Source organism: Prevotella sp. DNF00663, from assembly GCF_001553265.1.
Classification (GTDB): Bacteria; Bacteroidota; Bacteroidia; order Bacteroidales; family Bacteroidaceae; genus Prevotella.
The window spans coordinates 115,343-173,013 of the sequence record NZ_KQ960593.1 but is presented as its reverse complement, the minus strand read 5'-3'; the positions used below and the strand labels follow the sequence as shown (position 1 = coordinate 173,013).

46 protein-coding genes (2 of these 46 running past the window's edge) are annotated in these 57,671 nt (G+C 43.8%); 17 read left to right on the top strand and 29 right to left on the bottom strand.

Annotation, left to right across the window (positions count from 1 at the left end; genetic code table 11):
• Both HMPREF3034_RS01990 and HMPREF3034_RS01985 read left to right on the top strand, forming a co-directional pair.
• On the top strand, nucleotides 1–258 hold the 3' portion of the coding sequence (locus HMPREF3034_RS01990; protein ID WP_036899984.1) for an aminopeptidase P family protein. Its footprint begins 1,143 nt before the window's first position; 258 of the gene's 1,401 nt are visible here — the last part of the coding sequence; the start codon falls outside the window, past its left edge; the stop codon is at nucleotides 256–258.
• 68 nt (nucleotides 259–326) lie between these two features.
• Nucleotides 327–1,532, top strand: a complete 1,206-nt coding sequence (locus HMPREF3034_RS01985) for a C1 family peptidase (RefSeq protein ID WP_036899983.1) — start codon at nucleotides 327–329, stop codon at nucleotides 1,530–1,532.
• A 93-nt stretch (nucleotides 1,533–1,625) separates the two neighbouring features.
• Here HMPREF3034_RS01985 and HMPREF3034_RS01980 read toward each other — a convergent pair whose 3' ends face one another.
• Complete coding sequence (locus HMPREF3034_RS01980) at nucleotides 1,626–1,982, bottom strand: MarR family winged helix-turn-helix transcriptional regulator (protein WP_036899982.1); 357 nt, start codon at nucleotides 1,980–1,982, stop codon at nucleotides 1,626–1,628.
• 8 nt (nucleotides 1,983–1,990) lie between these two features.
• Nucleotides 1,991–4,417 (bottom strand): FAD-dependent oxidoreductase, encoded by a 2,427-nt coding sequence (locus HMPREF3034_RS01975; protein ID WP_062432709.1) that lies wholly within the window; start codon nucleotides 4,415–4,417, stop codon nucleotides 1,991–1,993.
• Nucleotides 4,418–5,002: 585 nt separating this feature from the next.
• On the opposite strand from HMPREF3034_RS01975, the gene recJ reads away from it, so the two are divergent.
• Nucleotides 5,003–6,733, top strand: coding sequence for a single-stranded-DNA-specific exonuclease RecJ (recJ, locus tag HMPREF3034_RS01970; RefSeq protein ID WP_062432706.1), 1,731 nt, complete (start codon nucleotides 5,003–5,005; stop codon nucleotides 6,731–6,733).
• Nucleotides 6,734–6,746: 13 nt separating this feature from the next.
• Nucleotides 6,747–8,654, top strand: coding sequence for a RecQ family ATP-dependent DNA helicase (locus HMPREF3034_RS01965; RefSeq protein WP_062432703.1), 1,908 nt, complete (start codon nucleotides 6,747–6,749; stop codon nucleotides 8,652–8,654).
• A 73-nt stretch (nucleotides 8,655–8,727) separates the two neighbouring features.
• Here the strand turns inward: HMPREF3034_RS01965 and ilvC are convergent, their stop codons facing one another.
• The 6 genes from ilvC to HMPREF3034_RS01935 all read right to left on the bottom strand — a co-directional run bounded on the left by ilvC (nucleotide 8,728) and on the right by HMPREF3034_RS01935 (nucleotide 16,255).
• The gene (ilvC, locus tag HMPREF3034_RS01960) at nucleotides 8,728–9,771 is read right to left on the bottom strand and encodes a ketol-acid reductoisomerase (RefSeq protein WP_036895761.1); all 1,044 of its coding nucleotides are present in this window, start codon (nucleotides 9,769–9,771) and stop codon (nucleotides 8,728–8,730) included.
• A 123-nt stretch (nucleotides 9,772–9,894) separates the two neighbouring features.
• Nucleotides 9,895–10,665 carry an acyl-[acyl-carrier-protein] thioesterase gene (locus HMPREF3034_RS01955; protein ID WP_036895764.1) on the bottom strand — a complete coding sequence of 257 codons (771 nt, stop codon included), beginning with the start codon at nucleotides 10,663–10,665 and terminating at the stop codon, nucleotides 9,895–9,897.
• Entirely contained in the window at nucleotides 10,652–11,194 is a 543-nt protein-coding gene (gene ilvN / locus HMPREF3034_RS01950) for an acetolactate synthase small subunit (RefSeq protein ID WP_036895970.1), read from the bottom strand. The genes HMPREF3034_RS01955 and ilvN overlap by 14 nt, the downstream gene beginning before the upstream one ends.
• Nucleotides 11,195–11,222: 28 nt before the next feature.
• Nucleotides 11,223–12,938 (bottom strand): biosynthetic-type acetolactate synthase large subunit, encoded by a 1,716-nt coding sequence (gene ilvB, locus HMPREF3034_RS01945; protein WP_036895767.1) that lies wholly within the window; start codon nucleotides 12,936–12,938, stop codon nucleotides 11,223–11,225.
• 16 nt (nucleotides 12,939–12,954) lie between these two features.
• Nucleotides 12,955–14,757 (bottom strand): dihydroxy-acid dehydratase, encoded by a 1,803-nt coding sequence (gene ilvD, locus HMPREF3034_RS01940; RefSeq protein ID WP_062432736.1) that lies wholly within the window; start codon nucleotides 14,755–14,757, stop codon nucleotides 12,955–12,957.
• Between the two features lie 322 nt (nucleotides 14,758–15,079).
• Nucleotides 15,080–16,255, bottom strand: coding sequence for an OmpA family protein (locus HMPREF3034_RS01935; protein WP_036895770.1), 1,176 nt, complete (start codon nucleotides 16,253–16,255; stop codon nucleotides 15,080–15,082).
• A 487-nt stretch (nucleotides 16,256–16,742) separates the two neighbouring features.
• Here HMPREF3034_RS01935 and cobU point away from each other — a divergent pair, with 487 nt between their 5' ends.
• Genes cobU through cobC form a run of 4 tightly spaced genes read left to right on the top strand, consistent with a single transcriptional unit; the run spans nucleotide 16,743 to nucleotide 19,649 of the window.
• Complete coding sequence (cobU, locus tag HMPREF3034_RS01930) at nucleotides 16,743–17,270, top strand: bifunctional adenosylcobinamide kinase/adenosylcobinamide-phosphate guanylyltransferase (protein WP_036895772.1); 528 nt, start codon at nucleotides 16,743–16,745, stop codon at nucleotides 17,268–17,270.
• Nucleotide 17,271: 1 nt separating this feature from the next.
• On the top strand, nucleotides 17,272–18,315 hold the full coding sequence (gene cobT / locus HMPREF3034_RS01925; protein ID WP_062432699.1) for a nicotinate-nucleotide--dimethylbenzimidazole phosphoribosyltransferase: 1,044 nt from the start codon (nucleotides 17,272–17,274) through the stop codon (nucleotides 18,313–18,315).
• Nucleotides 18,316–18,318: 3 nt separating this feature from the next.
• A complete protein-coding gene (gene cobS / locus HMPREF3034_RS01920; protein ID WP_062432696.1) occupies nucleotides 18,319–19,116 on the top strand; it encodes an adenosylcobinamide-GDP ribazoletransferase in 798 nt (265 codons plus the stop codon).
• Complete coding sequence (cobC, locus tag HMPREF3034_RS01915; protein WP_036895778.1) at nucleotides 19,113–19,649, top strand: alpha-ribazole phosphatase; 537 nt, start codon at nucleotides 19,113–19,115, stop codon at nucleotides 19,647–19,649. Before cobS ends, cobC begins: the two co-directional genes overlap by 4 nt.
• 127 nt (nucleotides 19,650–19,776) lie before the next feature.
• Here the strand turns inward: cobC and folD are convergent, their stop codons facing one another.
• The 9 genes from folD to HMPREF3034_RS01870 all read right to left on the bottom strand — a co-directional run bounded on the left by folD (nucleotide 19,777) and on the right by HMPREF3034_RS01870 (nucleotide 29,112).
• A complete protein-coding gene (folD, locus tag HMPREF3034_RS01910) occupies nucleotides 19,777–20,655 on the bottom strand; it encodes a bifunctional methylenetetrahydrofolate dehydrogenase/methenyltetrahydrofolate cyclohydrolase FolD (protein ID WP_036895780.1) in 879 nt (292 codons plus the stop codon).
• Nucleotides 20,656–20,707: 52 nt separating this feature from the next.
• On the bottom strand, nucleotides 20,708–22,057 hold the full coding sequence (gene ffh / locus HMPREF3034_RS01905; protein ID WP_036895782.1) for a signal recognition particle protein: 1,350 nt from the start codon (nucleotides 22,055–22,057) through the stop codon (nucleotides 20,708–20,710).
• A gap of 387 nt (nucleotides 22,058–22,444) precedes the next feature.
• On the bottom strand, nucleotides 22,445–23,398 hold the full coding sequence (locus tag HMPREF3034_RS01900; protein ID WP_062432693.1) for an endonuclease/exonuclease/phosphatase family protein: 954 nt from the start codon (nucleotides 23,396–23,398) through the stop codon (nucleotides 22,445–22,447).
• A gap of 2 nt (nucleotides 23,399–23,400) precedes the next feature.
• A complete protein-coding gene (locus tag HMPREF3034_RS01895) occupies nucleotides 23,401–24,186 on the bottom strand; it encodes a prephenate dehydrogenase (protein ID WP_036895786.1) in 786 nt (261 codons plus the stop codon).
• Entirely contained in the window at nucleotides 24,183–25,250 is a 1,068-nt protein-coding gene (locus tag HMPREF3034_RS01890; RefSeq protein WP_062432690.1) for a bifunctional 3-deoxy-7-phosphoheptulonate synthase/chorismate mutase type II, read from the bottom strand. The genes HMPREF3034_RS01895 and HMPREF3034_RS01890 overlap by 4 nt, the downstream gene beginning before the upstream one ends.
• A 13-nt stretch (nucleotides 25,251–25,263) precedes the next feature.
• Nucleotides 25,264–26,445, bottom strand: coding sequence for a pyridoxal phosphate-dependent aminotransferase (locus HMPREF3034_RS01885; protein WP_062432687.1), 1,182 nt, complete (start codon nucleotides 26,443–26,445; stop codon nucleotides 25,264–25,266).
• Between the two features lie 58 nt (nucleotides 26,446–26,503).
• Entirely contained in the window at nucleotides 26,504–27,334 is an 831-nt protein-coding gene (locus HMPREF3034_RS01880; protein ID WP_036895789.1) for a prephenate dehydratase, read from the bottom strand.
• Between the two features lie 304 nt (nucleotides 27,335–27,638).
• Nucleotides 27,639–28,520, bottom strand: coding sequence for a tetratricopeptide repeat protein (locus HMPREF3034_RS01875; RefSeq protein ID WP_062432684.1), 882 nt, complete (start codon nucleotides 28,518–28,520; stop codon nucleotides 27,639–27,641).
• A 1-nt stretch (nucleotide 28,521) separates the two neighbouring features.
• Nucleotides 28,522–29,112, bottom strand: a complete 591-nt coding sequence (locus HMPREF3034_RS01870) for a Tat pathway signal sequence (protein WP_231725584.1) — start codon at nucleotides 29,110–29,112, stop codon at nucleotides 28,522–28,524.
• A gap of 196 nt (nucleotides 29,113–29,308) precedes the next feature.
• Between HMPREF3034_RS01870 and HMPREF3034_RS01865 the strand changes: the two genes are divergently transcribed.
• Nucleotides 29,309–30,832, top strand: coding sequence for a DUF438 domain-containing protein (locus HMPREF3034_RS01865; protein WP_062432681.1), 1,524 nt, complete (start codon nucleotides 29,309–29,311; stop codon nucleotides 30,830–30,832).
• 276 nt (nucleotides 30,833–31,108) lie between these two features.
• Here the strand turns inward: HMPREF3034_RS01865 and HMPREF3034_RS01860 are convergent, their stop codons facing one another.
• Together HMPREF3034_RS01860 and HMPREF3034_RS01855 are read right to left on the bottom strand one after the other, a co-directional pair.
• Nucleotides 31,109–31,624 (bottom strand): DUF6646 family protein, encoded by a 516-nt coding sequence (locus HMPREF3034_RS01860; protein ID WP_036895794.1) that lies wholly within the window; start codon nucleotides 31,622–31,624, stop codon nucleotides 31,109–31,111.
• Entirely contained in the window at nucleotides 31,621–33,069 is a 1,449-nt protein-coding gene (locus HMPREF3034_RS01855; protein ID WP_197421713.1) for a hypothetical protein, read from the bottom strand. Before HMPREF3034_RS01855 ends, HMPREF3034_RS01860 begins: the two co-directional genes overlap by 4 nt.
• A 191-nt stretch (nucleotides 33,070–33,260) precedes the next feature.
• On the opposite strand from HMPREF3034_RS01855, the gene HMPREF3034_RS01850 reads away from it, so the two are divergent.
• Nucleotides 33,261–33,914: a hypothetical protein gene (locus tag HMPREF3034_RS01850; RefSeq protein WP_052052700.1), complete on the top strand. Its 654-nt coding sequence runs from the start codon at nucleotides 33,261–33,263 to the stop codon at nucleotides 33,912–33,914.
• A 13-nt stretch (nucleotides 33,915–33,927) separates the two neighbouring features.
• Here the strand turns inward: HMPREF3034_RS01850 and HMPREF3034_RS01845 are convergent, their stop codons facing one another.
• The 3 genes from HMPREF3034_RS01845 to metA are packed head-to-tail and all read right to left on the bottom strand — an operon-like array spanning nucleotide 33,928 to nucleotide 37,701.
• Nucleotides 33,928–34,935 carry a hypothetical protein gene (locus tag HMPREF3034_RS01845; RefSeq protein WP_036895801.1) on the bottom strand — a complete coding sequence of 336 codons (1,008 nt, stop codon included), beginning with the start codon at nucleotides 34,933–34,935 and terminating at the stop codon, nucleotides 33,928–33,930.
• Nucleotides 34,925–36,775, bottom strand: a complete 1,851-nt coding sequence (locus HMPREF3034_RS01840; protein WP_036895980.1) for a peptidase U32 family protein — start codon at nucleotides 36,773–36,775, stop codon at nucleotides 34,925–34,927. Before HMPREF3034_RS01840 ends, HMPREF3034_RS01845 begins: the two co-directional genes overlap by 11 nt.
• Nucleotides 36,776–36,783: 8 nt before the next feature.
• Nucleotides 36,784–37,701: a homoserine O-acetyltransferase MetA gene (metA, locus tag HMPREF3034_RS01835; protein WP_036895803.1), complete on the bottom strand. Its 918-nt coding sequence runs from the start codon at nucleotides 37,699–37,701 to the stop codon at nucleotides 36,784–36,786.
• A 542-nt stretch (nucleotides 37,702–38,243) separates the two neighbouring features.
• Between metA and HMPREF3034_RS01825 the strand changes: the two genes are divergently transcribed.
• Nucleotides 38,244–39,722, top strand: a complete 1,479-nt coding sequence (locus HMPREF3034_RS01825; RefSeq protein WP_036895981.1) for an alkaline phosphatase family protein — start codon at nucleotides 38,244–38,246, stop codon at nucleotides 39,720–39,722.
• A 254-nt stretch (nucleotides 39,723–39,976) separates the two neighbouring features.
• Here the strand turns inward: HMPREF3034_RS01825 and HMPREF3034_RS01820 are convergent, their stop codons facing one another.
• Nucleotides 39,977–42,010 (bottom strand): M13 family metallopeptidase, encoded by a 2,034-nt coding sequence (locus tag HMPREF3034_RS01820; protein WP_062432731.1) that lies wholly within the window; start codon nucleotides 42,008–42,010, stop codon nucleotides 39,977–39,979.
• 38 nt (nucleotides 42,011–42,048) lie between these two features.
• Entirely contained in the window at nucleotides 42,049–44,004 is a 1,956-nt protein-coding gene (locus tag HMPREF3034_RS01815) for an ABC-F family ATP-binding cassette domain-containing protein (RefSeq protein ID WP_062432678.1), read from the bottom strand.
• Nucleotides 44,005–44,132: 128 nt separating this feature from the next.
• Here HMPREF3034_RS01815 and HMPREF3034_RS01810 point away from each other — a divergent pair, with 128 nt between their 5' ends.
• The 6 genes from HMPREF3034_RS01810 to HMPREF3034_RS01785 all read left to right on the top strand — a co-directional run bounded on the left by HMPREF3034_RS01810 (nucleotide 44,133) and on the right by HMPREF3034_RS01785 (nucleotide 52,142).
• A complete protein-coding gene (locus tag HMPREF3034_RS01810; protein WP_062432676.1) occupies nucleotides 44,133–46,262 on the top strand; it encodes a Tex family protein in 2,130 nt (709 codons plus the stop codon).
• Nucleotides 46,263–46,426: 164 nt separating this feature from the next.
• Nucleotides 46,427–47,932: a Gfo/Idh/MocA family protein gene (locus HMPREF3034_RS01805; protein ID WP_231725583.1), complete on the top strand. Its 1,506-nt coding sequence runs from the start codon at nucleotides 46,427–46,429 to the stop codon at nucleotides 47,930–47,932.
• Nucleotides 47,933–48,031: 99 nt separating this feature from the next.
• Nucleotides 48,032–48,811, top strand: coding sequence for a creatininase family protein (locus HMPREF3034_RS01800; RefSeq protein ID WP_062432674.1), 780 nt, complete (start codon nucleotides 48,032–48,034; stop codon nucleotides 48,809–48,811).
• On the top strand, nucleotides 48,802–49,905 hold the full coding sequence (locus HMPREF3034_RS01795) for a cyclically-permuted mutarotase family protein (protein ID WP_082721660.1): 1,104 nt from the start codon (nucleotides 48,802–48,804) through the stop codon (nucleotides 49,903–49,905). Before HMPREF3034_RS01800 ends, HMPREF3034_RS01795 begins: the two co-directional genes overlap by 10 nt.
• Before the next feature lie 47 nt (nucleotides 49,906–49,952).
• Nucleotides 49,953–51,185 carry an MFS transporter gene (locus HMPREF3034_RS01790; protein ID WP_062432669.1) on the top strand — a complete coding sequence of 411 codons (1,233 nt, stop codon included), beginning with the start codon at nucleotides 49,953–49,955 and terminating at the stop codon, nucleotides 51,183–51,185.
• 39 nt (nucleotides 51,186–51,224) lie between these two features.
• On the top strand, nucleotides 51,225–52,142 hold the full coding sequence (locus HMPREF3034_RS01785) for a dihydrodipicolinate synthase family protein (protein ID WP_062432667.1): 918 nt from the start codon (nucleotides 51,225–51,227) through the stop codon (nucleotides 52,140–52,142).
• A gap of 135 nt (nucleotides 52,143–52,277) precedes the next feature.
• Here HMPREF3034_RS01785 and HMPREF3034_RS01780 read toward each other — a convergent pair whose 3' ends face one another.
• The 5 genes in view from HMPREF3034_RS01780 to HMPREF3034_RS01760 are tightly spaced (at most 27 nt apart) and all read right to left on the bottom strand, a layout consistent with a single transcriptional unit that may run on beyond the window.
• A complete protein-coding gene (locus HMPREF3034_RS01780; protein ID WP_036895823.1) occupies nucleotides 52,278–52,916 on the bottom strand; it encodes a response regulator transcription factor in 639 nt (212 codons plus the stop codon).
• Between the two features lie 24 nt (nucleotides 52,917–52,940).
• Entirely contained in the window at nucleotides 52,941–55,559 is a 2,619-nt protein-coding gene (locus HMPREF3034_RS01775) for a DUF5686 family protein (protein WP_036895826.1), read from the bottom strand.
• Nucleotides 55,556–56,260, bottom strand: a complete 705-nt coding sequence (locus HMPREF3034_RS01770) for an HAD family hydrolase (RefSeq protein WP_082721659.1) — start codon at nucleotides 56,258–56,260, stop codon at nucleotides 55,556–55,558. Before HMPREF3034_RS01770 ends, HMPREF3034_RS01775 begins: the two co-directional genes overlap by 4 nt.
• A 27-nt stretch (nucleotides 56,261–56,287) precedes the next feature.
• Nucleotides 56,288–57,211 (bottom strand): CDP-alcohol phosphatidyltransferase family protein, encoded by a 924-nt coding sequence (locus tag HMPREF3034_RS01765; RefSeq protein ID WP_062432665.1) that lies wholly within the window; start codon nucleotides 57,209–57,211, stop codon nucleotides 56,288–56,290.
• Nucleotides 57,212–57,216: 5 nt separating this feature from the next.
• Nucleotides 57,217–57,671 carry the 3' portion of an ATP-grasp domain-containing protein gene (locus tag HMPREF3034_RS01760; protein WP_231725582.1) on the bottom strand. It continues 355 nt past the right edge of the window, so the window shows 455 of its 810 coding nt (coding positions 356–810); its start codon lies off the right edge, out of view; the stop codon is at nucleotides 57,217–57,219.

Sequence of the window (57,671 nt, the reverse complement as noted above, 5' to 3'; positions counted from 1 at the left end):
GGACGCCGTCTACAAGAAGGATTTGTGGTGACCGATGAGCCGGGAATCTACTTTATTCCTGCACTTATTGATAGTTGGAAGGCCAGTGGACATTGCAAAGAATTCCTCAACTTCGATAAGTTGGAAAGCTATAAAGATTTCGGTGGTATCCGTATTGAGGACGATGTACTCATCACGAAAGACGGTTGTCGCTTCTTAGGAAAAGATCGTATCCCCTATCACCCAAAGGATATAGAGGCTTTTATGGCAGAGAATTAAACATAAAAACAATATAGAGTACAATTTATAAGATTGATTTTATCAACAATAAAGACACTTTAATTTCGATGAAAAAAGTATTAATAATGGCACTGTTAGCCTTGGTAGGCACAACAGCAAATGCCGAAGACAGCAAAACAAGCAAAGAGAACAAGAACAAACCAGTCTTCACTGTAGTTAAAGAAAATAAGATTACCAGCATTAAGAACCAAAGCCGAAGCGGCACATGTTGGGATTATTCAACCTTAAGCTTCTTTGAAAGCGAGATATTAAAGAAGAGTGGAAAGACCTACGACCTCTGTGAAATGTTCGTAGCTAATAAGACTTACATGGATAGAGCGACTATGGCTGTGAGAATGCACGGCGATGTATCGTTCTCACAAGGTGGTAGTGCATTCGATCCTTTGTACTGTATACAGCACTACGGCATCGTTCCTGAGAATGCAATGCCTCTCCCCGGCACTCTATATGGTGACTCTTTAGCTAATTTCTCTGAGCTTTTCTCGGTGATGACTCCCTATGTTGAGAGTGTAGCAAAGAATAAAAACAATAAATTATCGACTGCTTGGAAGAGTGGATTGCAAGGTATTTTGGACGCATATCTAGGCAAATGCCCCGAAAAATTCATGTATGAAGGCAAGAGTTATACTCCCCAATCTTTCGCAGCAAGCCTCGGATTGAACTGGGACGACTACGTAACTTTCACCAGTTATACCCATCATCCCATGTGGACACAGTTCGCAGTAGAGGTTCAAGACAACTGGCGCTGGCCATTAAGTTGGAACGTTCCTATTGATGATCTTTGTAGAATCATCGACAATGCCATCAACAATGGCTACACAGTAGCTTGGGGTGGCGATGTATCAGAGGATGGTTTCACACGCAGCGGACTTGGTTTGGCTTACAATATGGAGCGTGTTCGCGACATGAGTGGCACCGATGCAGACCGCTGGTTGAAGTTTACTAAGTCAAAGAAGCGTGATGTTGTAGACTCATTAGGTATCTCAGCACCCGAAGTAGTACCCACTCAAAAGATGCGTCAAGAGGCATTTGACAATTGGGAAACGACCGATGACCACGGCATGCACATCTTCGGTATCGCCAAAGACCAAAACGGTAAGGAGTATTACATGGTTAAAAACTCTTGGGGAGAGACTGGAGATTACAAGGGAATCTGGTATATGTCTAAGGCATTCGTAGCTTATAAGACAATGGATTTCATGGTAAATAAGAATGCAGTACCCCAAGATATTCGTAAGAAACTGAAACTCTAAAAAAACATTTTAGACTATAAAACATAAAAAGGAAGACCATTTGGTCTTCCTTTTTTATTTCCCACACCTTGCTATATAAGCAAAAGCAACAACTTAACTAACGATATTGCTTAAAACGTTTGGTAACTTTATCTCGCTACAATGCATTGATTCAATGAGTGTCTCACCCTTTGAAGTAAGGGCAAAGTGCATTTGTCGCTTATCCGCTTTGTCTAGTTTCCGCTTGATTAATGCTTTCTTCTCAACCGATGTTATCACTTTTGAGGTATTGGAAGGAGTCAAACCAAGCTGTTCGGCAATCTCTCCCGACGTCATACCACTACAATCCCGCAATGTACAAAGCAACATCGCTTCATTGATATTTACATTGTAAGCCTCCTGAAACTCGTTTTCCAGTGCCATAATTGCACGATAAACATTGCGAATACGGCAAATTTTCTGTTTGTCCATAAGTTTTTTTAGATAAACAAGTTCACATTTGCATGTTCGGCACGCTCCATATAAGTAGCCACACCACCTATGTTTACTTCATCAAGGAGTTCTTCTTTCTTAATGCCCATCATATCCATAGACATCTGACAAGCAATAAACTCCACTCCATTATCCAACGCTTGCTGTCTCATTTCTTCGAGAGAATAGATGTTCTTCTGCTTCATGATGTGTCTCATCATGCGGTCACCGATACCCAACAGACTCATTTTAGACAGACTCAAACTGCGAGAACTAGATGGCAACATCCATGAGAACATACGACCAAAAATATCTTTTTTGACAGCAGGTTTATGCTCTTTCTTGAGCAGATTCAGCCCCCAGAATGTGAAGAAGATACTTACTTGATGCCCAGTGGCAGCAGCACCGTTAGCCAAAACAAATGTAGCCAAAGCCTTATCTAGATCGTCGCTAAACATAATAAGCGTCTTATTCTTCTCTATAACAGGCGCACCTGCAGTAGGAGCCGATACTCTTCCCTTACGAATTGTAACGGTATGGAATCCATCTTTGCTATCACTTTGTTCCAATGAATTGCCTGTTGTAGCACACCAAGCTTCAGCATCAGCCGGGAAACCGGCATCGGTGGCTTTCACCTGTAGGCTCTGTCCTTCTTCCAAATTATCCATTGCCTTCTTTAATTTGAGTATCGGACCGGGACATTGCAATCCACATGCGTCCACACGTAATATATCTGCGACTGTATCCACAGTCTCTTTTGAAGTAGTAACCATCTTCTTTTTATTTTTGATTTCTTGCGTTGCCAAACTATAAGTCTTATATCCACCCGACAGATTTCGTACATCCGTGAATCCACGACCCAATAATATGCGCTGAGCTAGGTAACCACGCAAGCCTACAGCACAGAAAACAACAACCGGTTTATTGGTGGGTATCTCGCTAATACGTTCACGAAGGTCGTCTACAGGGATGTTGATAGCTCTTTCTATACTTCCTATTTCGTGCTCGACAGCTGTTCGTACATCAACAAGGGTTATATAATCACGGTCTAGCGCATTCAGTTCACGCCATGTCAGCACCTTCATCGCCCCACTCACAATATTATTTGCTGCATAACCAGCAATGGCAATAGGGTCTTTAGCCGATGAGAATGGAGGAGCATATGCATGTTCCAAACGGGTAAGATCGGCCACCGTGCCCCCATTCTTAATGATAATCGACAACTGGTCGATACGTTTATCCACTCCCTCACTGCCTACACACTGTGCCCCATAGAGCTTCCCGGTCTCAGGGTCAAAAGTTAATTTGGTAGTCAACTGGAACGAATTAGGATAATAACCCGCATGAGCTGCAGAAATAGTTGTACTACTCTGATACGGTATACCCAACTGTTTCAGTCTTTTGGCAGCCAATCCCGTAGAACCAACTGCCAAATCAAATACCTTAGCAATGGATGTTCCTATGGCTCCCTCGTACGATTGCACATTACCCATGACCATGTTATCAGCCACTATCCTGCCCTGTCGATTGGCCGGATTAGCCAAAAAGTTAAGCCAAGGTTGCCCGGTCAACGGATGAACAAACTCAATCGCATCACCCACAGCATACACATCCTTAGCCGAAGTCTCTAGATATTCGTCCACTTTAATACCACGTTCACCCAATTCAATACCTGCTTGCTGAGCCAATTGTGTATTAGCACGCACCCCAATAGATAGTAAAACGATGTCCGCATAGATACTCTCACCGGTATTAAAGAACACTTTCAGGCCGTCACCTTCCTTCTCAAAGTGCTCCACACCTTTGTTCAAATAGAGATTCACACCCTTGTTCATCAATTCACGATGCACATGCGAAGCTATAGAGAAGTCAACAGGAGCCATTACCTGATTCCCCATCTCTACGATAGAGACCTCAGCACCGACATGATGCAAGTTTTCTGCCATCTCCAAACCGATAAATCCGCCACCTACAACCACTGCTTGTTTAACACAATGTGAGTCGATATATTGCTTAATACGGTCGGTATCCTCCACATTACGCAAAGTAAAAATACCATCTAAATTAATACCTTGCAATGGCGGGCGCACAGGTGAAGAACCCGGAGAAAGCAATAACTTATCGTACGACTCTGTATATTCGCTTCCATCTTTACGGCGTATAGTCACCGTCTTACCCTCTGTATCAATACCAACAGCTTCATTTTCCACACGAACATCAATGGCAAAACGACGCCCAAAAGACTCAGGCGTTTGTACAAACAACTTCTCACGCTCGGCTATCGTACCACCTATATAATATGGTAATCCACAATTTGCGTACGAAATATGCGGGCCTTTTTCTATCAAAACGATCTCTGCAAGCTCGTCTGCTCGCCTGATACGCGCTGCAGCAGTCGCTCCTCCAGCAACACCACCAATGATTAAATGTTTCATATCTTATTCTTTTGCTTATTAATTATTTTCCTTTGGAAATTTTTGCAAAGATAAATTATATTATCCAACAAAACAAATTTCCTATGGAAAATATTTATATTAACTATATAAAAAACTTTTCCCAAATATCAATAAGCATTCTTTTCAGACATACACTTTACTTCTATATGAGTCTACATAATACTTTTATCTGTAAATATGAGGCATGATAATACCATGACTCAATAATTCATAAACTCCAAATATCACAAGTTTATACATCAACTCATAAACTAACAAACTCAAAAACATAAAATCCCAACTTTCTGCACAACCTCGGCAAAACTACTGCCTAGGCTCTTCAACATCGCTGTTCGGCCTCTTCAAAAATGCTGCAAAGCCCTTGCAGGAATTGAAGAGTTAGCTATAAAAAATGAAAAGTAATGAGTTATAGAGTTTCAAAAAGCCATTCATAATCTCGCATTCTTTTGTATGTATTTCGTAATTATTTAGTATCTTTGAACACGGTTTTCCCTTTTGTGAAAATAAAACCGTTCTTCCGTGATTCTCACGGCACCTTAAACGAAGAAAATAAAAACGATATAAATGCATTTCAAATGGAATTACGAATCACCTACACCAGACGAAATACAAGCAGCTAAAGACTTAGGGGGAAAGCTCAATATGAGCCCTATCCTAGCTCAACTGCTGATTAAGCGTGGCATAACGACGGAATCTGCAGCAAAAAGGTTCTTCCGTCCGCAACTAGCCGACTTAATCAATCCCTTCATCATGAAAGATATGGACGTGGCCGTCGACCGTCTTAATGATGCGATGGGGCATAAAGAGCGTATCTTGGTATACGGTGATTACGACGTTGACGGCTGTACAGCCGTAGCATTGGTGTACAAGTTTCTACAGCAATTCTATTCAAACATCGACTATTACATTCCCGATCGCTATGACGAAGGGTATGGATTGAGTAAAAAGGGAATAGACTACGCCAAGGAAACAGGTGTAAAACTCATTATCATACTTGATTGCGGTATCAAGGCAATTGAGGAGATTGCCTATGCCAAAAGCCTAGGTATCGACTTCATTATTTGCGACCACCACGTCCCGGATGAAACTATGCCCGACGCAGTGGCCATTCTCAATCCGAAAAGACCAGACGATAGCTATCCCTTTAAAGAACTTTGCGGATGCTGTGTAGGCTTCAAGTTTATGCAGGGATGGGCAAAAAACAATGGCCTGCCATTCTCCATGCTCATTCCCCTACTCGATTTCTGTGCTGTTTCGATAGCTGCCGACATCGTTCCCGTAGTCGAAGAAAACCGTATTCTGGCTTATCATGGACTCAAACAACTCAACCAAAATCCAAGTATCGGGTTAAAAGCCATTATAGATATATGCGGACTGAGCGGTCGAGATATCTCCATGAGCGACATCATTTTCAAAATCGGCCCACGTATCAATGCCTCTGGGCGTATGGAAAGTGGTAAAGAGAGTGTAGATTTATTGGTTGAGAAGAACTACAGCGTAGCCTTGGAAAAGTCGAAACATATAGACGAATACAACGAGCAACGCAAGGATATTGACAAGCAAATGACCGAAGAAGCCAACCAAATCGTGTCAAAGTTGGAAAGTCAGAAGCATCATTCATCCATCGTTCTCTATGATGAAAATTGGAAAAAAGGCGTCATCGGCATCGTTGCATCCCGACTAACAGAAATCTATTATCGCCCTACGGTGGTGCTCACACGCGATGGTGACTTAGCCACAGGGTCGGCACGAAGCGTTGCGGGATTTGATGTCTATGCAGCTATCAAGCATTGCCGAGATCTCTTGACCAACTTCGGAGGACATACATATGCGGCTGGATTGACCATGAGATGGGATGATATTCCAGAATTCCGTCGCCGTTTCCAAGAGTTTGTAGAAGAACATATCGAACCGGAACAGACCGAGGCTATACTCGATATTGATGCCAAAATAGACTTCAAAGACATCACTCGTCATCTGCATACCGACCTCAAGAAATTCTCTCCGTTCGGTCCCGGCAATCAGAAACCATTGTTCTGTACCTGTGGTGTGTACGACTACGGTACGAGTAAAGTTGTCGGTCGCGAACAGGAACATATCAAGTTGGAATTGGTAGACTCACAATCCAGCAACGTAGTCAACGGTATAGCATTCGGACAGAGTGCATCTTCACGCTACATCAAGAGCAAACGGAGCTTTGACATAGCCTATACCATTGAGGATAATGTATTTAAACGCAATCAGGTTCAGCTTCAAATAGAAGACATCAGACCTGACGATAAGGAAACAATCTAACTATATTCGTCACTTGCCAACAGACAAATATACTGATATTTTACGTCAATACTGGGGGTATCCTGACTTTCGCGGCATTCAACGACAAATCATTGAAAGCATCGGTGAAGGACAGGATACACTTGGTTTGATGCCTACTGGTGGCGGAAAATCGCTTACATTCCAAGTTCCGGCTATAGCTATGGAGGGCGTATGCATCGTTATCACTCCCCTTATAGCTCTCATGAAAGATCAAGTGGAGCATTTGCTAGAACGCAATATCCGAGCTGCCGCCATCTATTCGGGAATGACCCGCCATGAAATTATCAAGACTTTAGAGAATGCTATCTTCGGAGGAATCAAGATACTGTACGTCTCTCCCGAACGAATAGGCTCAGAACTCTTCCAAGCAAAGCTCAAACGAATCAACGTAAGTTTCATTACTGTAGACGAAGCTCATTGTATCAGCCAATGGGGATACGACTTCCGACCGGCATATCTGCGGATTTCGGATATACGGAAGCTGAAACCTCAAGTCCCCATCTTGGCACTCACAGCCACGGCTACACCCAATGTGGTAGACGATATTCAACAACAATTAGAATTTAAAAGGCCGAATGTATTCCGCATGAGCTTTGAACGGAAGAACTTGGTTTACGTTGTTCGAACAGCATCCGACAAATATGCGGAACTCATACACATCTTAAAATCGATTCAGGGAAGCGCCATCGTGTATGTAAGAAGCCGCAAACGCTGCAAAGAAACTGCCGAATTGCTTGACGCGAATGGACTAAGTGCCACATTCTACCACGCAGGATTAGAAGCTTATACCAAAGACATTCGGCAGACAGCATGGCAAAACAACGAATACAGAGTGATGGTGGCGACCAACGCTTTCGGTATGGGAATAGACAAACCCGATGTGCGCGTGGTGATACATATAGATTGTCCGGACTCAATAGAAGCCTACTTTCAAGAAGCCGGACGTGCAGGTAGAGATGGACAAAGAGCCTATGCCGTATTGCTTTACAACGATAGTGACACGAGAAAACTGAGCAAACGCATCAACGATAACTTTCCCGAGAAAGACTATGTACGCAAGGTCTACGAGCATCTTGCCTACTATTTCCAACTGGCAGTGGGCAGTGGAGCCGGCCATACTTTTACATTTGAGATAGATAAATTCTGCCGTACGTTCAAACATTTCCCTGTTCCGACAGACGCCGCCTTGCATATATTACAACGAGCAGGCTATTTGGAATACGAAATGGAACCTGATGCGAGAGCCAGAGTCATGTTTTTATTGGAGAGAAACTCGCTTTATCGACTGGAACAAACGACAGAGGATGAAGAGAATGTCATTACCGCACTGCTAAGAAATTACGGTGGTTTATTCTCCGACTATATGTATATAGACGAAGGTTTGCTTGCCCAACAAGCCGGACTCACACAAGAACAAATATATTTAATACTCAAAAATCTTAGCCACCGACACATTCTACACTTCATCCCTAGGCGCAAGACTCCTTTCATCGTGTACACACGAGACAGGGAAGATGGTGAAAGAGTTATACTAAGTAAGGAAATTTACGAGGATAGGAAAGAGCAATTCAGTAAACGGATAGATGCCGTCATTGCGTATGCAAAGAACGATGAAGTTTGCAGAAGCAGACAGTTGCTGGCTTATTTCGGTGAGAAGCGATCTTCAGACTGTGAACATTGCGACGTATGTCTGGCTCACGACCCCAAAAATAATACCGAACAAAGTATCCAACTGGCTCGAAACGGTATATTGGAATTACTTAGTGATGGAGAAAAACATCATATTACCGAACTCAAAAAACTCATTATTCCAGAGCAACAACTGGACAATGCATTGGAAGATTTGCTGGCCGAAGAAGATATTAGAATGGATGAAAATTTCTTAATCAAAGCAAAATAGACCATTTATACAAAATAAAAAGGAGTTTACCTAAGTGGGTAAACTCCTTCTACATATTATATATGTGTAATCATTAATCGTTCTCAGGACGAAGTTTGCGTACTGTCATACCTGCTTGCCACATCTCCTTATTACGCATTGCCTCCAATTCCTTGTTCAATTTCTCACGATAATCGGGCTTAGAATTGCTGTCGATAGAGATTTGAGCCTCGTTACCGGTCTTCACAGAGAGATACAACCACTCCATAACAGGCTTGATCGCTTCACGGAAACGAGGCGCCCAATCGAGCGCACCACGCTGTGCTGTAGTCGAACAATTGGCATACATCCAGTCCATACCCTTCTCACCAAAGAGCGGCATCAGACTCTGTGTCAATTCCTCTACAGTCTCGTTAAAGGCTTCAGAAGGAGAATGCCCATGCTCACGGAGCACTTCGTACTGTGCTTCCAACAAGCCTTCAATAGCTCCCATCAGCGAGCCACGCTCACCGGTAAGATCGGATGTAGCCTCACGTTGGAAGGTTGTCTTGAACAAATAACCAGCACCAATACCAATACCAAAAGCAATTGTCTTCTCTTCAGCATTGCCTGAAGCATCTTGATATACCGCATAAGAACAGTTCAAACCGCGACCTTCGAGGAACATTGTACGCAAAGAGGTACCAGACCCCTTAGGAGCAACCATGATAACATCGACATCTTTAGGTGGAACAACACCTGTACGATCCTGCCAATTGATAGCAAAACCATGTGAATAGTACAAAGTCTTGCCTGCTGTCAGGTAAGGTTTGATTGTTGGCCATATCGCAATCTGACCGGCATCTGAAAGAAGCATGCAAATAATAGTACCTTTCTGGGCAGCCTCTTCAATAGAGAATAGAGACTTACCCGGAACCCAACCATCAGCTACAGCCTTATCATAGGTCTTACCTTGACGCTGTCCGACGATGACATTGAATCCATTATCACGAAGATTACCAGCTTGACCGGGTCCTTGAATACCATAACCTATCACGGCAATCGTTTCATTCTTCAGTACTTCACGTGCTTTTTCTAAAGAGAATTCTTTGTTGGTGACAACTGTTTCTACTACGCCACCGAAATTCATTTCTGCCATATAACTTTGTCATTTATGCGATAGGATACTGCTATCGCGGTTATCTTTTATATAATAAGTTCCTTTATGAGCCTTTATCGCACGCAAAGGTAACATTTTATAACAAAACTACAAAATTTTATTTCAGTCTTTCACAAATTTAACCTTACACCTACAAACTTCAATTCTATCATCCTCTGGCGGTGTCAATTTGTTCACACTGATATTAAACTCGCCCTCTGCCACTTGCTCACGATAAAGTTCCAACTGATCTCCTTGATGACTTTCAGCCACATAAGCAATATCCAATCGATGCAAACGCCGACTCTTATAGTAGCCAAGAGGGAATAAATCGAGGATATGTTCGATGTATTTGACACTGTTAATGTGGCCGTTCATGTCCACATCACTGTACAGTGTATCGACGGTTCTTATTAGTTCCGGGTCGCTACCCATCTTCACTCGTGAGCTCTTATCAATAGGACAAGACTTCTCTGATTCTATATATTGGCTTATCAAACCATCACGAACGGAGAAGATATCAGTCGGTTGTCGAGTATCAGTATCTATCATTGCCCAAATACTTCGGCCATATCCATACACTTTATCATCGGCACCTACTACCTTAAAGTTTCTACTCGTAAAAAACTTCATGGCACTTTCGACCCATGTTTCCACAAAAAACTTATCATAAGCCTGTGGCATTTCCTCCATTTCAATGGCTAAACGAGACAGTACCCAAGTCTTATGTATAGGGTTAAGATAGGTCATTCCATAGCCACGATCATTGCTATGGAAATCTGCTGCATTCAACATGTGATTGCCCAAATGCCCCATGAACAGGTGATGAGAGAAGTCACAATGAAAGGGTTCAGCCAAAAAATCGTATCGTCCTACCTTACTAAGCATGTCCATCTTGCTCCTGTAAAAAGTCAGAAATAGGCTCTTCAAAACTGCGTGTCACTGCAATACGTCCCGAACGAGTATATTGAAGCAAACAATTGAAGCCATCTAATATCGCAAACAAATCTGCAATCTCTTCTGTCAAACCTGCTAATAGCACCGTACTATACGTTGGATTCACCTCCATCATACGTGCATTGTGCTTACGGATGGTTCTAGATACCTCCGGATTTTCCATCAATACAGGTGTCGAAATCTTAAACAAAGCCACTTCATGAATGAACAAATCATCATCGGTATAATAGTCTGCCTTGACAACATCAATCCTATTCTCTATTGCTTTGGTAATTTTCTTAATCTGCGCATCATCACTCCAGACCGTAATCGTGTATTTATGGATACCCTTAATGCTCGAAGCCGACACGTTAAGGCTCTCAATATTCACCTGACGACGAGTGAATACAGCAGTAATCTGGTTTAGTATACCGGCTATATTTTCTGAATATACCAGTAAAGTATATAATTTCTTTTCGTTGTCCATATTGCTTTTTGCTTCTATCAATAACCGGTTATTCATCTATTCCCAGTATCATTTCGTCGACACTCTTACCCGGAGGAGTCATTGGCATGACATTATCTTCCTCCCTCACAGCACATTCTAGCAGATAAGGGCCGTCCGTTGCCAACGCCTTAGCTACTTTCTCACGAAGTTCTTTGCGATCGACGACCACATCATACGGGATGTTATATGCCTTACAAATGTCTTCATAATGTGGATTTAGCATCTTGGTAAAGCTCTTACGGTGATTGAAGAACATATCTTGCCATTGGCGAACATTCCCCAAATAGTTATTGTTTAACAAGAACATCTTAACCGCTGAGCCCTGCTCCATAATTGTTCCAAACTCTTGAATACTCATCTGTAAGCCACCATCACCCATGAAAACGCACACCGTACGATGCGGTGCTCCGAACGTAGCTCCAATACCTGCGGGTAGTCCAAAGCCCATTGTACCAAGTCCACCACTGGTTACTATTGACCTCTTCTTATTGTATTTGAAGTATCGACTAGAGAACATTTGGTTCTGACCTACATCATTTACCAATACAGCATCACCTTTAGTTTCCTCCGCTACCACATTGGTAACCTCGCCCATCAGCAACGGTCCCTCTGTAGGATGAATAGCCGGCTCAATGACTTTGGTCATTTCCATTTCATCAAACTGCTTGAATGACTCTTTCCATTCGACATGTGAGTTCTTTTTCAACAATCTAGTTATAGCGGGAAGCGACATCTTACAATCGCCAACTACAGCCACTGTTGTTTTGATATTCTTGTCTATCTCCGTGCGATCAATATCCAAATGGATTATCTTTGCTTGCTTGGCATAAGTCGATGGCAATCCTGTTACACGGTCACTAAATCTCATTCCAATAGCAATCAGCACATCACACTGTTGCGTTTGCATATTCGGAGCATAGTTACCATGCATACCTAGCATACCCATATTCAAAGGATGATCAGTCGGTAATGCCGACAATCCCATCATGGTACGTCCCGTTGGGATATCAGCCTTCTCTATAAACTCAAGCAATTCACTTTGAGCGCCACCCAATTCTACTCCTTGTCCGACAAGCGCAAATGGTCTTTTACTTGCATTGATAAGCTCAGCTGCCGCCGATACAGCCGCTTCGTCAATATGAGGATAAGGTACATACGAACGAATATGGTTCACCCGAACATCTTCCCATTCGCATTTATGGGTCTGAGCATTCTTCGGGAAGTCCAAAACAACAGGGCCGGGACGACCTGAACGTGCGATATAGAAGGCACGACTAACAGCCCATGCCACATCTTCGGGACGCTGAATCTGATACGCCCATTTCGTTATTGGCTGGGCAACACCTACCAAATCCACTTCTTGAAAGGCGTCTGTACCCAATGCTCCCACTGCTACCTGTCCGGCAATCACCACAATTGGCGTACTATCCATCATGGCATCGGCCACTCCTGTCAGCGTATTCGTAGCACCGGGACCACTTGTTACCAAGCAAACACCCACTTCACTGCTTACACGAGCAAATCCTTCTGCGGCATGAGCAGCAGCTTGTTCGTGACGCACAAGGATGTGATCAAACATCTTTTTCTCGCCACGTGTATAGTCATATAAAGCATCAAATACGGGCATAATGGCTCCACCGGGATAACCAAATATGGTCTTTACACCTTCATTGTGCAAAGCTCGCATGAGAGCCTCAGAACCTGTTATTACTTCTTTCGCCATAATCTATTTCCTAAACTTAATCTATCATTCTTACTCCGCCTTTATCTGCCGAACTAACACTTTGCGCATAAGCCTTTAATGCTTTGCTAACCACACGGTTACGTCGTAGTATTTGCTGTTCACGAGCGTCAAGTTCTGCATCCGAAAGCTTCACATTGATCGAGCGAGATGGTATATCTATTACAATAATATCGCCATCTTTAATCTTTCCAATGTTTCCTCCGGCAGCCGCCTCAGGCGATATGTGCCCGATACTTAGTCCGGATGTGCCGCCCGAAAAGCGTCCATCGGTAATCAGCGCACACTCTTTGCCCAAATGCCGACTCTTTATATAAGAGGTGGGATAAAGCATCTCTTGCATTCCGGGACCACCTTTGGGGCCTTCATGTGTTATCACCACGCAATCTCCCGACTTCACCTTACCGCCCAAGATACCATCGCAGGCATCGTCTTGAGAGTCGAATACCACGGCCGATCCTTCAAAATGCCACAAGCTGGCATCCACTCCGGCAGTCTTAACCACACATCCATTTTGTGCAATATTTCCAAACAAGACAGCCAGACCACCATCTTTTGTATAAGCATGGGCTATATCGCGGATGCAACCATTGGCACGGTCGGCATCCAAACTCTCCCACTGCGTGTCTTGACTACCCATTTGTGTAGAGAACCGATGGCCCGGAGCACTTCGATAAATACGATTAGCTTCCTCATCGACAGACTCACCTGTAATGTCATATCGCTTCATTTGCTCTGCCAAAGTCTTACCATCCACGCGCTTCACTTGCCCATCTATCAATCCGGCTTTCTCTAATTCGTTCAAGATTCCAAGGATTCCACCGGCACGATTGAACTCCTGTACACTGTATTTCTGGGTGTTAGGAGACAATTTACACAAACAAGGCACACGACGACTCAGCTCATCTATATCCTTCATCGTGAAGTCTACTTCACCTTCTTGAGCCACAGCCAGTAAGTGAAGTACAGTATTTGTACTTCCACCCATGGCGATATCGAGTGCCATAGCATTGAGGAAAGCTTGGCGAGTAGCGATATTACGTGGTAAAACACTCTCATCACCATCCTCATAATAAGCCATTGCATTTTTCACAATCTGACGTGCTGCGTCTTTAAACAAGCGAATACGATTCTTATGCGTAGCCAATATAGAACCATTACCGGGTAGAGACAAGCCGATAGCTTCGGTCAATGAATTCATAGAATTGGCCGTAAACATGCCCGAACAACTGCCACATCCCGGGCATGCTGACTTCTCTATTTCCATCAAGTCGGCATCGCTTACACTCTCATCACCGCCATTAATCATGGCCGTAATGAGGTCGGCATTCTCCCCTCTCCATCGTCCTGCCTCCATCGGTCCGCCCGAACAGAAAATTGTAGGAATGTTCAAACGCATCGAAGCCATCAGCATTCCCGGCGTCACTTTATCACAGTTTGAAATGCAAATCATGGCATCGGCCTTGTGAGCGTTCACCATATATTCTACAGAGTCGGCAATAATATCGCGCGAAGGCAAGGAATACAACATACCATCATGCCCCATAGCTATTCCGTCATCTATAGCAATAGTATTGAATTCGGCAGCATAGCAGCCCATAGCCTCAATCTCTTGCTTGATAATCTGGCCAATCTCATGCAAATGAGTATGCCCGGGAACAAACTGCGTAAAGCTATTTACGATAGCAATAATGGGCTTTCCTATCTGCTCGTGTTTCATACCGGCAGCTACCCAAAGCGCTCTTGCACCCGCCATTCTTCTACCTTCTGTACAAACAGCACTTCTCAACTGATGTTTCATTGTATATACTTGTTCGCTATAAATCCAATATTTCAAAAAAGCCTTGCCAACAACTATATCGAAGACAAGGTATATAAAATTGAATACAAAGATAAATAGTTTTTGTGTAACGGCCAATAAATAGTACGCTTATTTTGGGAATTATTATTTAATTCGTAAGTTATACAGGGCTTATAGTTTCGTTTTTAAAGTTATTAGACACATATTCTTAACTATCAAGTTGTCATTCAATACTTTCATAGGAACCTATACAACAAGAAGAAGGGATATACCTATATAGGCATACCCCTTCTTTATCTTAAATCAGTAATGTTACTGTTGATTACTTCGTCTTAGCATTGTCGTTGAATGTAGCAACACGGTTGAACTCTACCTGCTCGAAAAGCTTATCGGTAGCACCCATACCCTTGGTAGTCAAACGGCTAGCTGCAATCTTATACTTCTTAATAAGTGCAGTCTTAACAGCCTCAGCACGAGCTTCAGAAAGCTTTTGGTTCAACTCTGCAGAACCCTCTGGAGAAGCATAACCCTTAATCTCCACGTTTGCTTCAGGATGATTCTTCATATAAGAAGCAATCAGTTCGATAGGAGCATACTGTGCTGGATCGATAACACTCTTACCTTGACGGAACAAAACAGTAGGCTGTAAGTTGGTAGCAGTAACAGGCTTCACATACTTAGGCTTCTTGTTGCAAGCATCAAGGGCATTCTGCAAGTCAGCAATCTGGCCATCCTTAGCTGCGAGTTGAGCATCCTTATCGTTCAAATCACCACGCAAGCTATTGATTTGAGCATTCAAACCATCAATCTCAGACTGGTCACGGAGCTGTGCAATCTTGAAGTTATGAGTTCCATTAGAGTTACCAAACTTGTAAATCAAACCTGCGTTCAACTGTACAAAGCTGTGGTTGATATTGTACTTGATGCCGCTGTTAGACAAGTTATAGTTAGCAGCATTGGTCTTATCGTTAAGTCCCCAAACCATAGCAGGCTCGATATAAAACTGCCAAGCCTTTGAAGCACCGAAGTTAAATGCGAAGTCGATAGCAGCCTTAGAGGTCAAGTTGTTGTGATAATGAGAAGCCTTATACTGTGCAGTATTGCCAAAAAGGTGTCCCCAACCAAGTCCGTACAAAGCGATAACCTCAAAAGCACGAGGCTCACCTTGATAACCACCAAACCAATTGCTCAAGTTTACAGTTCCCAACACGCTAGTGTTCAAGAAACGAACTGCTGTTCCGGTAGAAGCAAAAGGCTTATTAGAGAAGTAAGCATTGCTCTCAAGAGCCAAGCCAAATACAGGAGTAAAGTTACGACCCAAGCGTACACCGAAGTTTGGATCCAAACCTTTCATCCATGAATGGCCAGTTGTCTTTGTTGCAACACCACCATTAATACCAATGTAGAAGTTGTCGAATGTTTTGCTTTCTGTTACAGTCTGTGCTGAAACAGATACTGCCATAGCGGCAGCTGCAAATAGTAATGCGATTTTTTTCATTTCTCTCTAAAATTTAATAATTATATTTTATGTTTCTTTATTTATCCTCTCGAATACGCATGCAAAGTTATTAAAAAATATTGTAACTTCCAAAGTTTTCGTATATTTTCCATGTTTTAGAACATAAAAATACCCAAAAGTCTCATTCAAATACTTAAAATACAATAGTCAACCAAACTATACAAAAGTTTAATCTAGATATTCAAGCACTCTAAACTCATCTACCCATCTACCTGTAAACATATTTATTCGCAGACTGCAAAGGGCCAACAGTATCGCTGCTTCGCCTCTTCAGCAATTGTGCAAAGTTGAGACAGCAATGTTGCCAAGCCGCTGCAGAATATTAAGAGTGAAGAACTTAGTAATGAGAAGTAAAGAGTTATGAGCGGAAAACAAAGCTCTTTACGACGTTAAATAATAGGACAAACGCTCTAAATTGGGCTAAAGGCTCTATCAATATATGGTTGTTTTTTAGTATCTTCGCAACATGAAACGCATTATTCTTATTACCGGCGGACAACGATCGGGCAAAAGTATGCATGCCGAACAGTTGGCTTTAAGCCTTTCACCTACCCCTGTATATTTGGCAACTGCCCATATATGGGACGAGGAATTCCGTGAACGAGTAAATAGACACCAACAACGGCGGGGCGATAATTGGACCAATATCGAAGAGGAAAAATATCTATCGCACCATCAACTATATAATAAGGTGGTGGTCATTGACTGTATTACGCTGTGGTGTACCAACTTTTTCTACGACAGCGACAAGAAGGTGAAAGAACAACCGACAGTAGATAGTGCACTGAAAGAATTACAAGATGAGTTCAACCGCTTCACTTCGCAAGATGCCACCTTTATCTTTGTGACAAACGAAATAGGCAGTGGCGGAGTCAGTAACAACGAGATACAACGCAGATTCACCGACCTTCAGGGATGGATGAACCAATACGTAGCATCCAAAGCCGACGAAGTAATCATGATGGTATCAGGTATTCCCGTTAAAATCAAATAAGATGAGGACATTCAATATACTCCCAACAGATAAGGATATGCGCCAAGCTATCCAACAAAAAATAGACAATCTGAACAAACCAAAAGGTTCGCTGGGCATGCTTGAAGACTTGGCCATGCAGATAAGTCTCATCCAGCACACGTTCACTCCCACTCTCTCACATCCTTGTCACCTCTTATTAGGAGCCGACCACGGCATTGAGCACGAGGGCGTATCGGTATCTCCACGCGATGTAACATGGCAACAAATGCTGAACTTTGCCAATGGTGGCGGTGGTGTCAACCTATTTTGCCGCCAGCACGGGTTCGACCTTAGTATCATAGACATGGGTGTCGACCATGACCTATCGGCATGCCCACAAATTACCAATCGCAAAATAGCTTGGGGAACAAGTAATTTCTTGCATGCGGCAGCCATGACTGAAGAGCAATTCAATCTGTGTATTGAGACGGCTGTGCAACTTGTAGACGAGTGTAAAGAAAAGGAATGCAACATCATTTGCCTTGGCGAGATGGGTATAGCCAATACATCTCCATCGAGTATCTGGATGAGTCTGTTTGGCCAAATACCTTTGGAAGAGTGTATCGGAGCTGGTGCCGGACTCAACAACGAAGGCATTTCACATAAATACAAAGTACTAAAAGCGGCAGTAGATCTTTATCTCGAGAACAACCGGAATACTCCTCTTAATGCCATCAGATACTTTGGCGGTTTTGAAATGGTGGGAGCCATCGGAGCCATGTTGCGTGCAGCCGAACTCCACATGGTCATTTTGGTAGATGGTTTTATTATGACTGCTTGTATGTTGGCGGCTTCACAGCTATATCCAAATGTGTTAGACTATGCCGTATTCGGGCATTGCGGCGATGAAAACGGGCATAAACGACTGTTGCTACTCATGAATGCAAAGCCTATATTATTGCTCGGTATGAGGTTGGGAGAAGGCACCGGAGCACTTTGTGCATACCCGATTATAGAGTCGGCAATAAGAATGATAAACGAAATGAACGACTTCGACCGTGCTCATATCACTAAATACTTCTAACAAATGAAAGTTTCCATTGACCACAACCTCAAATGGTACGACAAAGTTTGGGCTGCTCTCATCTTCTTTACGCGGCTTCCTTTCTGGCGAATCTACCAACCGCCAAAGACTGCATACGAAACAGTTGTGGAGCATTGGCCGCTGACTGGGTGGCTCACGGGAGGCATCATGGCTCTCACGCTCTATGGTTGTTCATTCATCATGCCCTATATGGCGGCCGTTATCGTGGCCGTTATCGTTCGCTTACTGATAACGGGAGCATTGCACGAAGACGGATTAGCCGACTTCATGGATGGATTTGGAGGTGGCGGAAGAGACCGCGAGCGCATTTTGGAAATTATGAAAGACAGCCGTATAGGGTCTTATGGAGTACTCGGTCTCGTCTTTTATGCCTTGCTATTAACAGCCTGTTTGCATAGTCTTCCACCCGTAATAGGTGCCTTGGCCATCTTTGCCGGTGATACATACGCCAAGATGTTGGCAGCCCAAATAGTACAGATACTAGCCTACGCGCGTAGTTCTGAAACGGCCAAGAACGGTGTAGTCTACCGCAAATTCAGCATTCCGGCCGGCATTAGTCTGTTCATTCAAGGCATTCTGCCACTCGCTTTACTGCTCTATTACCTCAACTTTATGAAGTGGGACTTACTCGTTTTCGTCCCATGCTTGGTGATGTATGCACTCTATCGACTCTTGTGGAGCCGCATCAAGGGGTATACCGGCGACTGCTGTGGCGCTATCTTCCTGCTCATCGAACTCAGTTTTTACCTAACACTCAACATCATTCTACATACAATATGAAAATAACACTCATCAGACATACGCGTGTCGGAGTGCCCAAAGGCACTTGCTATGGTTGGAGCGACGTACCTCTAGCCGACACTTTCGAGCAAGAAGCTACTATTACAAAGGGCAACCTGCAAGCCGACGCACCTTTTGACGCCGTGTATTCGTCACCATTAACACGTGCTAGAAAGTTGGCAGCATACTGCGGTTACACCTCTCCTATAGTAGACGAAAGACTTAAAGAGATGAACATGGGAGACTGGGAAATGAGGTTATATGATGATATTGCCAAGGTCGATCCACATATAGAAGCATGGTATCAAGACTATATGAACTTGGCAGCAACGGGTGGTGAGAGTTTCCCAATGATGTATGCACGCGTCGCAGCATTCTTAGATGAGTTGCGAAAGAAGCCCTATGAGCGCGTAGCTATCTTTGCGCATGGTGGTGTACTCATCTGTGCCGGCATCTATGGCGGCCTCTTTGAAAAAGAAAATGCTTTTGAAAACCTGACGGATTATGGAGGTATTGAGCGCATAGAAATATAATACCATCATCTATCTACAACGCTATAACTCTCTAAAAGAAAATAGGACCATCTCTCATCACTGAGAAATGGTCCCCCAAAAATTAGAGAGTTATAAAAAAAATCAAGTTTTCTTTGTTTGTAATGGCTTAACGGTAGAATTCTTTTTTGCCTGCTGCCAAGGTGTTCTTCATCAATGAACAAATGGTCATAGGACCAACGCCACCCGGTACGGGAGTAATGAATGAACACTTGGGGGATACTTCGTCGAACTTCACATCCCCATTCAGGCGGAATCCACTCTTGCGAGTAGCATCAGGAACGCGGGTTGTTCCCACATCAACGATAACTGCACCGTCTTTTACCATGTCGGCCGTCACAAAGTTAGGACGACCAATTGCAGCAATGATAATATCTGCTTCTCGACATTCCTCTTTCAAGTTAGCCGAGTGACTGTGGCAGACTGTCACTGTTGCATCACCATATTGTTTCTGCATCATCAACTGTGCCATGGGTTTACCCACGATATTACTGCGTCCCAACACCACACACTTCTTACCGCTAGTCTCTATGTTATAGTGCTTCAATAGCGTGATGATGCCAAGCGGAGTGGCACTGATGAAACATGGAAGACCAATAGCCATACGCCCCACATTAACAGGATGGAATCCATCCACGTCTTTGCGATAGTCTATAGCCATGATTATCTTCTGCTCATCAATATGTTTCGGCAGAGGCAACTGAACGATAAAGCCGTCTACATCGGCATCTTTATTCAGCTTATCTACTGTTGCCAGTAGTTCATCCTCTGTCACTGTATCTTCAAAACGAATCAGGGTTGACTTGAAACCACACTGCTCACAGGCGATAACTTTGTTCTTTACATAAGTCTCAGAACCACCATCATGCCCTACCAAAACAGCAGCTAAGTGAGGTTGTTTGCCACCTTCGGCAACAATTCTCTTTACTTCTTCTGCTATTTCAGCCTTTATAGCCGTAGCCGTAGCCTTTCCGTCAATCAGCTGCATATCGTCAATTATTGTTCTATTAGCTTTTTACTATAATCTCTTAACTTCCGTCTTACATCTTAGGCATACCCGGAATATTCATTCCTTTCATTCTGCTCATCATGCCTGCCATACCATTTCCTGTCACCATCTTCATCATCTTGCGAGTCTGGTCGAACTGTTTAATCAGTCGGTTTACTTCTTGTATATCAGTACCGGAGCCTTTTGCAATACGTTGACGACGACTTTGGTTCAGTATTTCGGGGTTGGTACGCTCCTTAGGAGTCATACTCTTGATGATAGCTTCAATACCTTTGAAAGCATTATCGTCTATATCTACATCCTTGATAGCCTTGCCTACACCCGGAATCATGCCTGCCAAATCCTTTAGATTACCCATCTTCTTGATTTGCTCTATCTGTCCGAGGAAATCATTGAAGTCGAATTTGTTCTTTTGAATCTTCTTCTGGAGCCTGCGAGCTTCCTCTTCATCGAACTGTTCCTGAGCACGTTCAACAAGCGAAACGATGTCACCCATGCCCAAGATACGATCGGCCATACGCGAAGGATGGAACACATCAATAGCTTCCATCTTCTCTCCTGTACCGACAAACTTGATAGGTTTCGTCACAACCGTGCGGATAGAGAGAGCCGCACCACCACGAGTATCACCATCGAGCTTCGTCAATACGACGCCATTGAAGTCCAAACGGTCGTTGAATTCTTTTGCCGTATTCACAGCATCCTGACCAGTCATGGAGTCAACTACAAACAAAGTCTCATCCGGATTCAACGCTTGTTTCAAATTAGAGATTTCGTTCATCATCTCCTCATCGACCGCCAAGCGACCCGCAGTATCCACAATGACAACATCATAGCTCTTAGCTTTTGCCTCCTTGATGGCATTGTTGGCAATCTCAACGACATTTTTGTTCTCCGATTCTGTATATACAGGTACGCCCACCTGCTCTCCAACGACCTTCAACTGTTCGATAGCTGCCGGACGATATACGTCACAAGCCACGAGCAAAGGTTTCTTATGCTGCTTGTTTTTCAACAAGTTGGCCAACTTACCACTGAACGTTGTCTTACCGGAACCTTGCAAACCGCTCATCAATATGATAGCCGGATGACCGGACAAATTCAATTCAGAGGCCTCACCTCCCATCAAATCAGCCAATTCATCGTGCACTATCTTCACCATCAACTGGCTTGGCTTCACAGCTGTGAGTACATTCATACCCATCGCCTTGGTCTTTACCGTGTCGGTGAATGTCTTAGCTACCTTATAGTTTACGTCAGCATCAAGCAATGCACGACGCACATCCTTCAAGGTTTCGGCCACATTTATCTCTGTGATTTTGCCTTCACCTTTTAGTATTTTAAACGAGCGCTCAAGTCTGTCGCTTAGATTTTCAAACATAATTTCTTATAGACTGCAACTACATGTTATAACTCTCAATCTGTCTTATTTGCAGAGTGATAACAAGGATTCTTTATAAAATTCACTGCAAAATTACCTTATTAATAGGCAAAAAAAGAATAAAAAACAATGTTTTAAATTATTTTAAAACACTAAAAGCGACATTCTGCGCATACACCCCTATTTTGAGCGTATTTAAATAAGAATTATTTTATAAGTTCATCATATTCATCTGATGAGATAAAAGAATTACTCTCAACTGACTGCAAAGGCGAGGCAACATTGCTGTAAAGCCTCTGCAGTAAAACTGAAAAAGCCCTGCAGTAACACTGTAGAGACTTTGCATTAAATCCATATTACCAATACGTTACAGCTATTATATTTACTTTATTCTTCAACTCCGACTCTAAAGCGAGCTATCAAAGGCAGATGGTCGCTGAAACCATTGTTATATTGGCCCCCATTGAAATTACGTCGAGGTTGCAGTCCGCCATACTTCTCATCATCGGTCAATAAAAACGGGGCATCAAAGATGTAGCAACTATCCAACAACAACTGCATCGAGAGGCTACAAAATATATGGTCTAGACTCCCCCACTTGCCTTTATAACGGTATGTTCCTTTTGCTCCGTGCATGCCGATAACATTCTCTGACACGTCTTGTAACCCTCGTTCACCGATATACATCAGACTTTTATCACCCACATAGTCATTGAAGTCGCCTGCCACAATGATACGTACACGAGGAGACAGAACACGAATGGAATCTACAGAAGCCATCAATCGCTCAGCTACAGCCATGCGAAACGGACGAGAATGCACCTCACCACCCGACCGACTAGGCGCATGTACTACGAACACATGGAGCGTATCATCGTCTATCAATAGCCCCGAAACATAAAGAATGTCGCGTGTCGGACGCATATTCTTTATTGGTTGGATGCGGATAGAATGGTGATTGATGGGACGAAACGCAAAAGGTGAATACATCAAAGCCACATCAATACCTCGCTCATCGGGCGAATTGGTCATAATATATTCGTAGCGTGCTTTGCGCAAAAGTGACCGTTTGGTGAGGTCGCGCATCACCGTATCGTTCTCTACTTCGCACAATGCCACCATATCGGGCAACGTCCAACCTGCCGAATCGCCTCCACAAGCAATGATTTCCTGCCCAATGTGATTAAGTTTACGCCAGTATCGAGCATTGTTCCAATAATGATAACTATCCGGCAAAAACTCCGTATCGTTCTTGAGAGAATCGTGTTGCGTATCGAAAAGATTCTCCGTATTCAGCTCTACAAATGTGAAAATGCTCAGTAAGAGGGTCAACAACGCCATCTTTATGCTAAATCTTGCTTCAGATTTTTACGAATCTTGGTGAGATAGGACTTCATTCCACTCGCATCTTTCTTATCTATTATCTCCAATAATTCCTTTAATTCCGTGCGAATTTGCGACACTTGGTCGTGTGTATAAGGGTTGAAAAGAATCTCTTGTAATAGATAATCGTCCTCAGAGAGCACTCCACGAGCTATGCGCATGTGGCGTTTAAAGGTAGTACCCGGTGCATCTTGATGCTTCATCACAGCCGCAAAGACAAACGTACTCACAAAAGGAATACTCAAAGAATAGGCTACCGTCTCGTCATGTTCTTGGAAAGTGTACTCGTAGATATTGAGTCCCAGTCGCTGATACATATCCTTAAAGAAGATACGTCCCATGTAATCGCCCTCGCTAATGATGATGGCGTTCTCCTCACTCAGTTGATTAAGGTTGGCGAAAGTAGGTCCGAACATCGGGTGAGTGCTCACATACGGGCGCCCACACTGCTCATAAAACTCTTTCAGTCCGGTCTTAACACTAGCTATATCACTAATGATACAGTCATCATTCAGGTAAGGTAATATCTCTTTAAAAGCACTGATGGTATACTTTACGGTCACCGCATTGATGACAAGTTCGGGATTAAACGCCTTCACCTCATCCAGTTGAGTGAACCGTTGACAGTTATAAGTGAAGCGCATACGTTGCGCATCGCGCTCATATACAGCAACCTCGTGCTCAAAACTAAGCAGGTCGATGAAGAAACTCCCCATCTTACCTGCACCCATGACTAATATTCTCATTTCTGATTGACTATTTCAAGTTGCTGACGAACACTCTCTTCATGTATCTCTTCAAAGATATGAGCCACACTTTCAGCGCTCAATCCACACAAAACACCCTGTGCTCCACGCTTCTCTAAGATTTCGTTGTAACGATTAGACTGCAATACTGTCATGTTGTGTTCCTTCTTATACTGTCCTATCTCGCGACAAACACGAAGTCGTTTGGCCAAAAGTTCCATCAATTGGTTGTCCAAATCGTCTATCTGACTACGTAGTTGGCGTATTCCTTCGGTCGTAGTATGCTCGTCACGGATAACCAACAAGTTCAGAATATAGTCGAGTACATCGGGCGTAACCTGTTGCAATGCATCGCTCCAAGCCGTATCCGGCGTGCAATGGCTTTCTACTATCAAGCCGTCGAAGCCCAAATCCATAGCTTGTTGGCACAAAGGAGCAATCAAATCGCGGCGTCCTCCGATGTGACTGGGGTCGCAAACGATTGGCAATGCAGGTATGCGACGATGGAGTTCGATGGGGATTTGCCACATCGGAAGATTGCGATAAATCTTCTTATCATAGCTGGAAAAACCACGATGGATAGCTCCCAACCGTTTAATACCAGCTTGATTGATACGCTGTAAAGCCCCTATCCATAGTTCTAAGTCGGGGTTTACGGGATTCTTAACAAACACCGGGATATCAATACCTTTCAAACTGTCGGCCAAAGCTTGCACAGCGAAAGGATTGGCACTGGTTCGTGCGCCTACCCACAAAATGTCTACACCATACTTCAAACACAATTCTACATGTTCAGGTGTAGCAACTTCGGTTGCTATCAACATACCGGTTTCTTCCTTAGCAGCCTTCAACCAAGGCAAAGCTTGCTCTCCACATCCTTCGAAACCACCCGGTTTGGTACGAGGTTTCCATACTCCGGCACGGAACATGTGGCAACCTTTGGCAGCCAACTGCTTGGCAGTGGTCATCACTTGTTCCTCTGTCTCGGCCGAACAAGGACCAGCCATCACTATCGGACGTTCTTGATCACTAGGCAATGTAAGGGGTTCTAATTCTAATTCCATATTTTATTGTATTTTAATTCGTTGTTGATAATGATATTCTTTGGATTCTTTCCAATGCTTCCTGTATCTTTTCGTCCTTCGCACAAAGGCTGATTCGAATATAACGTTTACCGTTGTTGCCAAAGATAAAGCCCGGAGTGATAAACACCTTTGCCTCATGTAGTACTCTTTCAGTGAGTTCTTCGACATCCTGATACGTCTCAGGTATCTTGCCCCAAAGAAACATTCCCACCTGTTGAGAATCGAACTCACAACCTAACGTGGTCATGATTTGCTCGGCAATATGGCGACGGCGACGGTAAACATCTATATTATATTCTTGATGCCAAGCCTCATCGTTAGTCTGATAAGCCTCGGCTGCCGCCATTTGAATGCCTCGAAAGGTGCCGCTATCGATATTGCTTTTCACCTTAAGTATCCAATTGATGAACGTAGAATTGCTTGCACAGAGCCCTACACGCCACCCCGGCATGTTGAAACTTTTACTCATAGAGTTGAATTCTATGCAACAATCCTTTGCTCCGGGAACCTGAAGTATGGACAACTTCTCACCCTCATTCAATATAAAAGAATAAGGATTGTCGTTCACAATGACGATATTATGCTTCTTAGCAAAAGCGACCAAACGCTCAAAAGTTTCCCGACGAGCATTTCCACCTGTCGGCATGTGCGGATAATTCACCCACATCAACTTAACACTTTCAAGGTTCATCTGCTCCAACTCATTAAAGTCGGGCTGCCAACCATTATCTTCTCGCAGATTATAATTGCTGACGTTGGCACCCAACAGTTTGCTCAATGAGGTATAAGTGGGGTATCCCGGATCGGGAACGAGCACCGAATCACCCGGATTGACAAACGCCAACGTGGTATGAAGTATCCCTTCTTTACTACCTATCAAAGGCTGAATCTCGGTTGCCGGGTCTAATTCTACATGATACCATTTGCGATAAAAGGCAGCCATAGCGTTGCGTAGCTCCGGTATTCCCACCGTAGGTTGATAACCATGTGCCGATGGTTGTTGTGCTACCTCTATCAGTTTATCCACCGTTTGCTTCGATGGTGGCATGTCGGGAGAACCGATTGCCAAACTGATAACATCCTCACCATTGACATTCATCTTTGCAACTTCTTTCAGTTTACGACTGAAATAGTATTCTTGTACTTCGTTTAATCTATCTGCCGGTTGTATCATTGTCTCTATATTTTTATTCTTTTATCACATAAAACTTCTCACTACTCACTCTTAACTCCTAACTTTCACAATATTCTCCCAGCACGGTGAGTTCTTTTACCAAGGGAGTTATGGCATCTATCGACTGTCGGTATCGTGTCAAATTGTTGAATGTGAGGTCTATATAGAACAAATATTCCCACTCATGACCGATAATTGGCAACGACTGTATCTTCGTAAGATTGATGTTATAGAAACTCAATATCGTCAGTATCTTACTCAGACTACCTTCTTCATGAGGCAGAGAGAATACCAAGTTCGACTTGTTCGACTTCTCCAAAGAGCGTAGGAAATCAGCCTTCTGTGGCGTACTCACAACCAAAAAGCGCGTATAGTTGTGCTTATTATCGTGAATATCTTCTTGTAAGATACGCATTCCGTACAGCTTGGCAGCATACGTTGAACAGATAGCAGCCCATCCATGGACTTGATGCTTGGCTATATATTCGGCCGAGCCTGCGGTATCTTCCGCCTCAACAGCTTTCATTTCAGGATGATTAGCAAGGAATTGTCGACACTGAGCAAGGGCAACCGGGTGGGAATGAACCTCTGTTATGCTGCTCCAATCGTCGTCAGGCAAACAACATATAGCATGTTCTATGTGCAGCTTATGCTCACCAACAACCGTCACACCTGAGTTACGAAGAAGTTCATAATTATGTAGCAAACTGCCGGCAATGGTATTTTCGATAGCCAACATACCAATAACAGTAGGGTCACGACGAATGTTTTCAAACACTTCTTCAAACGTTCCACAACATATTAATTGTATCTGTTCGCCTTCAAAGTATTGATGTGCGGCAATGTCATGAAACGAACCACGCTCTCCTTGTATTGCTATTCTCTTCATATCTGGTTTTCTCTATACTCCGGATAAGTTTATTCCGGTAAAACAAAAACGGTCCTCACTCTGATAAGCGGGACCGTTTCGTTATTTCGTTTGTCTTTTTTCTTAAGTTAAAATCTACACGCAACTTCCCGCTTCACAATTTCTTGCAAAGTAAAAATAAAAGTAATAAAAAGATGCATAAGACTTATTCATGCTTTATTTCTTTATTCTGTTGCGTTTATATTTGCCTACAAAAGTAGAATAATAATTTTATCTATCCAAGAAAAATGCTCAAAAATATGGCACACAAACTACAATTCGATATTTAGAAGCCATACGGATTGTTCGCCCGATATTTATTTTCCATCTTCTGTTGAAGTGTTCCCGGCTCATTTTCATCAGCTTGCTGGGATATTCCCGATGCTACTGCCAGTTCCTGAGCCTGCTGTTCGTCGGCTTCAGCCTCAGCTATCTTACCTACCAATCGAAGCATACCTGCACGTTCTTGGAATGCTGCTTGACAGAAAGGATTAACTCCTATTACCTTATTATAATAAATAATAGCATCCTCGGTATTTTCTCGCTTTGCCTCTATTCTAGCTTTCAAGAGCAACACATCTTCATTTTCAGCCACATGCTCCAGCAACCATTGCACGTCTTCATCGGCTTCGGTGAGTGCATCTTCTTTCAAATGTATTTCGCCACGAAGCAAGTAAGCATCGCCATATTTATCGTTCAGACCAATAGCCTTGGTCAACATAGCCACCGCGTTTGAGCTATCTCCCTGTCCCATACAAGCCTGTCCATAGAGATAATGTACCTCTGCACTGTCATTATCTATCAACAATGCCTTCTCACAGGCATCACCCATAGCCTGATAATCGTCCATCATATAGGCCACATTTGCCATTCTCAAAAGAATCTTTTGGTTGTCGGGCGCCTTCTCAGCCATCTTTTGCAATTGCTCATAAGCCTGTAATGGCTCATTGACCATCATGAAAGTCTGCGACAGGTAATCCCTTATCTCCAAGTCTTCCTGTCTCTCCAGCGCATGCTCGAAACAACGAATGGCATACGAAGCATTCCCTGTCTTCATAGCACGAACACCATCATACTTCAGCACCTCGAAATCTTTCTCTTCTTGGTGCTTCTTTTCTTCCTCACTATCTTCGGTCTTTCCACCGAACAAAGCCCTTAAAAAATTCATTCTATTTTAGTTTTTCATAAGCACTTACAGGCACAATATCGGTGCGTTCCCACTTAGGCCAACTGCTACTCTCAATATATTTTTCACCTGCTTTACGGTACGACATAAAGAAGAAACGTGCATTGATATAGCCATCAGTGCCATCCTTAGCCAGTACATAACAATAAGCACGCTTGCGATATCCCGTTATCTTGCCTCCTTCTTTTACCGCCGTATTCAACCATTCCACCTGTGGAACAACAGCGCTAACAATTGTTGCATTGGGATATTTCTTCTTAAAAGCAGCCGTTGACAAGTCTATCAAGGTCTTATCATCACTGGGATTACCCTTCGCAAAGAGGTCGGTAGTATAGATTGGCATATATTTTACGCCATCAATTTCCTTCAAATCAGCATCTTTATCCACTCTATCATCAAATCCTATGGCGTCACCCAACTCGTGTCCGGCATTTACCATTGTCGTCTTTGTTTTCTTCCAGAACTTTGAAACCTTCTTACCAAAGTTCTCCTTCTGCGTCGTATTCTGTGCATGCACCGGCATACCAATCAGTAAAAGTGCTGCTAAAAATCCCATCACTGTTTTCTTCATCATTGTTATGCTTATTAGTTAGTTGGGCAAAAATAGCAAAATCCACCTGATACACCAAACTTATTCAATTTTATTAGGAAAAACTTCATTTGTATAAATTTAACACCTCGGAGTCACATTTGTTACTCATTCCTATCCAACTTTATACTTATATTTGCATCATCAAACATCATAAACGTCAAAAAAGGAATATAACCGTATGGCAAATTCAATGAAAGAACATCTTCCGGAGATTGAACAAGAAAGGATGAAGGCGTTGCTCGACATCGAGGAGAAATACGAAACCGGTGCATTATCGCTCGAAGAGGCTAAAAAAGAACTGGCTTTGCGCGTGGGTAAAATACACCCTTACCACATCGCCTTCGTAGAACAGAACATGATGGAAGCCGACGATGACGAATGCGTACGCGTGGATATGCGCATGACACTGCAACTACTAGATGGCATCCTTGACACTTCGCGCCCCGAACTTCCACCTTCTCATCCGCTCATGCACTACTATCGGGAGAACGACGAGATGCGCAAACTACTCTTGGCTGTAGAAGATTTGATTCAATATCCGATGATTAAGAACCAATGGCTGGAACTTTACGACCGGATAGGGCAGTACCCTATTCACTACAAACGTAAACAAAACCAGCTCTACCCGATGTTGGAGAAGAAGGGATTCACACGCCCTACAACCACCATGTGGAACTTCGACGATATCGTAAGAGACGAGATACGCGACTCACAGAAGCTCCTTAACGAAACAGACGAGGATAAATTCATCGCACTGCAGCGCACGCTCATCGACCATTGTCGCGACTTGATGGAGAAAGAAGAGGCCATCCTCTACCCCACTTCGCAGGCTCTGATTACCGAAACAGAGTTCGAAGAGATGAAAGAGGGCGACCAAGAGATTGGGTTTGCATTCTTCCAAGTGGAACATCCTACTGCAAAAGCAGAGCCGAGACACGCCGCTGCCGACGGATTCGCAGCCGAGTTACAGCAACTCTTGGGCAAATATGGCTACAATTCGGGGAGTAATGACAAGCTCGACGTGACTACCGGAAAGCTCACACTCGACCAAATCAACCTCATCTATAAGCATTTGCCCATCGACATATCGTTTGTCGACGAGAACGAATTGGTTTGTTTCTACTCGGACACCGACCACCGCATATTCCCTAGAAGTAAGAATGTGATAGGCCGGGAAGTGATGAATTGCCATCCACGCAAGAGTGCCCACATCGTAAGAGAGGTGATAGACAAGTTGCGGAGCGGCGAGCAAGACCGCGCAGAGTTTTGGATTAACAAGCCCGATTTGTTTATCTACATCATATACATAGCTGTGAGAGACAAAGAAGGAATGTTTCGTGGCGTGCTAGAGATGATGCAAGACTGCACACACATACGCTCGCTCGAGGGTTCTCAGACACTGCTTACATGGGCCGGAGAGACGCCTGAACCTGCTACACAAACCGTGGAAGATGAGGCAGACGACACAGAAGGGGTGGACGAAATCACTCGCAAGACCAGACTCAAAGACCTGCTGAAACAGTATCCCGGCTTGAAAAAACGCTTACCGGAGATTGCACCGGAGTTCAAAATGCTCAGTTCGCCGCTCGGAAAGATTATCGCCGCCAAGGCCGATGTACAGATGATGAGCGACCGTTCGGGTCTGAAACTAGACTACTTGATAGCCCAATTGGAACGTCTCACAAGCGAATTGAAACAATAGTTTCTCACACTTGGTCGGTTGCAAAGGCCATGCAGCGTCATTGCAAGAGCCTGACAGCAATGCCGCCAAGGCTAGACGGCGATGCTGCCAAGGCTCTGCAGAGAATTAACAGACGCGCTGACAAGCTGACGAATTAACGATTCGGGGCAACAAGACGACCTAGCCGAGATTACGATATAAGAAATGATAAAAACAAAAAGAGGGGGCTTTGCCATTTGCTACCAAGCATCCGGCATAGCTCCCTCACTGTTTTTGGACATTCAGTCCTTATTCTTCTTAATCTATATTGATAGTCAATCCCAAAGAAACTTGTATCTTACGCGTATATAAACTTGGAAAATCAGTTATGCGCTCAAACGTTCTTAGTATATTATATTGCGCTTGTGCATACAGTCCAAAAGTTTCATTGAGACTATAACGAAGCCCACTGTGCACATCAAATACACGAGACCCTATGCCCACACCGGTATAGAAATCTATTGTGGAAGGCAGCTTGAGTGCATCGTCCCAATGTATATCGACAGGAAAAGACAGGTCAACACCATTAACAAAGTCTGGTTCGTCGTCAGATTCAGACTTTCCTATAAACAACACAGAGCCTTTCATACCCACTGATACCCAATCACTCATGCCCCAATCATAGCACAATTCTACACCCGAACGGCCACCTACATTGAGATAACCGGCCGAAATCTTTCTGTCCAAATCGCCATCATAGGCTTGGGCAGATGCAGAAATCGAGATTCCTAAAAGCAGTATGATGAAAGCTATATATCTATACCAAGTTCTCATTTGATGGTGTATTTATTCACGTAAACAACCTTACGACGATCCCCGGTCTGCGTATTTTTAACCACATGTGTGCCGTATACCAAGAAGTTGTCGCCATACCAGTGACTCGAATTAGCATATTTGCCCTTCTTTACTTTTTCGTCTTCATTGTCGGTTTCGATGACTTCCTCCGTACGATCTTTGACTACCGCACCGGTTTGGTTATTAAACAGCTTCATCACAATGCGTTTCTTATCAGCAAATAGCATCTTAGCTCCGGCATCACTCAGACTAGTCGAAATAAATCTCTTGACGTAATATGGTTTGGTACGAGGTGCCATCTCAAAGCTATTATCCCACACCACATCACCTTGAGGATTGAATTTCACAAGAATAGCATGCGTATAGGCATAGCCATCGAACTCTCGAACCCATGTCCTACCAATCATCACCATTCGATAAGTGGGGTAATAAGCCTCACCAAGATAGAAATAATCCTTCCCATCGCTCATAATCTTGTGCGATGCCATGAAGTAGTTCCGCGTATATTCCTTACCCTCTTTAGCTTTCTTCTCTTTCTTTCGTTCTATCTTTTTCTGAGCCCTTTCACTCATATAATCAGCAAAATGCTTCAAATCAAGATAGTTATAGAACTTCAAGAAGCTAAAATTCCAGTCCTTCAGCTCACCGAAATAGATACCCTGCGAGCCCACTTTCTTCGTAGCATAGGTTCCTGTAACAAAGTATTTGTTACCGACTTTCGAGATAGAAGCAGACACTAGCTCTTGGTCGATATCCTTTGTAAGCAGCGTAGCACCCAACTGTTTACCTTGCATATCGATACGTGAAAGATACACTTCGCGTTCCGCACGCACGAAAGCATAGACGATTCCATCTATCACCTGCGTCTCCAAGATAAACACATTCTTGTCTTTTACTCCCTCAAAGTGAATATCGGCATACTTGCAATCACCCGTCTTCATATCGATAATACCCACACGCTCCAGTTTCTTCACGGTAGAACTGAACACCGCATAGCCGTCGACAATCTGTATATTACGCATGGTACCCTTCTTAGCATACTCACCTTCAGTCATTTTAACCTTACGCGTTTTAGCATCAAAAGCCAAGATGGCAAATTCACCACTACGTTCTCTCAACACCGTATAGAGAGTTCCGGCATCAAATATATTAGAGTGGATGTACATACGCTTATCTACCAACAGCGAATCAGTGCTGATTGGCTTCATTGCTGTAGAGAAAAATTGCATCTTAAAAAATCGCTTCCCATCTTTAGAATCTTTGGCAAAAGACTGTACCATCAATCCCTTATCCTCCATCGGGACAATGTTCTCGTCTTCATAATCATCTTTTGCGCTGAACTCCAAACGCCCTGTTATTTGCGCAAAGCTACAGCCCAAGGAGCCAAACAGCACCATACACATCAACAATAAAACCTTTTTCATGTCTACACTTTGATTTAGTTATAAATTTCATTGGCAAATATAGGAAATAAAAGAATTGCATCCAAGCAATTCTAAAACAATAATTTACATCTTCATCTAAATGTCGTATGATTAGTTCCAAATAAGTGCAAATTATCACTAAAGTTGTTTGTAGGTCTTGGTTTTTATTTTCTAAAAGTCTAACTTTGCCCATGATGAAAAGAAAGGTACTCATAGTAACTATCCTACTTGGACTTTGTACTATTAGCAAAGCCCAACAGACCGCAGACACCACAGCCACCGTGCTGCAGCCGCCTGTACCAATGTCATACGCCATGACACCTTATCATTATTATGGGTGGGGCCTCCATAAGGGACTGAACGTCCAATTAGGCCTTTCCGCTTTTGCTACTTTTGGCAAAAATGTACCCCATCGTGGAGGCTTCACACAAAGCTTGAGTGCAACTTACCTGACTCCGCTGACCAAGAATAATAAACTTTGGCTGGCAGCAGGAGGCTATGTTCAGAACATCAACTGGGGTAGCGACTCCTATAGAGATGGGGCTCTTTATGCTGCATTAGGCTACCGTTTCAACGAACATTGGGAAGCTTGGGTGTATGCAAAGAAGAATATAGCCAACAATTATGGTAATCGTTACTCTTCATTCTACCATCCCGGCTATTGGTATCATGGTCCCATGGGCGGCATGGGAATGTTTACCGGTGACGCAGATGTAGTTGGAGCAGCTGTGAAATACAACATCAATCCAAACATTTCTATCCAAGTGAATGTGGAAGGAGCGCATTACAACAACAAAGACTTCCAGTATTTCGACCAATACAACTACCCTTTAAGCAAGCCTTAAAGCCAAAATAATATCAATTATTCATCGCTCCACAAGACGGACAGCGCCCTTTCTTCGACATCAGAGCACCACAATTCCCGCACGTATAACGCACATATCCCGTCTTCAAATAGCATTTGAGGGCGAAATAGAAGTATAGTACAAGCAGTGGATAGCCTATATAATATAAGGTAGTAATGCTAAACACGATGTAATCGGCAGCACAAACTGCAGCCAATCCACTTAGATATGTGAGCGCAGCTCCAAACTTTAACTGGTGACGAGTATCGTCAAAAGCAGCCAATCCCACTATCAACATGGCCCAAACCAAAGCAAGAAAGATGCCAAGGATAGGCGGAACAGAGAATGGATTCAACGTGGGATGGAAATAGAAATGCCTCCATGTATCGGGCGCAAAGAGTTGAATACTTGCATACAGAGTCGCAGCTGTAGCCACAACAAGTGTCAACAATGTAGGATAAAACGAATTAATATCACGCAAATGTACGATACGTGCTCGCTGACGAAGTATCCTCCGCAACCAATAAACGACTCCGATGATACTGATGACGACCAAGAATATGAGCAAATGGACATCGGAAAAAGTGGAGATAAATTGTGAAATGGGATCATCGGGCACCACCTTTGGCATGAGTTTCGACTCATGTATCCATCCAAACGTATTCTGATCACGTGCCAACTGTACCCATACCGAGTCGACAGAATCATTCGGCAGCACCCGAATATCAGCTACAACCAAATGGTCATGCTTATATACGACCACTGAATCTGTCATCAAATCGGACATAGACTCTTCAGGTTGCTGCTGTATCAAGACGATAGAATCGCTCTTAACTACGAAGTTATAGTTGTTGGTATAGTGGTGTGTGCTCTGAAAAGAGAGCGAATCCAGTTGTCGCGCACTGTATTGTACCATTGCATCGGGCTTAGTTCTCTTCTTATGATAGCACGAAGAGACCATCATTATCAATAATAATGGTAATACACTGGCAATGATTCGATGTACCGATTTATTCTGCATAGATGTTCATTTGGCATTCCTTACAATTAAACTCCAACTCAAACCGTCGGCCATCTCCCAACACCAACTTGAGCGGTTCTTTCCATTCGGGTTTTCGTCCGCCATGCTTGACACAATAACCAAGCGAGAAACGAATGCAATGACGGCATTGCATGATCAGCGCATTGGACTTTGGCTCCACTTCAAAGGCCTTCCCTACCCTTGTCATTCCTTGCTTTTCATAAAATTGTTGAGCCAAGTGGTTGCTCACATTATATAAATATAAATGCTTCTTATATTCCGGTGTCCACGCCAAAGAGCCTATTCCTACTTCTTGCTTTTTCTTATTTTTTGCAGCAATCGGCACTTCGGCAACTGATAACTGTTCTACCAATTGCCTACGCATATCAGTTAATACACTCGAAGGCAAGAAGTAACGATCGACTCCATCGGCCACTGTCACCTCATCACAAAGATAGGGTGTATTGCCTAACTTGGATAGTTGACGAATAATATTATCTCGTTGTGGCTTCTGAGCCTCCTGATGTGCGAAGTCTACTGTAACGGTTTTACCTTCGGCCATCAACGAGAAACCATTCTCAGTAAGTCCAAACGACATCTTTATTTTGATTTTCCGCTCGGCTGTTTGTCCCGATAATGTCTTCTCAAATACCACGTCGTTGTTGCGATACAACCGCATTCCGGGCTTTAAATGAGTCGGCATCTTCAACGGGTAAAGCCTGTTTCCCTCTGCTCGATTTACTCGGAAACCTTCCAATTCCCTATTCGTATTGATGAAACAGAATCCGTCTCCATTGGCAAAGTTGGCCGTTCCAGCCACATTGAAGCTGTTATGACGTATTTCTTTCACCGTCCCGACAAACTCCCCCATAGCTTTGGGCGTATCAAAACTAGCTATAGCAGACTTTCGGCCATTCAAGAAATAGTTGGTAAAACCACGATTAAAAGTCTTTTGTAAGTTGGGCTCAAAGTTGTAACTCACCTCACCTCTTGACGCCCTACAATACTTTTCAGGATATTTCTGTACCAATTGATTGAGTCGTTTGCTATAGGCAGAGACCACATTCTTTACATATCCCACATCTTTCAAGCGTCCTTCTATCTTAAACGAGCATGCACCAGCTTCAGCCAAAGGTTCAAGTTGCTCGATTTGGCACATATCTTTAAGCGACAACAAATACCGCTGATGCTCTATCTCACGACCTGTCGCATCTACCAAATCAAACTTCATACGACAAAATTGTGCACATTCGCCACGATTAGCACTACGATTAAAACAATGTTGAGAGGCATAACAAACACCCGAATAACTCACACACAACGCACCATGTACAAAGACTTCCAACTCTACATCGGGATTCTGTTCATGAATAGAGACTATTTCGGCCACCGAAAGTTCGCGTGCTAGCACCGCACGCTCGAACCCAATAGCCTGCAACCACTTCACCTTCTCGGCCGTACGAGTATCACATTGTGTACTGGCATGCAATGCCGGCAACCTCAAATCGGGTTCTTCCTCATGTAATTGTCGGAACATCTCTACCATTCCCATATCTTGCACCAAGACAGCATCTACTCCAATACGAGCCAATTCGCGGATAAGCGACTTTGTATCGGCTAATTCCTGTTCATAAATAATGGTGTTGACTGTCACATAAATACGTACCCCAAACTGATGGGCATACCTACATAATTGTGCAATATCGTCTATAGCATTGCCGGCAGCAACCCTCGCACCGAAGTGAGTGGCTCCGATATAGACGGCATCGGCCCCATGTGCAATGGCAGCCAAGCCACACTCCAAGTTCTTAGCAGGTGCCAAGAGTTCCAACGTACGTATTTTTTCCATCAGCGAATATCGTCTATATTATAAGGAGTCTCCTGATATACGTAATAATTTATCCAATTGTTATAGAACAAGTTGGCATGTGCACGCCAGCTCACAATAGGCTCTAGTGCCGGATTATCATCATGATAATAATTCCGGGGTAACTCTACATCATCTCGAATATTCTTATCTCGCTTATATTCTTTGTCCAAAGTGTCGGGTGCATATTCCAAATGTCCGGTGATAAAGAATTCCCGTCCGCCACGCGCCATCACCACACTAACTCCACTCTCGGCCGATTCCGCGATAATATCCAGTTCGGGATGCTTCTCTATATCTTCACGATGCACTTCTGTATGTCTGCTTTGAGGCATGTTAAATTCTTCATCGAAGCCTCTAAAGATAGGCAATTGCGGTGCTATAGTCTTCTGTTTGAAGATACCGAACATTTTCTTATCCAACCCATATTTGGGCACATCGTAGAAATGGTATAGCCCTGCCATTGCCCCCCAACATAGGTATAGCGTACTCGTAACATGCGTACGAGCCCAATTAAAGATACGAATTATTTCCGGCCAATACTCTACTTCCTCATAAGGCATGGTTTCAATGGGAGCTCCGGTAATTATCATTCCGTCGAACTTCTCGCGAGACAGAGCTTCAAAATCGCGATAAAACATCATCATGTGTTCCACCGGCGTATTCTTCGGAGTATGACTTTTCAACTTCATGAAGTAGATTTCAAGCTGCAAAGGTGTGTTTGATAGCAACCTGACTAAATCGGTCTCGGTCGTTATCTTGAGCGGCATCAAGTTGAGTACCACAATCTTTAGAGGTCTGATTTCCTGATTGTGCGCACGCGTCTCATCCATCACAAAGATATTTTCTTGCTTTAATATCTCTATCGCAGGCAGTCTGTCTGGTAATCGTAACGGCATTTATGTTCCTTTCAATCTATAAAACTCCTCGCAAAGATAGTGCTATTCATAGATATAACCAAATAAAATTGCAGCATCTGAAAGCGCATATTACAATCCAAACTCATTTACTAGTCTACTTAGTAACTTATCCATTACTTCGTTGCAGAGGCACATCAGCGATGCTGCAAAAACCAAACAGCAAGACTGCCTCGACTTGCCAGCAATCCTGCCGTAGCCTTGCAGTAACCTCACCCCGTCCCTCTCGCAAGGAGAGGGAGACTGGTTCGAGCCACTCATTGGATGCTCCATCGCCTTGATTGACAGCAAACACCATATGCTGGAAGCAACAATCTTTGACTGCACCGTGCTAATGTTTCACCTCAATAGAGAATTGAAAATATGAAAAACAGAAGCTATGTATTGGACAAAAACAAAATATAACTATCTTTGTAGAAGCAAAGACTGCACTCGACAATCTGAGAATACATTTTCATTGCGCTCGTTTGCACTTCCTTTGTAAACATATCATGATTATCAGTAATTCTAAAAATCAATATCAAATGAAAAGACTATCTATTTTATTATTAGCATGTTGCGCCACACTTCTATTGTTGGCACAACCTGCACGACCGAAACTTGTGGTGGGACTTGCTATCGATCAAATGCGGTGGGACTACCTTTACTATTATTACGACCAATATGGTAAGGGCGGATTGAAGCGCTTGCTCAACGAAGGGTTTAGTTGCGAAAACACTATGATAAACTATATCCCGACAGTAACAGCCATTGGCCATACATCCATCTATACCGGTTCTGTGCCTGCTCTTCATGGTATTGCCGGCAACAACTTCCATCTAGGTAATAAAAAAGTGTATTGTTGCGAAGACAAAACTGTGCAAACCGTGGGTAGCAATAGCAAGGAAGGGATGATGTCGCCACGCAATATGTGGGCTACAACTATCGGAGACATGCTCAAAATGGCTACCGATGCCAAGTCGAAAGTGATAGGCGTAGCACTCAAAGACCGCGCTTCCATATTCCCAGCCGGTCATGCTGCCGATGCCGCTTATTGGTGGGACCACAGCTCTAGAGGCTATATCACCAGCACCTATTATATGAAGCAACTGCCAGCATGGGTAGAAAAGTTCAACAAGGCCAACCGCCCGGCTAAGGATGTAGACATTACCGGCATTCCCGATGGAGTGACCAGTACATTCAAAATGGCCGAAGCTACCATCAAAAACGAGCAGATGGGTATGCGTGGACAGACCGATATGCTCTGCATAAGTGTATCATCGACCGACATCATCGGGCATAAATACGGCACACGTGGCAAGGAAAACCACGATGTCTATATGCGCTTAGACAGGGATTTAGCAGAGTTTTTCAATTATCTAGACCGCAAAATTGGTCGTGGCAACTACCTCTTCTTCCTCTCGGCCGACCATGCCGGTGCTCACAATCCAAACGTATCACGCAGTCACAACATTCCTGCTGGTGGTTGGGATTATAAAGCTACCATGACAGCACTCAACAATCATCTGCAACAGAAATTCGGTGTAGCCGACCTCTTCAACGACATTTACTCCACAGCGATGTATCTAAACCACGATGTTACCAAGAAAGCCGGCCTTGACGAAAAGGCTGTTAAGGCTGCAGCAGTAGACTATTTGAAGGCCGATTCACAATTTGTATATGTGGTAGATATGGATAACATTGCCTCAGCTCCTATCAATTCCATTGTGCGCGAACGTGCTATTAATGGCTATTGCCGCGGTAGAAGTGGTGAGCTATTAGTTATCCAACGTCCTAACATGCTACCTTTCAAGGTTGCAGCCGACTACATCGGTACGTCACACAGTGCATGGAATCCCTACGATTCCCACATTCCACTTGTATTCATGGGATGGAACGTGAAACATGGCCAGACCTCTACGCCGACCTATATCACCGATATTGCACCCACTGTCTGCCAGATGCTTCACATACAAATGCCTAATGCTTGTGTTGGCAACGCTATATTGAAAGTTGTAGAATAAGAATCTTACGGTATATAAAGAATAAAACCGGCATCTCAACAAGGGATGTCGGTTTTATTATATTGTTGAAGTTTCGCTATCATGCTCAACTTCAGCATTATTTGGAGTAAAACGCCTGTCAGGCGTTGGAGTTACAAAGGGGAGTTAATAGACATTTGTCTGTTTACTCCAAGGCTTTTTGAGGCTTTTACTTCTACTAACTCCTGATGACTCCCGAACATGTCATACTTGAGCTATATTATAGTAGGTATATCTTACCAAAGCTGCAAACGCTCGCTTTCAGGGATAAACATCTTATCTCCCTGCTTCACATCGAAAGCCTTATACCAAGCATCAATATGAGGAAGAGCACCATTTACACGCCATTCGCCCAGTGAGTGAGGATCGCTCTTCACACGGTTACGAATTTCTTTCTCAGTGATATTCTGTCCCCATACACCGGCATAAGCAATGAAGAAACGTTGATCTGCGGTGAATCCTTCTTTAGTTTTCAAAGGCTTCTTGGCTGTAGCATTCTTGTAAGCATAGTAAGCTAACTGAAGGCCTCCGTGGTCTGCAAGGTTCTCACCCAATGTTAATCGACCGTTACCTTTAAGGTCTGGCAACACATTAATATTGCTAAAGAAGTCGGCATACTTATCTGTACGCTCCTTGAAATTGGCTGCATCGCTGGCTGTCCACCAGTCTTTCATATTACCATCCTTATCATATTGACGTCCCTGATCATCGAATCCGTGAGTCATCTCATGACCGATAACCACCCCGATAGCACCATAATTAAAGGCATCATCGGCCTTAGGATCGAAGAACGGATACTGCAAAATACCAGCCGGGAAGCAAATCTCGTTAGTCGTAGGATTGTAATAAGCATTCACTGTCTGCGGAGTCATACCCCATTCGTCACGGTCTACCGGTTTGCCGGCTCTCTTTTCGATATGGCGAGCACTCCAAAATTCGGTACAAGCCATCATATTTTCGTAGTAAGACTTAGCCGGATCAATGATCAATCTTGACATATCTTCCCACTTATCAGGATAACCTATCTTCACATAGAAGGCATCCAACTTTTCATGAGCAGCAGCCTTTGTTGTGTCGCTCATCCAAGTTTGTGCATCTATACGCTGTCCGAGAGAGATTTGTAAGTTGCGAACAAGTTCCTTCATACGCTTCTTGCTTGATTCCGGGAAGTAACGCTCAGCATACATTTTGCCCAACGCCTCGCCCAGAACACTCTCTACTTGATTAGTAGCTTTCTTCCAACGAGGATAATCAACCTTACGTCCACGCATGGTTTTACCAAAGAAATCGAAATTGGCAGCAATCACCTCGTCGCTCAAATAAGAAGCTGACGATTGAATAAGATCCCACTCCATGAGGGCACGAAGGTCGTCGGCAGAGAGCACTGCGGTCAATTTATCGACGCCGGCCATGAATGCTGGCTGTCCTACAACCATCTCTTGGATATAGTCGGCCTTCACACCACGAGCCTTAGACATGGCTTCCAAATCGATACCGGGATAGTTTTCCTTGAACTCGGCTAATGTCATCTTATTGTAATTAGCCTGTGGATCGCGCAGTTCTGTATTACTTTTGGATATCAAAGCCACTGCCGTTTCAAAACGCATGATAGCATCTCGGCGACTTTCGGCTTCTGTCTGAGAGAATCCGAAGAGCTGGAACATACGCACAATGTGCTTCTTATAAGCTTCACGAATATCGGCTGTGGCCGCATCGTTGTCTACATAATAATCTTTCTGACCCAAAGTAAGACCACCCTGATAGATGCTCAGAATATTCATCTTGGCATTTTTGTCATCAGCACCAAACCATGTACTGAATGGAACACCATATCCGAAAGTAGCATACTTGAGTTGCAAAGCCTTCAAATCGGCAATAGTCTTGGCACTTTCAAACTCCTTCATACGGGGCATCACAGGACTAACGCCCTCTTTGTTACGACGAGCAGAGTCCATAGCCAGCTTATAAAGATCGCTCAACTTCTGCTCAGTAGTACCCTGCTTGAACTTCTTCTTGAGGAGTTCATCCAAGATAGAGTTGATACGTTTGTTGTTATCTTCTTGCAACTTGTCAAAACTTCCGTAACGACTATAGGCTGCCGGCAGTGGATTATTCTTCTGCCAACCACCTGTTGCAAACTCATAGAAATCGTCGGCAGGACGCACGGTCTTGTCAAGATTGGCTGCTTTAAGTCCCGTAGCATTCTGTGCCATACTCAATTCGGGCATGGCCACGAAAGCCAACATGGGAACAATCGTTTTTAAATTCATCATTTCGTTATTTGGATTATTGATATATTCGTTAATCATCATGCTTGCAATTCCTCCAATTTCTCGGAGAGTTCCAACCATTTCTCATTCTCTTCGTCGAGCTTACGCTTCACTGCCGTGTACTCAGTAACCAACTCCATGTTGGAAGCATTGGCCGGATCGCAAAGCAAAGTATCCAACTCGGCAATACGCTTCTCCATGGATGCTATTCTCGACTCGCTTTCCTTAACGGCTTTTTCTGCTTTATTAAGTCGTTTTTGTAGCTCTTTACGCTCAGCGTAACTCTCTTTACCGCTAGACAGAATAGGGGTAGTAACTGCTGTATCTGCTTTAGTTGAAACCGTTCGTTCAGCCATCGAAGCATTTTGCAAAGCCTCTCCTACGGTCTCGGCTTGGTATGCTTGCAGATAATCATAGATGCCTCCCAAATGCTCTCTCACCTGTCCACCGCGGAATTCATATACTTTCTCGGCCAATCCATCAAGGAATTCACGGTCGTGACTCACAATGATAGCCGTACCGTCGAAGGCACGTATAGCCTCTTTCAACACATCTTTAGAAGGCATATCAAGGTGATTGGTAGGCTCGTCGAGAATCAACAAATTGACAGGTTCGAGCAATAAGCGAATCATGGCTAATCTGCTACGCTCGCCACCACTAAGGAATTTCACCTTTTTATCAGAAGCCTCACCACCGAACATGAATGCTCCAAGAATGTCGTTGATACGCAGACGCACTTCGCCTTTAGCCACATGTTCTATCGTATCGTACACCGTCAGTTCCTCATCAAGCAACTGTGCCTGATTCTGAGCGAAATAACCAATCTGCACATTGTGTCCGACCTTAAGCTTACCTGTGTATGGTATCTCGCCCATTATACATTTAACAAGCGTTGACTTGCCCTCACCATTCTTGCCAACAAAAGCAACTTTCTCGCCTCGTCGAATGGTTAGGTTAACATGATTAAACACAGTATGAGCGTCATAATCCTTACGTACATCCTCACAAATAACGGGAAAATCACCACTACGTAAGCATGGTGGGAACTTGAGGTGGAGCGCAGAGTTGTCGACTTCGTCTACTTCGATGGGCACAATCTTCTCTAATTGCTTGATACGGCTCTGCACTTGTACAGCCTTCGTGGGCTTATAACGAAACTTTTCAATAAAGTCTTTGATGTCGGCTATCTCCTTTTGCTGGTTCTCATAGGCACGAAGTTGCTGTTCTCGGCGCTCAGTTCGGAGCGTAACGTACTCATTGTACTTAACACGATAGTCTTCGGCACGACCACATGTAATCTCTATGGTGCGATTAGTGACGTTGTTGATGAACGCTCTATCGTGACTTACAAGTACCACAGCACTTGAACTTTGGATCAAAAACTGTTCGAGCCACTGAATAGAATCAATATCAAGATGGTTGGTCGGTTCGTCTAATAGCAATACATCAGGCTTCTGTAACAAGATTTTAGCAAGTTCGATACGCATTCGCCATCCCCCAGAGAACTCGCGAGTAGGTCGTTCGAAATCACTACGTTCAAAGCCTAAGCCCACTAAAGTACGCTCAATTTCAGCCTCATAGTTCTCGCCTCCAAGCATCATAAAGCGTTCATGCTCCTGCGTAAACTTATCAACCAAGGCAGCATAGCTCTCACTTTCGTAGTCGGTGCGGTCGGCCATCTCTTGTTGCATCTTCTCTATACGAGCCTGAAGATTGGTCGTACTCGCGAAAGCTTTGCGTGTTTCTTCGCGCACAGTGGTGTCGTCTTGCAGCTTCATAACCTGCGGTAAATAGCCTATCGTGCAATCATTAGGCACAGAGACAGTCCCGTCAGTGGGCTTCTGAATGCCACATAGAATCTTAAGCATGGTAGACTTGCCTGCTCCATTCTTACCTACAAGGGCAATACGATCATGATCGTTCACAACAAAACTAACATCGGTGAATAGCGGTTTCACACCAAATTCAACCTTCAAACCTTCTACTGAAATCATTATTTAGTACACCTTATTATATTGCAAAGTTACGCTGAAATAATAATATTACAAAATAAATAGTTTGAAAGTTCCCTTTATCTGTTGCATTGAAGTATCTTTGCAGATACTATAAAAAACAATTAGACATGAATCTATTTACAAATATCATAGCCCAAGCACTTTCTTTATCTGCAAGAAGTGTCGAGCATACACTTCAACTATTGGATGAGGGCTGTACCATCCCGTTCATCTCGCGGTATCGTAAAGAACAGACCGGCTCATTAGACGAAGTGCAAATAGCTGCCATCAGCGAACTAAATGACAAATACAAAGAACTCGTTAAACGCAAAGAGACCATCAGTAAGACCATCACAGAGCAGGGGAAGATGACCGACGACCTACTGTCGCGCATCAACAATTGTTGGGATGGCACGGAATTGGAGGATATTTACCTACCCTATAAACCCAAGCGTAGGACGAAAGCCCAAATAGCTCGCGAACAAGGATTGGAGCCTTTGGCCACTATTATCCTGTTACAAAGAGAGCAACATCCCCACCATGCCGCAACTAGATTCGTCAAAGGAGACATCAAAAACAGTATAGAAGCTATCAAAGGGGCACAAGATATCATCGCCGAAACAGTGAATGAGGACGAGCGTTCGCGCCAACAACTACGCTCACTTTACCGCCGTGGAGCGGTCATTACATCGAAAGTGGTCAAAACAAAGAAAGATATAGAGGAAGCACAAAAGTTCAGTGACTATTTCGATTGGCAAGAACCGCTAAAGCGTTGTTCCAGTCATAGATTGTTAGCAATGCGTAGAGGCGAGAACGAAGGGATTCTGCGAGTTAACATTTCGGCCGATGACGAAGAATGTTTGAGCGGTTTAAAACGACTATATATCAAAGGTTTTGGGGCATGTCAAAAGCTCGTTGAGAAGGCTGTAGAGGATGCTTATAAGCGCCTACTCAAACCTGCTATGGAGAATGAGTTTACGGCTTTAAGCAAAGAGGTGGCCGACCAAGAGGCTATCAAGGTGTTTGTGGGCAACTTGAGGCAACTTTTATTAGCTGCGCCTTTAGGGCAAAAGAAAGTCATGGGAGTTGATCCGGGCTTTCGGACTGGCTGTAAAGTAGTTTGTCTAGATGCTCAAGGAAATCTTCTCTATCACACGGTTGTAGACATATTACCACCCAAAGGTAATCAACTTTCGGCTTCGAAACAGTTCGCAGAAGTCGCCAAGAAATTCTCATGTGAGGCCATTGCTGTTGGTAATGGGACGGCCAGCCGAGAGACAAGCGATATTATCAAGCACACAGAGTTTTATCGCTCAGACTTGCCTGTGTATGTTGTGAGCGAAGATGGGGCCTCTATTTACTCAGCATCAAAGGTTGCTCGTGAAGAATTCCCAAATGAAGACGTCACTGTTCGAGGCGCAGTTTCCATCGCCCGACGCCTCATGGACCCACTGGCAGAACTTGTTAAGATTGATCCAAAGAACATTGGCGTGGGGCAATATCAGCACGATGTCGACCAAACACAACTTAAAAAGAGCCTTGATCAAACTATTGAAAGTTGCGTAAATACGGTTGGTATCAACCTCAACACGGCTAGCCAGCAATTGCTTACATACGTAAGTGGGCTCGGTCCGACACTTGCTAGCAACATCGTTGAATACAGAATGAAGAACGGTCCTTTCGCTACTCGTGCTGAATTAAAAAAGGTTCCACGTCTCGGACCGGCAGCATTCCAACAATGTGCTGGCTTCCTACGCATCCCAAACAGTAAGAATCCACTTGATAACAGTGCTGTACACCCTGAAAGTTACGGCATTGTTGAAGCCATGGCCAAGGACAATCGTTGCACCGTAGCAGAACTTATCAAGCATAAAGACATACAACAAACCATCGATTTGAATCGCTATATCACCGCCGAAAGAGGCCTACCGACACTCAACGACATTATGAAAGAGTTGGAAAAGCCCGGCCGGGACCCTCGAAATGAGATTGAAACATTTGAATTCGACGAGCGAGTGAAAGACATCAAAGATTTGGAAACAGGCATGGAACTACCGGGTATCGTTACCAATATCACTAATTTCGGTGCCTTTGTAGATATTGGCGTGCACCAAGACGGGCTTGTACACATCTCTCAATTGTCCCATCATTTCGTCAAAGATCCCAATGAAGCGGTGCATTTACACCAGCATGTACGGGTGAAAGTATTAGAGGTAGATTTCCAACGAAAAAGAATCAGCCTCACAATGAAATTTTAATCAATTAAGATATTAAAATAATAACAAAATAAATTCGCCTATATTATCAAAAGTTACTATATTTGCAATTCAAATAATTTACCGTTAAAAACTAGAAACCAAACAAAATGAAACTCACAATGAGAAGAAGTAAAAGGTTTATGTTGGCCACTATTTGCACGTTAATGGCAACTATGTGGTCCGTTCAAGCATTTGCACAGTTCGACTGGCACTACACCATTAAGAACGGTACTGCCGTGACTGATGTGCCTACACGCCCTGAAGGCCAAAAAGATGTAATCAATTTGGTAACACCTAAATTGAAAGTTGTACGTGTAGCATTCGTAGGTTTAGGTATGCGTGGACCCGGTGCTGTAGAGCGGTGGACTCACATTCCCGGCATCCAGATTATGGCTTTGTGCGATCATGAGAAAGAACGTGCAGAGAAATGCCAAAACATTTTGAGAAAAGCTTCAATGCCTGCTGCCGATGTTTACTATGGAGAAGAGGGCTACAAGGAACTATGTCAGCGCAAAGACATTGACCTCGTGTACATTGCAACCGACTGGTTACACCATTTCATCGTTGCAAAATACGCTATGGAACATGGCAAACATGTTGCTATTGAAGTACCTTCTGCTATGAACATGAACGAGATTTGGACTTTGATTAACTTGTCAGAGAAAAATCGTCTCCACTGTATGATGCTGGAAAACTGCTGCTATGACTTCTTTGAGTTGAATACTTTGAACATGGCACAGCACGGTGTATTCGGCGACGTACTCTATACTCAAGGTGCTTATCGCCATGATTTGAGTCCGTACTGGTCATATTACTGGAAAAAAGATGCTAACGACAAGCTTGGCTGGAGGCTTGATTACAATCAAAAGTTCCGCGGTGATGTATATGCAACTCACGGTCTAGGCCCCATCGCTCAAGTTCTTAACATCCACCGTGGCGACCGCATGCGTACCTTGATTGCCATGGATACCAAGTCGGTTAATGGTAAGAAGAAGGTTGAAGAAGCTACCGGTAAGGCATGTACTGAATTCAAGAATGGCGACCACACTACTACTCTGATTCGTACTGATAACGGCAAAGTGTTGGAAATCCATCACAATGTCATGAATCCACAGCCTTACAACCGTATGTATCAGCTCACCGGTACTGAAGGATTTGCTAATAAATACCCAGTAGAAGGCTATGCTGTATCTTCTAAGAAGATGCAAAGTTCGGGTGTAGCTCCCTCTTCCGACAACCTCTCTGGACACGAATACCTCTCGGCAAAAGATGCTCAAGCACTCGTAGAGAAGTATACTAGCCCCATAGTCAAGAAGTATGGCGAAGAAGCAAAGGAAGTTGGTGGACACGGCGGTATGGACTTTATCATGGATAGTCGCTTAGTTTACTGTCTACAAAACGGTCTTCCACTAGATATGGACGTTTATGATCTCGGTGAATGGTGCTGCCTCGCCGAACTAGGCGCTATCTCTATGGACAACGGCAACATTCCTGTAGAAGTTCCAGACTTCACTCGTGGACACTCCAACGACGTCAAAGGATACGCCCATGCATTCGCTAGTCCGGAGCAAGAAGCTCTGACTGCCGCAGAAGCTAAGGCTTTCACAGCGAAGCTCAAAGCTCAAGGTAAGAAGTATTGGGAAAAAATAGACAAGAAATCTAAGAAGTAATTACTTCGTAACATAGGAGGACTCCAATCCTCCTATGTTCAATTTCAAGCTATCATATCTTATCACGAACGTTATTAACTCATTGACCTACACCTTCTTATGAATAGAGAAACAGACTTAACAGTATCCACTTACGGCATTGCCAAAGACTTAGATTACGAAGTGATCGTGTTGCCTTGGGGAGCAACAGAGCCTCACAACTGGCACTTACCTTACATGACAGACTGTATTCTCTCACATGCCGTTGCCGCAGACGCAGCCCAATTAGCTTTTCAGAAATATAATGTAAGGTGTATGGTAATGCCTCCTATCACGCTAGGTTCACAAAATCTGGGACAACGCGAACTTCCTTTCTGCATTCACGGACGCTATGAAACGCAGAAAGCTATCCTCACCGACATCGTAAGTTCGCTCCATCATCAAGGTTTCCGTAAACTTTTTATTATCAACGGGCATGGCGGAAACAACTTCAAGAACATGATTAGAGACCTATCAATAGACTATCCTAACTTTTTAATAACGGTTAGCAACTGGTTCAATCATATCAATCCTAAAGACTTTTTTACCACACCGGGCGACCATGCCGATGAGGTTGAGACCTCTGTCATGATGCATTATCATCCCGAACTTGTCCGTCTTGATGAGACTGGGAACGGCAAAAGCCGTGGCTATGCCATCAAAGCGATGAAGACTGGCAACGTTTGGATGCCCCGACAGTGGGATATGGTATCGCATGATACAGGCATTGGCGCCCCTCACCTATCTACGGCTGAAAAGGGAAAGAAGTTTGCTAATGCTGTATGTGAGAGCTATGCCGAGTTTTTACGCGACTTTGCTAAAATCGAAAAAACAGAAGATTTCTACGAAGCATGGCCTTAAGATTTATTTTGTTATTACTAACTGCCTGCCTCACATCGATGTGTGGAGCAAGCCAACAATATACGCTACAGATGAATATCCAACAATTAAAAGGTTTTCCTACTGCAGAAGCTGGTATAGAAAAGGGAGTATCGGCATGCTTTGCCGGACTCATTCAAGACCATCTTGTTATGGTCGGAGGATGTAATTTCCCCGAACGACCAGCAGCAGAGAAAGGAGAAAAAAGATACTATCAAGGTATCTACGCTACAGCTGTCAATGGTTCTGATACCAACGTTTGGGAAAAAGTGGGAGAGCTCCCTACCCCAATAGCTTACGGCGTAAGCATTGTGAAGGGCGAAACGCTCTATTGTATCGGTGGCAACAACGCAGAATCAAGCCTGAATACCACTTATGCCATCACGTTAAAAGGCGGTAAAGCCGAGATAACCAATCTTCCTACACTTCCTGCCAAGCTAGACAATCATGCCGGATGTGCCATTGGCGACAGTTTAATTGTGCTAGGTGGCAACTGGAACGGACATGCTTCTAATCGCGTATTGATGCTGGAACTGTCGGCACTTGATAAAGGTTGGCAGCAATTACCCGACTTTCCCGGAATTCCACGCGTACAACCAGTTTGCGCCTTCGCCGAAAATAGCATTTGCCTTTGGGGCGGTTCGTCGCCAAGGACGGAAGCTCAAGACACCCAATTAGGCTTAGAAGGTTGGCAATACGATTTCAATACTGCCACATGGACTGCTCTCCCTGCTGCTACCGACAACACAGGAGAGACCGTTTTCCTAGGTGGTGGATGTGCCACAACCCTGTCCGATGGAAGCATTATCGCCATGGGTGGTGTCAACAAAGACATATTCCTCAATGCCGTAAACCATCCCCAACCGGGCTATATGACCCATCCTGTAGAATGGTATCGCTTCAATCGACTCGTCATGCAGTTTAAAGATGGACAATGGAAAACTATCGGAGAGAGCGAAGCAACAGCTCGTGCTGGTGCAGCATTATTCACCGACGGTACTCATCTCTATGAGATTGGCGGCGAACTCAAGCCGGGCATCCGCTCAACAGGCATTTACAAGATAACGATTAAATAATATCGATGAGGCCAATAAGCCCCATTGACTAATAAAACCAAAACCTAATGACAAATAAGAAATATTATCCATGGGTAGTCGTAGCCCTACTATGGATTGTAGCTCTACTCAACTACATGGACAGACAGATGCTTTCCACCATGCAGGAAGCTATGTCGCTAGATATACACGAGCTCAATAGTGCCGAGGCATTCGGTGCTTTGATGGCAGCATTTTTATGGGTCTATGGCCTTGCCAGCCCCTTCTCAGGCGTCATTGCCGACCGCGTAAGTCGTAAATGGCTCATCGTAGGTAGCTTGTTCGTATGGTCTTTAGTCACATTCCTTATGGGCTATGCCAACGATTTCCACACTCTCTACTGGTTACGTGGCATCATGGGCATCAGCGAAGCACTCTATATACCCTCTGCCCTATCGCTCATTGCCGACTGGCACGATGGAAAAACGCGCTCACTAGCTATTGGAATCCACATGACCGGCCTCTATGTGGGGCAGGCTATTGGTGGTTTCGGTGCTGCCGTAGCCTCACTATTCACATGGCACACAGCCTTCCATAGCTTCGGATTGATAGGCATTGCCTACGCCGTTGTACTATTGTTGCTCCTCCACGAGAAACCCGAACATGCGAAAGCTTCGGCCGAGGAAGGCCAAAAACGTGGTATATCCTCAGTCTTCAGTAGTCTAGGTATCGTCCTCTCTATATGGACTTTTTGGATAATCCTCTTCTTCTTTGCAGCCCCAAGTCTGCCGGGCTGGGCTACTAAAAACTGGCTACCGACACTCTTCGCTACCAATCTTGGTATTTCAATGGAACAAGCCGGCCCCATCTCTACCATCACTATAGCCGCTTCTTCGTTCTTAGGAGTCATCTTAGGTGGTATCTTATCCGACCGATGGGTGCAACGATGCCTGCGTGGTCGCATCTATACTAGTGCCATCGGACTTGGTCTTACCATCCCATCGCTCCTGCTTTTAGGCTACGGACATAGTCTGTTGGCCATCGTCGGAGCCGGCTGTCTCTTCGGTATTGGCTTTGGAATGTTCGACGCCAACAACATGCCGATACTTTGCCAGTTCATTTCCTCACGTTATCGTGCTACTGCTTACGGCCTCATGAACATGACCGGTGTGTTTGCCGGAGCTGCCGTGACACAGGTACTAGGCAAATGGAAAGACGGTGGAATGCTGGGTGAAGGCTTTGCTTGGCTCAGTTTGGTCATGTTGGCTGCCCTATTATTGCAGCTCATCTTCCTTAAACCGAAGGCCGACAACTTAGAATAAAACAGATTCAAACATAAAAACATACATATAATTATGAATATGGAAAAGATTATTGGATTGATTGACGCACCATTTACTCCGTTTTATGAGAATGGCGACGTAAACTTAGAACCCATCGGAGCATATGCTCGTATGCTGCAAAAGAATGGGTTAAAGGGTGTTTTCATCAATGGTTCTTCCGGTGAAGGCTACATGCTGACTACCGAAGAACGCAAACAACTGGCCGAAAAATGGATTGCCGAAGCTCCCGAAGGATTCAAGGTGATTGTCCATGTAGGAAGCTGCTGTCTGCGCGACAGCCGAGAATTGGCTGCCCATGCACAGCAGATTGGAGCTTTCGGTATCGGCTCTATGGCGCCTCCATTCCCTAAAATCGGACGCATTGAAGAACTAGTAGAATACTGTGAAGAGATAGCTGCCGCTGCACCGGAGTTGCCTTTCTACTATTATCACATCCCTGCTTTCAACGGAGCATTCCTCCCCATGCTCGACTTATTGAAGGCTGTAGACGGTCGTATACCTAACTTCGCCGGCATCAAATATACCTTTGAGAGCCTGTATGAGTACAACCAATGCCGCTTGTATAAGAACGGTAAGTTTGATATGTTGCACGGACAGGACGAAACCATCCTGCCTTCACTTGCTCAAGGTGGTGCTCAAGGTGGTATCGGGGGTACAACCAACTACAATGGACGCGAATTGACAGCCATCATCGACGCTTGGAAGAAGGGCGATATTGAGACAGCTCGCGAACATCAGAACTTCGCTCAGGAGGTCATCAACGTCATTTGCCATTATCGCGGAAACATCGTTGGAGGCAAACGTATCATGAAATTAATGGGCTTCGACCTTGGTCCTAATCGTAAACCATTCCGCAATATGACAGCAGAAGAGGAAGATGCCATGCGCAAAGAACTAGAAGCCATCAACTTCTTCGAGCGTTGTAATCAGTTCTAAAGATTAATATGAGGATTCCAAGGAATCCATTACTAATAATTGCAAAGGCCTTGCAGCGATGCTGTAAGGCCTTTACTGTAATGCAGACTAATTGAGACAGCAATGCTGCCAAAGCTTGGCAGCAACATCAAAGTATTATATGTAATACTCGGCAGAGTCTATCAAGCCTGCCCGAAGTGCATATTTAGTGGCTTCATGCACATTATTCACGCTTAGTTTACGGAAGATATTCTTGCGATGGGTATTGATGGTGTGGAAACTGGAAAACCTTTTTTCAGCAATCTCCTTGGTCGTCATACCGAGCGCTATATCCTTTAATATTTCGGTTTCTGTCTTCGTAAGCTTCACTCTTTCTTCCATCTGAGGAACCGGAGCCAGCAACATCTCTGCCATACGTTGGCTGATGAAACGTTGTTTCCGAATAGCATAATCTATCGAAGTCTTTATCTCTGACAAGGGAGATTCTTTCATAACGATACTGAATTCAGGGCCGCTTGCAATCAAATAGCGTACAAAATCCAAACTCAAATCTTCACTGAAAAGTATCCAATGGACTCGTTTGAAACGCTGGCTTAGAATCACCAATTCCTCACCATCATTAATATCGAACAGCGTATAATCGAGAATAACAATGCTGTCGGGATATTCGTGCAAACCCAACAATAGTTCTCCCTTATCCTCTATATACTTATAGTCTGCATCCGGTAGTCGCTCTATCAGATACATGAGGCCTGCGCGGGTGATATCTTGCCTGTCTGCGAGGAATATTTTCATATTGATTGTATTTTAAGAAAGCCTCTAGAATGTCATACGCAACATGAAACGAACACCGTTTTTCTTTGCTGTAGGCAAATTGTTGTAGTTCATGCGATGTACGAACTCCACATGCAGAATCTTGAAGATATTGTGAATACCGGCCACCAACTCCACATATGGCCGTTTGGAATCCATCACATACGTACCTTCGGGGAATGCCATCAAAACATGATCACCGGCATTCTTTTCAAGCAATGGATTATTCTTGTCGGTCAATTTGCCCCACAATGTCTTCACACCAAGGTACTCTCTCCACTTCAACTTTTTCAGCAAAGGGATACGATTGAATATCTTACCATTCAAATCCCAACTTACATCGAGGCTCGCATAACGGTCGTTCAAGAACTCCATGTTGTTAATCATGTTGAAAGTTCCCTCTTGTACTATGTAACTAAGGTTGGCCGCAGGCATGATAAGCAGTGGATAAGGCACCTTGTTCCATTGTGCTCCAGCCCTCAATTTCACATCTACCTTACCCCAAGAATTCATCCAGAAGCGCTTATAGACACCAGCTTCGGTGAAGTTATAGTTATACTGACCACCCAATACTCCTTTAATACCCATCGTATGGCCAAGGGTAAATACCGGTGCATCGAGATTAATAGGCAGTCGACGTTGCTTGGTATTAATATAGGTACGTCCCGGTGCCAAATTAAACTGTATGCTCAATTCTGTCGTGCGAATCTTTCCGTTGTGTAAATATCGTCCAACCTCACTATCATCCAGCACTGACAAGGTAGGTAACATAGAAGGATTAGTGGCCGAAATCGCACTAAGAGGCTCGAAAAACAGACGTCCCACAGCTTCATTGGCTTCCGTTTTGAGACCTATAGTGGTCTTCAATCCCCACTCTTCTTCGTATTCAAACTTCAATTGTTGGCGATTGTAGAACATCATTTTATCTACCTTTGCCCACTTGAATGCTGTAAATACATTATCCTTATCGGTTTGCATGAAACGGTCGGAAGGCGACATCACATCATAAGCTGAGGTAAACGTAAGGGTACGCTTGGGGAATTCGCGCGGCAAATAGTCCTTCTTATTGAACGAATAAGTAAGATTTCCCTCGTAATAAATCTTCTTACTGCGCCATCCACGAGCCAAATATCCCGATGCAAACCAATGCTTATTCAGGTTAGCAGTGGTCTGTGCGCTCACGCGAGTACGCAATCCATCAATGAAATTCTTGGTCAACATAGTGTTGATGGGGCCAATATCTACCTTGCTCGGATGGTTTAAATCGCCAGTTTCAACAAAATTTTCAATGAAAGCTTTGGCTCCGAAGATGATGTATTTGAATCCTTTGATTTGCTCAACTCGGTGGATAAACGCATCCATAGAACTTTCGCTCTTTGTCAATTCCACCCCTCTGTACCTGTTCCAGAAAGCTTCGTCGCGCATCATAGAGTTGGCCTCACGCCGCTCCTTGCCCTTACCTTTAAACAATTGTTTTGGCAATTCATCGAATGCATAGTCGCTTAAACGGGTTGTCCGCACCACGAGGAACTTGGAAAGAAAGCTAGCTAGCTTCATCTCCACAAACATATCGTCGACGCTCAACACCCATTCGCCATTCTCCAATTTCTTGAATTCCTGCGTTACATGTAGATTCTCGACGAAGTTTACATCGCTTCTTTTCGGGATAGTAAGTTCACATCGTTTCACATGCAGGGTAGAATCGGCCAATACATACAGCTCTCCACGGAATCCAAAATCTTGTTGATTGTTGGGTAGAAACTGTAGATGATAACATAAATCATGGTCTACATAGACCGTATCTTCTATATAATAACGGTAAAACGACACGGCATTCTTACCTATAGGACTTGTGAACGGATACTGTAAAAGCCTGATTTGGTCATCGTACAAGTCGACATCGGTGAACACATCCTTCATGGCTGTATTCAGAATATCACCGGTCTGGATAAGTTGATTGATACCATTGGAGTTCTGACCGGTGATAATATCCTTCTCAGACTTCGGGTCTTTACGATAAATATGCTGCGAAACGGTCTCGTCTACCGATACAGGAAGAATCAGTTTGTTAGTATATGGGCTCGTCTCTATTTGGTCTATGAGCCATTGTTTCTTCGCAAAGAAACCGCTATCTATGTCTAATGGCTTAATATCATTGACTGCTAGAGTTATCTTCTGATACTTATTATACTGATAATAAGGATGATTATCCAAGTCTGTCTTCTTCTTGGCAGCAACCACACGCCTCATCAATTCCACTGCAGGATTATTCTTTCGAGAGTACTTACCACGACTACTTTTAACCACAACTTCGGTTAATGTCTTCGTATCCTCGCGCAGTTTTACATTCAATACCGACGGGGTATTTGCCTTAATCATAAAGGTTCGTGGCTGATAACCTACTGCACTGATGGTCAATACCCATCCTTCGTGCCGCTCAATACTGTACAATCCCGAAGCATTACCACTTACTGCGATATGGTGTCCTTTGTAAGATGCACTGGGATAAAACAGTGTATCGCCTGTCGCTGCATCGGTAACGGTACCCGTTATCTGCGCTTTTATTCCTGAAGAGAATAGCAACAGTCCTATTAACAATATGTATATCCTGAATATTCTTTTCATAACTGCTCTAAATCAGTAATCACTTTGTCGGGCAACGACTCGTCATATTGCTTGTCGGTCCACCCCTCTCCCTTAAACCATACGGTCTTACAACCGATCTTCTGTGCGGGTTCTATATCTTTATAGAAGCTATCGCCTACCACAACTACGTCTTCGGTGTTCAGCCCCAATCGTTCTACTCCAATCTTAAAGATACGTGAATCGGGTTTTCTGATGCCCACAACAGCACTCTCTACCACACTCTTAAAGAATTTCTCAAATTCAAATTCGTGCAATACAACTTCTACATTACCATAGAAATTGCTCACCAATACCATGGGATAAACCTTTGACAGGCGGGTCAATACCTCACGGCTGTGCGCCGTATTACGCTTTACAAGTTCGTAAACATCGTTTAATACGGCATCGTGTGCTCGGTTAAAGGCTTCAAGATCAGCATCCCAAGCCCCATGTTCGCACAACCATTCCATCTCTAAGCGAATCTTTACATCAAGCGTTCGGTAGAAAGTAAAGTCCGGTTTGATAATAGGACTATTGCCTAATGTACGCTCTCCATGCACATAAGCATCTCTAAACTGCTGCTCGGTCACCGGGACTTGCTGCCGTTGATAGGCATACCACAAGACTTTTCCCCAATGACAACCAGCAGTATCAAGCGTTCCCCCATAATCAAATATATATCCTTTTATCCCGTCCATCATCTTTTTACGCTTTAAAATATTAAATAACTATTGAGCAAGTTTAGCGGTCAGCCGACCACACAGGCTCTCGTGACGACTGTGCATATAGATATAAAGACAGGTCATCACCGACAATTCAAACAACGGATAGGCCCAAGGACAATTCAACAAACACGTAATGTAAATGACAATAGCACGTGTATTGAAAGTCAAAATATTGGTATAAGCCATCAATGGGCGGCTTCCTGTTAAGAATTCTTGCCTCACCACCTCGTTAGGCTGCTCTTGCCAACGCTTGAAGAAAGCCTGAAATTTAGGCGTACGACGCTCTTGACTCTTGCAATAATTGGCATAATTGTAGTAGAATATGCGTCCCAAGAGATTACCATCTCGCTTCATCTGCTCGTAAACAGCACGCTGACTGGCATAATTATCTAGCTCGCTACCACTCTTACCTTTCAAGAAGAACAGATGTATCTGACGATAATAGTCGCTTAAAGAGCTTTGTGGAGAATGACAAACAAGCCCGGCAACAATATTAAGAAGCCAAATCCATACGCCCCACTTGACATCTGTATAAGGCATATACTCATTCATGAGGCGCAAACTAATCGCTATATAAATACAAGCAAACCATACATCGCCCGAAAAACCATCCAAAACACGACCTACCAAAGTCTTCTTACCGGTGAGACGAGCCATCTGTCCGTCGGTAGAATCACAGAAATTGGCAAACATCAACAGCAATACGCCCATGATATTATGCGTCAAATCTGTGAAATAGAACATATATCCGGCACCTATCCCTAAGAAAATAGAGAGGATAGTAATTGCATTTGGATGGATATTCAACTTATTCCAAAGGAGCGCAAACACCAGTCCTATGGGACGGGTAAAGTGTACATCCAACCACTCCTCGGTATCTTGGGATTTAAACGATGCCTGTAACAGCTCTTTAAAACTACTTTCCATTTCTTTTATCTATCATTATCGACGGCCAAACGTGCTATCTCTGCAGCTGCTTCCTCGCGACAACGAGAGAAGCTAGGCCAGTCATTAAAATCTATAATATAATAATGTCCGGTAGCATCAACAATGGCATCACCACCATAGACAGCCAAACCGGTAATATCAGCAACCTTTGCCACGGTCTCTTTCAAATCGTCTAGAGCAAACGGATAATGCTGGGCTTGCCCGTTAATCGCCTCTGCTCCAAACTTACTGATACCATCATCACTGGGATAATAATACTTGAAAAAACCTCCTCTAACGCCATAAAATTTAATCAAATCGCCCAGAACATGTGCACTCACCACCCAGTTTGTAATGCCACGGCGCTCAAATTCAGTCTTAGCAGCAGCCAATTCATCGGCATCTCGACAATAGACGACATCGCTTTTTTGTTGTGCTGCGGCATCGCCACGCTTCAACC

What these genes read in the sequence shown, in the direction of transcription:
- HMPREF3034_RS01900 (WP_062432693.1), bottom strand. Translation starts at nt 23,398, where the DNA reads ATGGCGTTGTTGACCCTCTTACTGAGCATTTTCACATTTGTAGAGCTG.
- ilvC (WP_036895761.1), bottom strand. Translation starts at nt 9,771, where the DNA reads ATGGCAGAAATGAATTTCGGTGGCGTAGTAGAAACAGTTGTCACCAAC.
- HMPREF3034_RS01935 (WP_036895770.1), bottom strand. Translation starts at nt 16,255, where the DNA reads ATGAAAAAAATCGCATTACTATTTGCAGCTGCCGCTATGGCAGTATCT.
- HMPREF3034_RS01815 (WP_062432678.1), bottom strand. Translation starts at nt 44,004, where the DNA reads ATGATTTCAGTAGAAGGTTTGAAGGTTGAATTTGGTGTGAAACCGCTA.
- HMPREF3034_RS01770 (WP_082721659.1), bottom strand. Translation starts at nt 56,260, where the DNA reads ATGATGGACGGGATAAAAGGATATATATTTGATTATGGGGGAACGCTT.
- HMPREF3034_RS01870 (WP_231725584.1), bottom strand. Translation starts at nt 29,112, where the DNA reads ATGATGAAGAAAACAGTGATGGGATTTTTAGCAGCACTTTTACTGATT.
- ilvB (WP_036895767.1), bottom strand. Translation starts at nt 12,938, where the DNA reads ATGGCGAAAGAAGTAATAACAGGTTCTGAGGCTCTCATGCGAGCTTTG.
- HMPREF3034_RS01880 (WP_036895789.1), bottom strand. Translation starts at nt 27,334, where the DNA reads ATGAAGAGAATAGCAATACAAGGAGAGCGTGGTTCGTTTCATGACATT.
- HMPREF3034_RS01855 (WP_197421713.1), bottom strand. Translation starts at nt 33,069, where the DNA reads ATGAAAAAGGTTTTATTGTTGATGTGTATGGTGCTGTTTGGCTCCTTG.
- HMPREF3034_RS01850 (WP_052052700.1), top strand. Translation starts at nt 33,261, where the DNA reads ATGATGAAAAGAAAGGTACTCATAGTAACTATCCTACTTGGACTTTGT.
- HMPREF3034_RS01785 (WP_062432667.1), top strand. Translation starts at nt 51,225, where the DNA reads ATGGAAAAGATTATTGGATTGATTGACGCACCATTTACTCCGTTTTAT.
- cobS (WP_062432696.1), top strand. Translation starts at nt 18,319, where the DNA reads ATGAAAGTTTCCATTGACCACAACCTCAAATGGTACGACAAAGTTTGG.
- ilvN (WP_036895970.1), bottom strand. Translation starts at nt 11,194, where the DNA reads ATGGACAACGAAAAGAAATTATATACTTTACTGGTATATTCAGAAAAT.
- HMPREF3034_RS01875 (WP_062432684.1), bottom strand. Translation starts at nt 28,520, where the DNA reads ATGAATTTTTTAAGGGCTTTGTTCGGTGGAAAGACCGAAGATAGTGAG.
- HMPREF3034_RS01865 (WP_062432681.1), top strand. Translation starts at nt 29,309, where the DNA reads ATGGCAAATTCAATGAAAGAACATCTTCCGGAGATTGAACAAGAAAGG.
- cobT (WP_062432699.1), top strand. Translation starts at nt 17,272, where the DNA reads ATGAGGACATTCAATATACTCCCAACAGATAAGGATATGCGCCAAGCT.
- HMPREF3034_RS01805 (WP_231725583.1), top strand. Translation starts at nt 46,427, where the DNA reads ATGGCAACTATGTGGTCCGTTCAAGCATTTGCACAGTTCGACTGGCAC.
- HMPREF3034_RS01820 (WP_062432731.1), bottom strand. Translation starts at nt 42,010, where the DNA reads ATGAATTTAAAAACGATTGTTCCCATGTTGGCTTTCGTGGCCATGCCC.
- HMPREF3034_RS01980 (WP_036899982.1), bottom strand. Translation starts at nt 1,982, where the DNA reads ATGGACAAACAGAAAATTTGCCGTATTCGCAATGTTTATCGTGCAATT.
- HMPREF3034_RS01780 (WP_036895823.1), bottom strand. Translation starts at nt 52,916, where the DNA reads ATGAAAATATTCCTCGCAGACAGGCAAGATATCACCCGCGCAGGCCTC.
- HMPREF3034_RS01765 (WP_062432665.1), bottom strand. Translation starts at nt 57,211, where the DNA reads ATGGAAAGTAGTTTTAAAGAGCTGTTACAGGCATCGTTTAAATCCCAA.
- HMPREF3034_RS01975 (WP_062432709.1), bottom strand. Translation starts at nt 4,417, where the DNA reads ATGAAACATTTAATCATTGGTGGTGTTGCTGGAGGAGCGACTGCTGCA.
- HMPREF3034_RS01810 (WP_062432676.1), top strand. Translation starts at nt 44,133, where the DNA reads ATGAATCTATTTACAAATATCATAGCCCAAGCACTTTCTTTATCTGCA.
- HMPREF3034_RS01890 (WP_062432690.1), bottom strand. Translation starts at nt 25,250, where the DNA reads ATGGAATTAGAATTAGAACCCCTTACATTGCCTAGTGATCAAGAACGT.
- HMPREF3034_RS01795 (WP_082721660.1), top strand. Translation starts at nt 48,802, where the DNA reads ATGGCCTTAAGATTTATTTTGTTATTACTAACTGCCTGCCTCACATCG.
- cobU (WP_036895772.1), top strand. Translation starts at nt 16,743, where the DNA reads ATGAAACGCATTATTCTTATTACCGGCGGACAACGATCGGGCAAAAGT.
- HMPREF3034_RS01775 (WP_036895826.1), bottom strand. Translation starts at nt 55,559, where the DNA reads ATGAAAAGAATATTCAGGATATACATATTGTTAATAGGACTGTTGCTA.
- HMPREF3034_RS01955 (WP_036895764.1), bottom strand. Translation starts at nt 10,665, where the DNA reads ATGGACATGCTTAGTAAGGTAGGACGATACGATTTTTTGGCTGAACCC.
- folD (WP_036895780.1), bottom strand. Translation starts at nt 20,655, where the DNA reads ATGCAGCTGATTGACGGAAAGGCTACGGCTACGGCTATAAAGGCTGAA.
- cobC (WP_036895778.1), top strand. Translation starts at nt 19,113, where the DNA reads ATGAAAATAACACTCATCAGACATACGCGTGTCGGAGTGCCCAAAGGC.
- HMPREF3034_RS01825 (WP_036895981.1), top strand. Translation starts at nt 38,244, where the DNA reads ATGAAAAGACTATCTATTTTATTATTAGCATGTTGCGCCACACTTCTA.
- metA (WP_036895803.1), bottom strand. Translation starts at nt 37,701, where the DNA reads ATGCCGTTACGATTACCAGACAGACTGCCTGCGATAGAGATATTAAAG.
- ffh (WP_036895782.1), bottom strand. Translation starts at nt 22,057, where the DNA reads ATGTTTGAAAATCTAAGCGACAGACTTGAGCGCTCGTTTAAAATACTA.
- HMPREF3034_RS01885 (WP_062432687.1), bottom strand. Translation starts at nt 26,445, where the DNA reads ATGATACAACCGGCAGATAGATTAAACGAAGTACAAGAATACTATTTC.
- HMPREF3034_RS01985 (WP_036899983.1), top strand. Translation starts at nt 327, where the DNA reads ATGAAAAAAGTATTAATAATGGCACTGTTAGCCTTGGTAGGCACAACA.
- HMPREF3034_RS01845 (WP_036895801.1), bottom strand. Translation starts at nt 34,935, where the DNA reads ATGCAGAATAAATCGGTACATCGAATCATTGCCAGTGTATTACCATTA.
- HMPREF3034_RS01895 (WP_036895786.1), bottom strand. Translation starts at nt 24,186, where the DNA reads ATGAGAATATTAGTCATGGGTGCAGGTAAGATGGGGAGTTTCTTCATC.
- HMPREF3034_RS01790 (WP_062432669.1), top strand. Translation starts at nt 49,953, where the DNA reads ATGACAAATAAGAAATATTATCCATGGGTAGTCGTAGCCCTACTATGG.
- recJ (WP_062432706.1), top strand. Translation starts at nt 5,003, where the DNA reads ATGCATTTCAAATGGAATTACGAATCACCTACACCAGACGAAATACAA.
- HMPREF3034_RS01800 (WP_062432674.1), top strand. Translation starts at nt 48,032, where the DNA reads ATGAATAGAGAAACAGACTTAACAGTATCCACTTACGGCATTGCCAAA.
- ilvD (WP_062432736.1), bottom strand. Translation starts at nt 14,757, where the DNA reads ATGAAACATCAGTTGAGAAGTGCTGTTTGTACAGAAGGTAGAAGAATG.
- HMPREF3034_RS01860 (WP_036895794.1), bottom strand. Translation starts at nt 31,624, where the DNA reads ATGAGAACTTGGTATAGATATATAGCTTTCATCATACTGCTTTTAGGA.